The sequence below is a fragment of the Pseudoalteromonas arabiensis genome (assembly GCF_001550155.1).
Classification (GTDB): Bacteria; Pseudomonadota; Gammaproteobacteria; order Enterobacterales; family Alteromonadaceae; genus Pseudoalteromonas; species Pseudoalteromonas arabiensis.
On sequence record NZ_LRUF01000026.1, the window covers coordinates 487,330 to 534,373 of the forward strand.

The 47,044-nt window shown below is 41.5% G+C and carries 40 protein-coding genes (1 of these 40 cut by a window edge); 18 read left to right on the forward strand and 22 right to left on the reverse strand.

The features are described 5' to 3' along the window. From PAARA_RS19385 to PAARA_RS19400, 4 genes are all read left to right on the forward strand, one after another. Positions 1-267, forward strand: partial view of a hypothetical protein gene (locus PAARA_RS19385; RefSeq protein WP_245220004.1) — the 3' portion only. The gene continues 75 nt to the left of window position 1, outside the view; the window shows 267 of its 342 coding nt (coding positions 76-342); its start codon lies off the left edge, out of view; it ends in the stop codon at positions 265-267. Continuing rightward, positions 251-2,776: a host specificity factor TipJ family phage tail protein gene (locus PAARA_RS19390; protein WP_062570626.1), complete on the forward strand. Its 2,526-nt coding sequence runs from the start codon at positions 251-253 to the stop codon at positions 2,774-2,776. Before PAARA_RS19385 ends, PAARA_RS19390 begins: the two co-directional genes overlap by 17 nt. 70 nt (positions 2,777-2,846) lie before the next feature. After that, on the forward strand, positions 2,847-3,692 hold the full coding sequence (locus tag PAARA_RS19395) for a hypothetical protein (protein WP_157066242.1): 846 nt from the start codon (positions 2,847-2,849) through the stop codon (positions 3,690-3,692). Positions 3,693-3,811: 119 nt separating this feature from the next. After that, positions 3,812-4,066 (forward strand): hypothetical protein, encoded by a 255-nt coding sequence (locus PAARA_RS19400; RefSeq protein WP_062570628.1) that lies wholly within the window; start codon positions 3,812-3,814, stop codon positions 4,064-4,066. A 228-nt stretch (positions 4,067-4,294) separates the two neighbouring features. On the opposite strand, the gene PAARA_RS19405 is transcribed toward PAARA_RS19400, so the two are convergent. Continuing rightward, positions 4,295-5,002, reverse strand: coding sequence for an enoyl-CoA hydratase/isomerase family protein (locus PAARA_RS19405; RefSeq protein WP_245220006.1), 708 nt, complete (start codon positions 5,000-5,002; stop codon positions 4,295-4,297). 208 nt (positions 5,003-5,210) lie between these two features. Between PAARA_RS19405 and PAARA_RS19410 the strand changes: the two genes are divergently transcribed. Beyond that, positions 5,211-5,975: a sulfite exporter TauE/SafE family protein gene (locus PAARA_RS19410; RefSeq protein WP_062570805.1), complete on the forward strand. Its 765-nt coding sequence runs from the start codon at positions 5,211-5,213 to the stop codon at positions 5,973-5,975. Here PAARA_RS19410 and PAARA_RS19415 read toward each other — a convergent pair. After that, positions 5,968-6,606 (reverse strand): SDR family oxidoreductase, encoded by a 639-nt coding sequence (locus PAARA_RS19415; protein WP_062570630.1) that lies wholly within the window; start codon positions 6,604-6,606, stop codon positions 5,968-5,970. The two genes, PAARA_RS19410 and PAARA_RS19415, sit on opposite strands and share 8 nt — an antisense overlap. 156 nt (positions 6,607-6,762) lie before the next feature. Between PAARA_RS19415 and PAARA_RS19420 the strand changes: the two genes are divergently transcribed. Then, positions 6,763-8,220 carry an OmpA family protein gene (locus PAARA_RS19420; RefSeq protein ID WP_062570631.1) on the forward strand — a complete coding sequence of 486 codons (1,458 nt, stop codon included), beginning with the start codon at positions 6,763-6,765 and terminating at the stop codon, positions 8,218-8,220. A gap of 27 nt (positions 8,221-8,247) precedes the next feature. Here PAARA_RS19420 and mnmC read toward each other — a convergent pair whose 3' ends face one another. Beyond that, positions 8,248-10,281: a bifunctional tRNA (5-methylaminomethyl-2-thiouridine)(34)-methyltransferase MnmC2/FAD-dependent 5-carboxymethylaminomethyl-2-thiouridine(34) oxidoreductase MnmC1 gene (gene mnmC, locus PAARA_RS19425; protein WP_062570632.1), complete on the reverse strand. Its 2,034-nt coding sequence runs from the start codon at positions 10,279-10,281 to the stop codon at positions 8,248-8,250. Positions 10,282-10,460: 179 nt separating this feature from the next. Between mnmC and fabB the strand changes: the two genes are divergently transcribed. From fabB to PAARA_RS19455, 6 genes are all read left to right on the forward strand, one after another. Beyond that, positions 10,461-11,675, forward strand: coding sequence for a beta-ketoacyl-ACP synthase I (fabB, locus tag PAARA_RS19430; RefSeq protein WP_062570633.1), 1,215 nt, complete (start codon positions 10,461-10,463; stop codon positions 11,673-11,675). A gap of 161 nt (positions 11,676-11,836) precedes the next feature. After that, positions 11,837-12,958 (forward strand): 4-phosphoerythronate dehydrogenase, encoded by a 1,122-nt coding sequence (locus PAARA_RS19435; protein WP_062570634.1) that lies wholly within the window; start codon positions 11,837-11,839, stop codon positions 12,956-12,958. Positions 12,959-12,989: 31 nt separating this feature from the next. Further along, positions 12,990-14,006 (forward strand): aspartate-semialdehyde dehydrogenase, encoded by a 1,017-nt coding sequence (locus PAARA_RS19440; RefSeq protein ID WP_062570635.1) that lies wholly within the window; start codon positions 12,990-12,992, stop codon positions 14,004-14,006. Positions 14,007-14,328: 322 nt separating this feature from the next. Beyond that, on the forward strand, positions 14,329-18,588 hold the full coding sequence (locus PAARA_RS19445) for a FimV/HubP family polar landmark protein (protein ID WP_062570636.1): 4,260 nt from the start codon (positions 14,329-14,331) through the stop codon (positions 18,586-18,588). Between the two features lie 344 nt (positions 18,589-18,932). Then, the gene (locus tag PAARA_RS19450) at positions 18,933-19,898 is read left to right on the forward strand and encodes an alpha/beta fold hydrolase (protein ID WP_062570637.1); all 966 of its coding nucleotides are present in this window, start codon (positions 18,933-18,935) and stop codon (positions 19,896-19,898) included. A gap of 129 nt (positions 19,899-20,027) precedes the next feature. Next, positions 20,028-20,459 (forward strand): hypothetical protein, encoded by a 432-nt coding sequence (locus PAARA_RS19455; protein WP_062570638.1) that lies wholly within the window; start codon positions 20,028-20,030, stop codon positions 20,457-20,459. Between the two features lie 81 nt (positions 20,460-20,540). Here the strand turns inward: PAARA_RS19455 and PAARA_RS19460 are convergent, their stop codons facing one another. Beyond that, positions 20,541-22,163 (reverse strand): M28 family metallopeptidase, encoded by a 1,623-nt coding sequence (locus PAARA_RS19460; protein WP_083515372.1) that lies wholly within the window; start codon positions 22,161-22,163, stop codon positions 20,541-20,543. 399 nt (positions 22,164-22,562) lie between these two features. Between PAARA_RS19460 and PAARA_RS19465 the strand changes: the two genes are divergently transcribed. Together PAARA_RS19465 and PAARA_RS19470 are read left to right on the forward strand one after the other, a co-directional pair. Beyond that, positions 22,563-23,156 (forward strand): TetR/AcrR family transcriptional regulator, encoded by a 594-nt coding sequence (locus tag PAARA_RS19465; protein WP_062570639.1) that lies wholly within the window; start codon positions 22,563-22,565, stop codon positions 23,154-23,156. Between the two features lie 9 nt (positions 23,157-23,165). Further along, positions 23,166-23,672: a YdcF family protein gene (locus tag PAARA_RS19470; protein ID WP_062570640.1), complete on the forward strand. Its 507-nt coding sequence runs from the start codon at positions 23,166-23,168 to the stop codon at positions 23,670-23,672. Between the two features lie 36 nt (positions 23,673-23,708). Here the strand turns inward: PAARA_RS19470 and lipA are convergent, their stop codons facing one another. The 13 genes from lipA to leuS form a co-directional block, all read right to left on the reverse strand. Next, positions 23,709-24,674, reverse strand: coding sequence for a lipoyl synthase (lipA, locus tag PAARA_RS19475; RefSeq protein ID WP_062570641.1), 966 nt, complete (start codon positions 24,672-24,674; stop codon positions 23,709-23,711). Then, positions 24,671-25,324 (reverse strand): lipoyl(octanoyl) transferase LipB, encoded by a 654-nt coding sequence (gene lipB / locus PAARA_RS19480; protein WP_083515365.1) that lies wholly within the window; start codon positions 25,322-25,324, stop codon positions 24,671-24,673. Before lipB ends, lipA begins: the two co-directional genes overlap by 4 nt. A 19-nt stretch (positions 25,325-25,343) precedes the next feature. Continuing rightward, on the reverse strand, positions 25,344-25,622 hold the full coding sequence (ybeD, locus tag PAARA_RS19485; RefSeq protein WP_062570642.1) for a DUF493 family protein YbeD: 279 nt from the start codon (positions 25,620-25,622) through the stop codon (positions 25,344-25,346). 182 nt (positions 25,623-25,804) lie between these two features. Continuing rightward, positions 25,805-26,965 carry a serine hydrolase gene (locus PAARA_RS19490; RefSeq protein ID WP_062570808.1) on the reverse strand — a complete coding sequence of 387 codons (1,161 nt, stop codon included), beginning with the start codon at positions 26,963-26,965 and terminating at the stop codon, positions 25,805-25,807. A 54-nt stretch (positions 26,966-27,019) separates the two neighbouring features. Continuing rightward, a complete protein-coding gene (locus tag PAARA_RS19495; RefSeq protein WP_062570643.1) occupies positions 27,020-27,787 on the reverse strand; it encodes a septal ring lytic transglycosylase RlpA family protein in 768 nt (255 codons plus the stop codon). Beyond that, positions 27,787-28,893, reverse strand: coding sequence for a rod shape-determining protein RodA (gene rodA / locus PAARA_RS19500; protein WP_062570644.1), 1,107 nt, complete (start codon positions 28,891-28,893; stop codon positions 27,787-27,789). The genes PAARA_RS19495 and rodA overlap by 1 nt, the downstream gene beginning before the upstream one ends. After that, complete coding sequence (gene mrdA / locus PAARA_RS19505; RefSeq protein WP_062570645.1) at positions 28,890-30,770, reverse strand: penicillin-binding protein 2; 1,881 nt, start codon at positions 30,768-30,770, stop codon at positions 28,890-28,892. Before mrdA ends, rodA begins: the two co-directional genes overlap by 4 nt. A gap of 8 nt (positions 30,771-30,778) precedes the next feature. Then, the gene (gene rlmH, locus PAARA_RS19510; protein ID WP_062570646.1) at positions 30,779-31,249 is read right to left on the reverse strand and encodes a 23S rRNA (pseudouridine(1915)-N(3))-methyltransferase RlmH; all 471 of its coding nucleotides are present in this window, start codon (positions 31,247-31,249) and stop codon (positions 30,779-30,781) included. 27 nt (positions 31,250-31,276) lie between these two features. Further along, positions 31,277-31,594 (reverse strand): ribosome silencing factor, encoded by a 318-nt coding sequence (gene rsfS / locus PAARA_RS19515; protein WP_062570647.1) that lies wholly within the window; start codon positions 31,592-31,594, stop codon positions 31,277-31,279. Between the two features lie 56 nt (positions 31,595-31,650). Then, positions 31,651-32,286: a nicotinate-nucleotide adenylyltransferase gene (gene nadD, locus PAARA_RS19520; RefSeq protein ID WP_062570648.1), complete on the reverse strand. Its 636-nt coding sequence runs from the start codon at positions 32,284-32,286 to the stop codon at positions 31,651-31,653. A gap of 12 nt (positions 32,287-32,298) precedes the next feature. Continuing rightward, entirely contained in the window at positions 32,299-33,339 is a 1,041-nt protein-coding gene (gene holA / locus PAARA_RS19525) for a DNA polymerase III subunit delta (protein ID WP_062570649.1), read from the reverse strand. Beyond that, positions 33,339-33,830: an LPS-assembly lipoprotein LptE gene (locus PAARA_RS19530; RefSeq protein WP_062570650.1), complete on the reverse strand. Its 492-nt coding sequence runs from the start codon at positions 33,828-33,830 to the stop codon at positions 33,339-33,341. The genes holA and PAARA_RS19530 overlap by 1 nt, the downstream gene beginning before the upstream one ends. A 1-nt stretch (position 33,831) precedes the next feature. Next, positions 33,832-36,420 (reverse strand): leucine--tRNA ligase, encoded by a 2,589-nt coding sequence (gene leuS, locus PAARA_RS19535; protein WP_062570651.1) that lies wholly within the window; start codon positions 36,418-36,420, stop codon positions 33,832-33,834. 176 nt (positions 36,421-36,596) lie between these two features. Here leuS and PAARA_RS19540 point away from each other — a divergent pair, with 176 nt between their 5' ends. The 3 genes from PAARA_RS19540 to PAARA_RS19550 all read left to right on the forward strand — a co-directional run bounded on the left by PAARA_RS19540 (position 36,597) and on the right by PAARA_RS19550 (position 40,000). Next, positions 36,597-37,055 carry a zinc ribbon-containing protein gene (locus tag PAARA_RS19540; RefSeq protein ID WP_062570652.1) on the forward strand — a complete coding sequence of 153 codons (459 nt, stop codon included), beginning with the start codon at positions 36,597-36,599 and terminating at the stop codon, positions 37,053-37,055. A gap of 69 nt (positions 37,056-37,124) precedes the next feature. Beyond that, positions 37,125-39,527, forward strand: coding sequence for a Lon protease family protein (locus tag PAARA_RS19545; RefSeq protein WP_062570653.1), 2,403 nt, complete (start codon positions 37,125-37,127; stop codon positions 39,525-39,527). Further along, positions 39,524-40,000 (forward strand): BamJ family beta-barrel-assembly machinery protein, encoded by a 477-nt coding sequence (locus tag PAARA_RS19550; RefSeq protein ID WP_062570654.1) that lies wholly within the window; start codon positions 39,524-39,526, stop codon positions 39,998-40,000. Before PAARA_RS19545 ends, PAARA_RS19550 begins: the two co-directional genes overlap by 4 nt. A 39-nt stretch (positions 40,001-40,039) precedes the next feature. On the opposite strand, the gene lnt is transcribed toward PAARA_RS19550, so the two are convergent. From lnt to miaB, 5 genes are read right to left on the reverse strand one after another with little or no spacing between them, the layout of a single operon-like run. Beyond that, positions 40,040-41,587, reverse strand: coding sequence for an apolipoprotein N-acyltransferase (gene lnt, locus PAARA_RS19555; RefSeq protein WP_209438193.1), 1,548 nt, complete (start codon positions 41,585-41,587; stop codon positions 40,040-40,042). Continuing rightward, the gene (gene corC / locus PAARA_RS19560) at positions 41,568-42,452 is read right to left on the reverse strand and encodes a CNNM family magnesium/cobalt transport protein CorC (RefSeq protein WP_062570656.1); all 885 of its coding nucleotides are present in this window, start codon (positions 42,450-42,452) and stop codon (positions 41,568-41,570) included. Before corC ends, lnt begins: the two co-directional genes overlap by 20 nt. Before the next feature lie 22 nt (positions 42,453-42,474). Then, positions 42,475-42,930, reverse strand: coding sequence for an rRNA maturation RNase YbeY (gene ybeY / locus PAARA_RS19565; RefSeq protein WP_062570657.1), 456 nt, complete (start codon positions 42,928-42,930; stop codon positions 42,475-42,477). Then, the gene (locus tag PAARA_RS19570) at positions 42,927-43,979 is read right to left on the reverse strand and encodes a PhoH family protein (protein WP_062570658.1); all 1,053 of its coding nucleotides are present in this window, start codon (positions 43,977-43,979) and stop codon (positions 42,927-42,929) included. Before PAARA_RS19570 ends, ybeY begins: the two co-directional genes overlap by 4 nt. 49 nt (positions 43,980-44,028) lie before the next feature. Continuing rightward, on the reverse strand, positions 44,029-45,474 hold the full coding sequence (gene miaB, locus PAARA_RS19575; RefSeq protein ID WP_062570659.1) for a tRNA (N6-isopentenyl adenosine(37)-C2)-methylthiotransferase MiaB: 1,446 nt from the start codon (positions 45,472-45,474) through the stop codon (positions 44,029-44,031). 258 nt (positions 45,475-45,732) lie between these two features. Here miaB and PAARA_RS19580 point away from each other — a divergent pair, with 258 nt between their 5' ends. Next, complete coding sequence (locus PAARA_RS19580; protein ID WP_062570660.1) at positions 45,733-46,902, forward strand: FAD-dependent oxidoreductase; 1,170 nt, start codon at positions 45,733-45,735, stop codon at positions 46,900-46,902. Positions 46,903-47,044: the final 142 nt, after the last annotated feature.

Below are 47,044 nucleotides of genomic sequence, written 5' to 3' on the forward strand. Positions count from 1 at the left end.
TTTGGCCATATTCATCCCGACGATAAAAGTTTGCTTACTGATGCGTATCAACAAATTGTTTCTAGCTTTAGGCCTTGCGAGCCATCACCAGGTGCCGTGGTGTGTGGTTTTAAGTTTGGTAGCTTAATTCATATCGGCACAGTTGAACTGATCGACGGTAAGCTTGAAATACTGCACACATCCCGCCGTAAAGGGCCATCCATTGACAGCATCGATGACTTCAAACGGTTATTTAAAGAGGTTAAATTTTATGAATACGTGGGTTGATATCAAGGTTTACCCAAACAAATTAGATCCGTCTCTAATGGAGCCCTGCATATGCAAGGTTGGTTCGACACTTCATGAATGGTTGACTGAAAATGTCCCTGCTTATTATGAGAGCGATGAACCACTTTTTACTATACTTATCAATAAGCAGATCTTATTGCCTACAAATTGGAAAACTTATCAATTTAAAGCGTCGGATGATGTAAGTATTATTGTTGAGCCAAAAGGCGGAGCAGCAATTGCGTATGCAATCGTGGCTGTTATAGCTGTCGGTTATGCCGTATATACCGCCAATCAAATCCCCGATAACTATAACTCTACGACTCCCGATGGCAGCAGCATTTATGATGTAAATACTCAGGGCAATAAGCCTAGACTTATGGGCATTATCCCTGAAGGAGCAGGGCGTCATAAGATTTACCCTGACTATTTAACAATGCCACGACGAGAATATATTGATAATGAGCAATGGCTTTATTTAATGTTAAGCGTAGGTGTTGGGCGCTATGAAATATTATCCAATGAAATGTTCATAGGTAATACTCCAACAACAAGTTATGCCGGCGATATTGATATACAGGTGTTTGAACCTAGCGAAAACGTAACAGGCCATGAAGCATTCAGAAATGTTTATACCTCAAGTGAAGTAGGTTCAACTTCAGGAAGTACCGGTATTGAATTGAAAGGGCGTGTTACATCAACAGGGGGAGACTATGGGCGTTACACATATACATTTGATGGTGACACAATAATTGCTTATTTAAATGAGTATGAACCTGAAATTGGTCAAATCAAATATAAATCACCTCTACCTTATCAAGTCGGTGAAATCATTTCTGTATCAAGTACCCTTGAAGGGCAAAATGATGGTTATTATGAGATTTTAAGTCTTAATGTTAATGGGAATCAGGTAAATAAGGTTGATGGTCAATCCCAAGATGATCCTATTTGGTCAAGTTTCATCTCAGAAATTAATTCGAATGCAACTATAGAAGTTGAAGATGGGGGCGGTGACGGCCAATTTAATGGGCCTTTTTTTGCTTGCCCTGCAGGAGAAGTTACAGACAAACTTTGGTTTGATTTTCGTTTACCTCAAGGTTTAGGTGAACTTGATGATGATGGTAATTTTTTAAGTCGTACTGTGACAGTACAAATAGAGTACCGTGCTGAAGGTGCTCAAGACTGGACAGCAGTTGATGATGAAGTATTTACCAATGCAACAAATGATGAATTAGGGCGAACGGTACCTGTTACACTACCATTTAAAATAAGACCTGAAGTAAGAGTAAAAAGAGCCACAGCAGCAACTGACGATACGCGTATTTATGACGATATATTTTGGACCGCCCTTAAGGCCGAATTAAATAGTGCAACTAGTTATGATGGTTTAACCACAATAGCAATTAAGATCCGTGGCACAAATGCCTTAGCCGGCACAGCTGAAAATAAATTTAATGTTATTGGTACCCGCATTTTGCCTGTGTATGAAAATGGCGCTTGGAGCGAACCAAGGCCAACAACTGATATAGCTCCATATTTTGCGCATGTATTGAAAAGTGCAGGGCATAGCGACGACAAAATTAATTTAGAAGCCCTAGATACATTACATCCTATTTGGCATGCTCGAGCAGATGAATTTAATGCTGTGTTTGATAGTGAGAGTACTGTTTTTGAAGTTATTAAGCGTGTTCTTGCTGTAGGTTTTGCTGAACCTACAATTGATTATGGAAAAATAACCCCAGTACGTGATCAAAAGCGAACTATCTTCCGTCACATGTATCAACCTGATAACTATATTGGCATGCTTAAGCGCTCTATTAAGTTAATGGATGATGATGAACCTGATGGTATCGAAGTCGAGTACTTCGACCCAGTTACATGGAAGTCAGAAACGATTCTTTGTTTGTTACCGGGGGATGAAGGTGCTAACCCAGAAAAAATCAGAGCCTTTGGAATAACAAACCGCGATAAAGCGTATCAGTTTGGTATGCGAAAACGTCGTATTCGTCGATATCGCCGTACTCGGTTTGAATTAAAAACTGAAATGGATGCGTTGAATTCAAAGTACCTAGACTATTGTGCAGTTGCTGATGATATACCAGGCTATGAACAAACGGGTACTGTGATAGGGCATGTTGGTCGCTCAATCTATCTTGATAACCCTGAATTGCAATGGCAAACAGGCCAAACTCATATTATTGCTTTAAGAAAACCAGACGGCACTCTATCAGGCCCTTACAATGCTACGCTCGGCAATGACTCCAATGAAGTCGTCATCGATGCTGATTTAGACTTTACACCGGTATTTGATGGTTCAATCGAGCCACCTCTTTATATGTTTGGTATCACCACACGGTGGTGTAATGGTGTGCTTATAAAAGATATTAAGCCATCATCAACAGATCAGGTTTCAGTAACCGCAGAGCTTGATGATGAACGAGTTTATCTAGATGATGATAGCCCAGCGCCAACAACTACAAGCATCACAATTCCAAATATTTATTTTTAAAAATAAGTACATTGATTTTATTACGGAACTTTTATAGTTTGAGTAAAAATTAACTAGAAAAATGAAAAATATGGATAAAACAGATATCGTGAATGCAATTTTGCAACTCAAGCAAGAAAATAATTTATTTAAAGATTACTTTTTTCCTATTTGTAGTGCCTTTTTCACTTCGTTGTTAGGGGCGTTTATTGCTTACAAAACAGTTACACATCAGGAAAAAAAACTTGAAGAAAAAAATAAGTTGCACATTTCTAATAGGTGGATCATTGATATACAGGGTATCTTGACTAGCTTGATAGCTTTAAAAGTTAATTACCATGGAAGTTTGAGTAGTGATCCATATAAAAGGGCAATGCAAGTACCTAGCTTTTTAATGACAGCCCAGCATATGGAAAAAGATATTTCAGAAATAACTTTCATTTTACCAACTAGTAAGTCTGAAAGTGGTAATGGCTGGGTGCAAATTACTAGAGTTGAAGCTTTAGTAAAAAATTACAATTTATTACTAACTATGTTAGATAAACGGAATGAATTAGACTTTTCAGTGAAACAAGAGCTAGTTAAAGCTAGTTCTGATAACTCATATGCTCAATTAAATTCAGAAGATATTAAAAAGCTCTCTTCGAAAATTGATTTAGTTAATCTAATAGATCTAACAGAGCGTAGTATTTTAATGATTGATAGTTTGATTTTAGAATGTGTGGACTTTCTAGAGGAGTTTCCTAAAGTTATCGAAAAAACAGTAAAGCTAAATAAAGTTAAGAATAGTGTTAAGTTAATAAAATTTGATTTCTCTGACCAAAAAAGCGCTGAGTTTTTAAAATTATCACCAATAGGTGACTATGAAAAAATTGCAAAACTTTTTGGCGAATCGGCAGAAGGGATAAAAAAAAGATATGGTATGCAGTTAGGTTAAAAGAATAATTATAAAAAAGAAAACAAAAACCCCTAATTAAGCGGGTTTTTATATATTGATATAGTTTTAATTTTTTAATTAGTATGATTTTTGTACATAAAACTTAAGGAGAGAGAAATATGAACGACCAACTATTTGAAGCGCTTAGATGTTGGGCTCGAAAACCAACTTGGTTTACTGGTCATCCAAGTGATGAAACTAATTTTAAGTTAGCGGTATCCAATGTAAAAAACTTACCATTTACACCCACAAAAGATGAGATTTATGAAGCAATTTTAGAACATCAAAAAGACGCTCCTGCTGTTCTAGGTACACCAAAAGACATAAGACCTCAAGCTGAAAAGTTCGCTATAAAAATAGCTAAGAAGCTTTAGCTTAAAGTGCTATTTTGGATCTATTTTGGATCATACTGATAGCAAAACAGGACTACAGTAGACCATTAAGCTACAGCAAACAATACCCCTATGTAGTCTGCTCTTATCCTATCAGGGGTTCAAATCCCCCCAGCTCCACCAAATATGAAAAAGGCTGCTCTCAGAGCGGCCTTTTTTATTACATAAAATCCTCTAAAATTAATGGTTTAGAGGCTCTACTTATAAACATCACACAACTAACTGCACAGCATCGATGATGGGTTTATTTTCAATATCAATGGTGTCGATTATTTGTTTGTGTAGGCGCTTTTTGTGCTCGGCAAAAATAGCGCGTTTTTTATCGAACTGGCTGGCAAATTCAAGGGCGGTATTAAATAAGCTGTCGCTGTCTGCGCAGGCTTGTTCGATTATATGATCTTTTGCAAGTTCGCCTGCGGTTACTCGGCGGCCTGTGAGCATCATTTCGTTAAAACGATAGTGTGGAATGGCTTTTTTAATAAAGGCTAGCATGCCTGGTAAAAACGGAATTGATAAATCTACTTCTGGAAAGCAGAAAAAACCACGGTTGCTTTGCATAAATCTAAAATCACACGCGCAGGCTAAAATAGCGCCGTTGCCAAACGCATGCCCATTGATGGCGGCAATTACTGGCATCGGAAATAGTAATAAACGCTTAAATACTGCGTCCATTGCATGCATAAAATCACTCACTTCGTCTAGCTTTTGCGCTTTTAAAGCGGGCATTAGCCAGTCTGTGTCTATGCCTAGGCTCCATGATTTTTCATCATTTGAAGTAATAACCAGTGCTTTGTGTGCAGGGTTGGCTTCAATGTCATTTAAGCAGTTTAAAAATGCCTTTGCAAAAGCAGGGTTGTGACGATTTTCACCTGCGGCCATGGTGAGTATGGCTACAGAGCCTTGTGTTTTGACGTTCATTAATTCCATGCAGGATGCTTTCTATTTTATCTTTGAGTGTGCTTAGTTATATACCATCAGCAGATGAAAATAAACCTCTAGTCCGACCAGTTGCATGCTTTTAAACTGATTACCTTTTAGTCTAAAGAGGTGTTTAAACAGTCGTTTAACTTTGCCGAGCATGTTAGTTTTGAATCAAATAACATGATAAAGCGACGTAATGGAATTAATGAGTTGGGAATTATTAGGTGGTGAGTTATTAAGTCCGATCAGCACAATTGTATTGATTGTAGTAGCCGGCTTTACATCGATGATCTCCGCTGCGTTTGGTGCGGGTGGTGGGTTAATGTTGCTAGTGATTATGGCGTCAATGCTACCTATGGGGGTGGTGATCCCTGTACATGGGTTAGTGCAGCTTGGTTCTAACGCCAATCGCTTTTTGTTTACCTTTAAGCATATTGATGCGGCGATGTTTATATACTTTTCATTAGGCGGTGTACTGGGCGCATTAGTGGCATCGTCTATTGTGACATCGATCCCGCTAGAGCTAATGAAGATTGTTGTGGCTGTGTTTGTGTTGTATTTACTTTGGGGCGTAACCCCAGAACTGAGAGAAACATCAAAACTATGGCGAGTGTTTGCAGGGCTTTGGACAAGCTTTACTTCGATGTTTGTGGGGGCAAGTGGCCCATTGGTTGGTAGCTGCTTATACGTGAATAATTACGACAAGCTTAAGTTTACAGCCACTTTTTCAAGCTGTATGACGGTTCAGCACACGCTAAAAGCGATTTTATACGGTGCAGTGGGCTTTGCATTTTGGCAATGGCTACCTTTGGTGATATTAATGATTTTAAGCGGTGCAATAGGCACATGGCTTGGCCTAAAATTATTGCACCGCATTTCATCCGACAAATTTAAAAAGATTTTTCGTTTAGTGTTAACTGTGCTTTCCCTGCAACTTGCTTGGCAAGGAATAAGCTACGCACTTAATTAAAAGCAGGTAATTCGCTTAATGGTTTATCGCCATTAAATAGCTCAAAAACCTGTGAGTTTTTAGACTCTTTCGTCGCGATATAGACTAACGCGTCGGCAACGTCTTCGCGATTAATAACAGCATCTTGACGTGTCGCTGGTCGGGTTGTTGTGAACACTCCTGTGGCCTTATCATCCAGTAACGTACCTGGTCTTATAATGGTGTGATTTAGCCCACTTTGTATGAGGTGTTGATCAGCCATATGCTTAGCTACTAAATAGGGCTTAATGCTGCTTTCGATGTTGTCTGGTGCATCTGCGCCAATTGAGCTCACCATAATAAAATGGTTCACTTTGGCATCTACTGCATAATTTATAGCTTTAACTGCGGCCCATAAATCAATGAGTAGTGTTTTGTCTGCACCCGTTGCGCCACCTGAGCCGGCGCTGAAAATCACTTGCTCTATTCCCTCAAAAGCACGACTAAAGTCGTTTTCAAGGTCTTGTTCAACAATGGTTAAATTATTGTGCTCAATACCGGCTAGCTTGTTTTTATCACGAACCAGTGCCACCACATCATTGCCTTCGCTCAGCATTTTTTGAGTGGTCATTTTACCGATTTGCCCACTTGCACCTATGATTAAGGTTTTCATTTCAAACTCCTTCTATCTATTGGGTAATTTTCGTCGTTAACTAAAGACCTTGGGGTATCTATTTATTTTTAAAGGGGGTAAATCAAACTTTGAATTAAAAAGTGAATTTTGGCATAGTCTAAACTAGGTACATGGATATTTTAAAAAGGACTCTAAGTGAAAACATTTTCAAAAGCCTTAGTATTACTAACGGCCATTTTTAGCTATTCAATCTCGGCAAAGCCCCTTATTTCACCTTACCCAAATAGTGAACTTGAAAGCTCAATTAATTTAGCAGGCGAGCAAACTAAATTGGTGAGCCAATTTGATATGACCCAAAAAGCAGCAAATCGCTTTAGTTATACTGAGCATATTGGTGATGTTAGTCATAATTTATATGAAATTAAGAATGTGGCTACCCTTAAAGTGATTGAAAACTATAAAGCAGCACTCGTAGCAGATGGCTTTAAAATAGCTTACTCATGTGAACTTGAATCATGTGGTACAAGCAGCGATTTTGCTGACACAGTGAGCTATTTCAACCCGTATAATTACCACCGTAAACCTTATTATATTTATGCAACGAAAGGTGAAGCCCCTGACTTTGCAGTGACGGTTTTTGCTGGTCGATATCAGAATAAAACCCGTGTTATGGTTTCTTCCGTGGCAGTAAAAGAGATTGAAACAGGGTTAATTAAAGCGGATGCAGCTGGCTTTGCAAAACAGCAAAATAACAACGTAGCTAAAGCAGCAAAAGATGATGAAAGAGGCTCTAAAGACCACCCATTATTAAGCCGTTACCCTGGTAGTTATATCGAATCATATGAACAGATTGACTATGAAGAGTTTTCGTTGCCAGTTGGTGCATTCGATACAAACACTAAACAATTACCTGTTGAAAAAGTGACAGGGGATATTACCCGCATTACCTATGTAATTAGGCAAGTATCAACACTTAAAATTTACCACAATTATGTATCTGCATTGATAAAAGAAGGGTTTGAAACGGTGTTTAGTTGTGAGCACCAAACCTGTGGCAAGGACAGAAAAGCAATACAAGCGCTCGGCGATCATATAGCAATAAAACAGGTGTACAACTATCACCGTCAGCCCCGTTATCAGCTAATGAAAAGTACAGTCGAGAATCAAACAACGTATGTCGGTTTTTTTGTTGGTAACTACCAAGGTAACACGCGTGTTCAACTTGTTGTTATTCGAACAGAGCCATTACAAGAGGGTCTAGTTAAAACCAACCCCGATCAGGTATTAAAACAACTAGAGCAAAAAGGGAAAGCGGCTATTTATGGTATTTTCTTTGATTACGACAAAGCAGATATCAAGCCTGAGTCAGCGGAATCATTAAAAGTGATTGCTGATGTTTTAAATAAAAATAAACGTTTAAACCTGTACGTGGTTGGCCACACCGATGATAAAGGTAGCCCTGAGTATAACTTAACGCTGTCATCCAAACGTGCCAAAGCGGTTGTTAAAGCACTTGTGGCTCAATACGGTATTAAAGAATCGCGTTTAACAGGCTACGGTGTAGGGCCCTATGCACCTGCCGCAACGAACAAAAACGACTTAGGTCGTCAGCTTAATAGGCGAGTAGAGCTTGTTGAACGATTAACGAATTAAACATGGTGGGGGCTTGTAAGCCCCTTGTTAAATTTTATTGCGAATAAGGTCACGCACTATAAAGCGGGCAGGGTGGATCGCTTGGCTCACTCGCTCGCTAAATGGTCTTGGCTCATCACTCAAGCAGGCAATTAAATGCTCGGCACATAAAGGAGCGCTACAGAGTCCTCTCGCCCCAAACCCTGTGAGTATATGCAGCCCTTGCTGAGGTTTTTCTAAGGTTAGGTATTGATAGCGTTTACCTAGCCTTAAATTAGCAAATGCGCTGGTATAGTCACTTTGCTCTGCCCATTCACCAGCCATGGGCAGATGATCGATAAAGGTACATCTTACCGCGGCTTTTGCTGCGGTTATCTCACCTAAGGAGTTGGCAAACTCGCTGTTTGGGTAAAAGCTAAGTAATTGCTCGCGGTTTGTTTGGTTGTCTTGCTGTTTTATTTCGCGGCTTTTCGAGTTTTTTTCAAATGTCGCTCCCATGCAGTGATGGCCTTGATACTCAGGTGTAAAATAACCTTTGTGACAGAGCACGGTCTTTAAGCGCTTTGAGAATGCGCTTGCTTGAACATGTGAAACTTGTCCTCGAACGCCTACAACGGGTAATGCTTGAGTTTGGCTAAATTGGTCGCTGTGCTCACCTGCACAATTAATCACATCGCTAAATGGGCCAAATGTTTGCTCTTGTGTATGTAAAAGCCAACCTGCGGCGGTTTTTTCGAGCTGTTTAATATGGCAATTAAAATGACTGCTAATCGTGCTTAGTGAGTTGGCCGCATTAAATAGTGCTGTTACCAGTGCTGGTGGGTTGACCCAGCCGCCTTTTTCAAAAAATACACCTGAATAGCCTGTGTCAACACCAGCAATTTCATCACCTTCGCAGGCGCTAACATTACGCATTAGTTCAGTTGGCCAGAGCTCTTTATTGGCAAGGTTTTGATGCTTATCGGCAAGGCCTTGTTTTACTGCATGTTGTAACACACCACACCATTGGTGAGGGTAGTCAAAGCCAGCATCAAGTAATTGCTGATAAAGGCGCATAGCATATAAAAAACTATGGGCAAACATTTCGCTATGCGGTGAGTTTTTGGCTTGTAGGTGCGGGTAAACAGCGCCCTGAACATTATGTGAAGCGCCCATGGCAAGTGCTTCATCTTGGCAAAATAATGAGGTACTAATCCCTCTTTTAGCCAGTGAATATAGTACGCTGCTACTGGCTATACCGCCGCCAATCACAGCCACATTGTTTAACTTGCTCGTCTGGTGAGAAAAATAAGCAGGAGCAGATTGTTGCTCATTTGGTTTTGCTAATTCGCCAATGAGCATTTCACGTTTTTTACCATAGCCCTTCGCTTTGCCTATAGTAAAGCCAGCCTCTATTAAACCTCGTCTTACAAATCCTGCTGCGGTGAAGGTGGCAAGGGTGGCTTTACTGCGCGAAATAGTGCGCATTTTATTAAATAGGCTCTGTTGCCACATATCGGGGTTTTTACTGGGGGCAAAGCCATCGAGGTACCAAGCATCAATGATGCCTTCACTTGTATAGCTCATAGCATCAATGCTGTCTTGTACATCGCCAAAGTAGAGATCAAGTACAACACGGCCATTAGCAAACTCGAGCCTGTGACATCCCGCTAAATTGATAGGGTAGTTTGCAATAAGTTGTTCACTATAAAGGGCTAGTGTAGGCCATGCCTTGAGTGCATCAGCAAGATCATCACGTTTAATTGGATATTTTTCAAACGAGATAAAATGTAAGCGTTTAACGGAGTTATTTAGATTAAGGTCGTGTTGATTTTGAACTTCTTGCTCTGCATGCTGCCTATCAAGGTGAGCAGCAAAATGCTGCCATGTGTTTAAAAAGTTAAGCCCTGTACCAAAGCCCGTTTCGGCAATCACAAAGTGGTTGCGGTCATGATTTTGTAATCGTTGCGAGATATTGTTTTGTTGATAAAACACATAATGCGATTCAGCTAAGCCATCGTCATTGGAGAAATAAACATCGCCAAATTCATCGGCGACGGGTGTACCAAGGTGATTAAAATGAATATTTGCGTTTTTGATCATGACTTAACTAAATAACAACGAATTTTTTTCATTATTTTACGTGTTTTCTTTGAAATAGTCTGGCGTTATTTATAAGCTACACATTCAGAGTACATGTGTACGCTAGAAAGCTGACCACTTCGAGAGTAATTTCAGCGTAAAATAGAACATAATTTAGTATATAGCTAAGGTAATTACCCATGAGAAGAGCCGTTATTACGGGCATCGGTGTTGTATCAAGCATCGGTAACAACAAAGAAGAAGTATTAGAATCATTAAAACAGGGTCGCAGTGGTATTGCGTTCAACCAAGAATTTGCTGATTACAACCTACGTAGTAACGTATCTGGCAAAATCGATATTGATGTTAAAGAATTTGTTGATCGTAAAGCAATGCGTTTTATGGGCGATGCGGCTGCATATGCCTATATCTCAATGGCACAAGCAATTGCAGATGCTGGCCTTAACGAAGAGCAAGTTTCGAACGAGCGCACAGGTTTATTAGTGGGTTCAGGTGGTGGTTCATCTAAATGGCAAGTAGAAGCCGCAGACATCCTACGTGAAAAAGGTGTAAAACGTGTAGGCCCGTACATGGTTCCACGTACAATGGCGAGCACCACCTCGGCGTGTCTGGCAACACCATTTAAAATTAAAGGTGTTAACTATTCAATTAGCTCTGCATGTGCGACATCTGCACACTGTATTGGTCATGCGGTTGAACAAATTCAACTAGGTAAGCAAGACGTTATTTTTGCAGGTGGCGGTGAAGAACTGCACTGGACACTGGCAATGGAATTCGATGCAATGGGTGCATTGTCAACGAAATACAACGAAACACCAGAAAAAGCATCGCGTACGTACGATGCAAACCGTGATGGCTTTGTTATCTCTGGCGGTGGCGGTATCGTTGTTGTTGAAGAACTTGAACATGCGCTTGCTCGTGGTGCGCACATCTATGCAGAGATCACAGGTTATGGTGCAACGTCTGATGGTTACGACATGGTAGCACCATCAGGTGAAGGTGCTGTACGTTGTATGAAGCAAGCGATGCAAGGTATCGAAGGCGGTATTGATTATTTAAATACACACGGTACTTCAACACCTGTAGGTGATGTAAAAGAGTTAGGCGCAATCCAAGAAGTATTTGGTGGTAACTCTCCAATGATCAGTGCAACCAAAGCAATGACTGGTCACGCATTAGGTGCGGCCGGTGTTCATGAAGCGATTTTCTCACTACTTATGCTTGAAAATAACTTTGTAGCACCTTCAATTAATATTGATGAGTTAGATGAACAAGCACAAGGCTTAAACATCGTGACAGAGCGTCAAGATGTAGAATTAAATACTGTTATGTCTAACAGTTTTGGTTTTGGTGGAACGAACGCCACGCTTGTTATGAGCAAATACAAAGGTTAATTTTATCTTGTTTGTATGAAAGCCGAGCTTTTGCTCGGCTTTTTTGTTTTTAAGCACGTCAGTTTTTTATAGATAACGGCAAAATCCTCAGAGCTGTTAACTATCCGAAAGCTGATTATTTAGTTACAATAGCGCCACTTTTCTGCTTCTCGGACACACAGATGAAAATTCTTGCAGATCAAAATATGCCATTGGTTGAGCAGTACTTTGCTGATTTTGGTGATGTTGAGCGATTTGATGGCCGTAACCTAAAGCCTGAGCAACTTAAAGGGGTTGATATACTTTTAACGCGTTCTGTTACAAGCGTAGATAAAGCCTTATTAACTCAAGCAGATAAATTAAAATTTGTGGGTACAGCAACCATAGGTGTTGATCATATTGATACTGAATTACTTGCTGAGCGAAATATTGCCTTTAGCAGTGCACCTGGTTGTAATGCCGTGGCGGTTGCAGAGTACGTAGTTAGTAGCCTATATGCTTTAAGCCAAGAAAATGCCAGCTCTTTGCAAGGTAAAACTCTTGGAATTGTAGGTGTTGGCAGCATTGGTAGTTGTTTACGCGATAAGCTAAGTCAGTTAGGAATGACACTTCTATTATGTGATCCGCCAAAGCACGAAGCAGGTGAACTCCCCAACCATACTGATTTAGACACTCTATTAGCTAATGCCGATATTGTTAGTTTTCATGTTCCTTTAGTGAAACACGGCCCACATAAAACGTTGCATATGCTAGATAAAGCACGCCTGAGCGCACTTAAGCCAGGTATGACCATTATTAATGCAAGCCGTGGCGATGTGATTGATAATCAAGCGTTACTTGACGTGTTTGAGCAAGGTGCAAAATTAGACTGTGTACTTGATGTATGGGAAAACGAACCCACTATATTGACCCCTCTGCTTGATCACGTGCGCTTTGCCAGCGTACACATTGCAGGGCATACACAGGAAGGAAAAGCGCGCGGTACGCAAATGCTTTACCAAAAAGTCTGTGAACTAGAAGGGGTTGCTGCACTTAAATCGTTAGAAGATTTTCTACCAGAACCTATTTGTCATGCCGTCACACTAGGCGAAACATTTTGCTTGGATGATATCGGCCGACTGGTGCATTTAATTTATGATGTGCGTCGTGATGATGGTATCTTGCGCAGCAAGCTTAGTAGTGAGGGCTTTGATAGCTTACGTAAAAATTATCCGCCACGACGTGAGTTTAATACTTTGTCGGTGGCCGCAAACAGTGCGTGTGAAGCTACATTAGCTGCACTGGGATTTAGAATTAATGAATAGAGCATTAGCTTTATTCTCATGAGGAAAACACATGTCGCAAAAATTTAATGTTGCAGTTTTAGGTGCCACAGGTTTAGTAGGTCGCCAAATTATCGATACGTTAGAAGATCGTAAGTTCCCAGTTGACCAATTATTTTTACTTGCAAGCAGCCGTAGCGCAGGTGAAGAAATTCAATTTCGCGGTGAAGCGATTGAAGTACTTGATGTAGAGGGGTTTGACTTTAGCCAAGCACACATTGGTTTATTCTCAGCTGGTGGCAGTGTCTCTGAAAAGTATGCACCAATAGCTGCAGAAGCAGGGTGTGTTGTTATCGATAACACATCGCACTTTAGAAACGATTTTGATGTACCCCTTGTTATTCCTGAAGTGAACGCATCAAGCTTAGCTGATTTTAGAAACCGTAATATTATTGCCAACCCAAATTGCTCGACCATTCAAATGCTAGTGGCATTGAAACCAATTTATGATGCCTACGGTATTGATCGTATCAATGTGTCTACCTACCAAGCCGTGTCAGGTGCAGGTAAAGAAGCGGTTGATGAGCTGGCAAAACAAACAGCAAACTTAATGAATGCACGCCCTATGGATAATGCTGTTTTTCCTAAACAGATTGCGTTTAACGTTATTCCTCAAATCGATAGTTTTGAAGACAATGGCTACACGCGTGAAGAAATGAAAATGGTAAACGAAACACAGAAAATCCTTGGTGATAGCAGTGTTGTTGTTAACCCTACGTGTGTGCGTGTGCCAGTATTTTTTGGCCACAGTGAAGCAATTAACATTGAAACGCGTATGCCGGTTGATTTAGAACATGTAAAACAGTTACTACATGATGCCGAGGGGGTTGAGCTTATTGATGATTTAGCCGATTACCCAACAGCGGTCTCTGATGCAAGCGGCAACGATACTGTTTACGTAGGTCGTCTGCGTGCAGATATTTCTCATCCGCACGGACTAAATATGTGGGTTGTGAGTGATAACACTCGTAAAGGCGCAGCCACAAATAGTGTGCAAATTGCAGAAGAGCTAATTGCAAACTATCTTTAAATCTGATGATTTAGGCTGAATTAAAAACGGAGAAAGCGGCGAGTTGCCGCTTTTTTTGTGAATTCACTGCCAAATTATTGCCGCATACGCCGTAAAAGCGTATAAACTTAACCATAACAATAAAAATATATCTCAGCCGCGATTATTTAAGCTATTTACTATCAATGTGTTGCAATAGATATTGTAGCCCAACTGGTTTATAGTTTGCAGCTGGAATAGAGTTTGCAAGAAAACATAATTAAGAATTCAATTCTGCAAGAATTACTCAATGTTTAAGCAACGACAGTTGCTGCGTTAACATTTAAAACACGAAAGGATCAGCATGCGCGGTTTAGCTACACTCTTTTTATTAGCGTCTGCATTGGTGATAACACCAACTTACTCTAATGAAGGCACCACTCTTAAAGGCCCCAAAGGTGTCGATTATGGTGCGCAGGGGCGCTCAATTGGTCCAATTAAGCCGACCGATACTTTATGGCGTATTGCGGCTAAAGTTCGCCCTGATAACTCAGTGAGTATCTATCAAGTCATGCAGGCTCTGTATGAGAAAAATCCATCATCGTTTCTTGATCAAAACCTTAATCACATGCGTGATGGCGCCTATCTTAAAATCCCTACAATTGCGGAAATGCGAGCTGTTAACGCAACGCTTGCAAAAGCACGTTCTGAGCAAGACGATGAATTATGGGAAAGAAAGAAAAATGGCACGTTAACGACAGCACAAATTAATGAATCTCAAAAGAAAGTAACGCAAGCCCGTAAAGTTGATGTTGATGAAGCTAAACAAGAGTTAAAGCAAGAAATTAACACCATTAAAGCTGAGCAGGGTACGCAACTGGTTGAGTTGCAAAAGCAATTTAAGTCCTCTGTAGAAAATGTTGAAGAGATTTTAGAAGAGAACAATAAGTTAAAAAACCAACTTACGGGTATTTCTAAAGAGCTTGAAACTGTTCGTAATCAGCTGGGCCAAGATAGCGAAATTCAAAAGCAACTTAAAGAGCTGATTGATAAGCAAAACGAAATAATTGAGCAGCAAAGAGCAAAAAAGATTGAACAGGACAGTGGGATTAACTTTTCGTCTCTTTTGAGCAACCCATTTGTTCTGGGCGCATTAATGTTTATTCCTGCATTACTGGTTATTGGCGGCGTGATTATGTTTTTGAAAAAACGCAACCGCAGTGAACCAGAGTCGACAGATGACGATGAGTTTTTGCCGCAGAGCCCAAGCTTCTCTTCCGAAGAAGAGCTAGATCCTATAATTGACTCTGATCCGCTTGTACCTGAGCCTGAGCAAGATAGCGATGATCTCAGTGTTCGTCTAGATGATGACGATTTAGAGCAAGATATGCTGCCTGATGATGACATTATTTTTGATGACAGCATAGATGATGCCTTTGATGAAGACGATGATAATGTTTTAAATCAAGACGAGCTTGAAGGACTCTTGAGTGACGATATTGTCTTTAATGATGATACGCCAGAACAAGCGATTGAAGATGATGAACTTGATTCATTCTTACAGCAAGACTTTGACCAATCTGATGATGACGGCTTAGGCGATGAAATTGATCTCGATAGCGAAGCATCAGGTGCAGACACATCTGGTGATATTTTAAGCGCCGATGATATTGATAATTTATTTGAAAACGATGACAGCCTTGATGATTCGCTTGAATCAAGCTCTTCAAATGATGAAATGGCCGCCTTAAGTGAAGAACTTGCCGAAGAAGACTTTGATATCGATAGCTTGATTGATGAGCAACAAGACGCAGCAGATGATACACAAGCAAGTATTGATAACGATGATATTGATGATCTACTCGACGAACCTTCAACTGAGCCTGATGCGGAACTGATCGATGAAGACGATTTCGATATAGATAGTTTAATCGATGAAGCACAAACAGACGACTCTGAACCAGCACCTGTTGAAGAAGGTGATCTTGTTGATGTAGATGAAGCAGAGGATGCCTTTGACCTAGATGATATTGACTCACTTATCGACGAAGCCGCAGAAGAGCAAAACGATGAACAAGCTCCAGTTGAACCAGACGCTGATGCACTCGTTGATGAAGATGAAATAGAGGACGACTTTGACCTAGATGACATTGACTCACTTATCGACGAAGCCGCACAAGATCAAAACGATGAACAAGCTCCAGTTGAGCCAGACGCTGCTGCACTCGTTGATGAAGATGAGATTGATGATGCACTCGATGTCGATGATATCGACTCTCTTATCGACGAAGCCGCAGAAGAGCAAAACGATAAACAAGCTCCAGTTGAACCAGACGCGGATGCACTCGTTGATGAAGATGATATTGAGGAAGGCTTTGATTTAGATGATATTGACTCACTTATCGACGAAGCCGCAGAAGAGCAAAACGATGAACAAGCTCCAGTTGAACCAGACGCTGATTCACTCGTTGATGAAGATGACATTGATTTAGATGATATTGACTCACTCACCGCTGAAGCTACAGAAGAGCAAGCGGATGAGCCAGCACACGTGGAGCCAGATGCGGATGCACTTGTTGATGAAGACGAGATTGATGATGCACTCGATGTCGATGATATTGACTCACTCATCGATGAAACCGCACAAGAGCAAGCGGATGAGCCAGCACACGTTGAGCTAGATGCGGATGCACTTGTTGATGAAGACGAGATTGATGATGCACTCGATGTCGATGATATTGACTCACTTATCGATGAAGCCGCAGAAGAGCAAGCAGATGAGCCTGCATACGTTGAGCCAGACGCGGATGCACTTGTTGATGAAGACGAGATTGATGACGCACTTGATGTCGATGATATTGACTCACTCACCGATGAAGCCGCAGAAGAGCAAGCGGATGAGCCAGATGCGGATGCACTTGTTGATGAAGACGAGCTTGATGTCGATGACATTGACTCACTTATCGATGAAGCCGCAGAAGAGCAAGCGGATGAGCCAGATGCGGATACATTTGTTGATGAAGACGACATTGATGATGCACTCGATGTTGAAGATATTGACTCACTTATCGACGAAGCCGCAGAAGAGCAAGCGGATGAGCCAGCACACGTTGAGCCGGATGCGGATGCACTTGTTGATGAAGACGACATTGATGATGTACTCGATGTCGATGATATTGACTCGCTTACCGATGAGGATGAATTAGATGATTCACTCAATGGTGATGACGAATTAGCACTTGATGATATTGATGAGCTAATACAAGAGGCAAATGAATTAAAGCAAGATACGCAAGCACAAATTTCAGAACTCTCTGATTCAGAGCCCTTATCTGAGCATGATGAAAATCTCACTGACTCACTCGAAGATCTTGCTGATGCAGAACAAGCAATTGATGATGCCCGCGTAGAGGAGCTTGCATCGGAGTTAAACGATGATGCAGACATTGACGAAGTTGATATTGATGAAGCTATCAATACTGACTTTAGTGAAAACAGTGATGACTTGCTAGATGATGACGATAGCTTAGATGAATATGATGATCCATCATTAAAGAGTGTTGATGAGCTTCTTAGCGAAATTGGTGAAGAGGAAGAGTATGTCGCAGCACCTGACTGGTCAATAGATGAACCAAATGAAGATTTTGAAGAAGTAGAAATCGATCTTGGCGATGATCCGCTCGCTGAAGAAGAGCCTGTCGATGACGTTGATTTAGACGCTGACGATGAGCCATTATCACAAGATATGGTTACCCCAAGCCAAGAGTTGGAAGAGTATCCAGAGCTTGAATTTGATGAATTAGAAGCAGACGAGATTGCCGACGAAACAACCAATGAAACAGAGTTAACCCCGAGTCAAGCAGAGCAAGACTTAGCAGACTCTCTTGCCACGGCGAGTGTCGATCAGCTAGACGATGACTTTGACGATGAGATTCTCATCGACAATGAGTTTACAGAAGATGACTTACTTGACTCTGATGACGAGAACACACAAGAAGATGATAACCTACTTGACTTAGGTACTGAGCACGAACAGGAGCAGACATTAGCTGATAAAGAGCCAGCTTCAACGGATGACTTCAGTGATATTTCAGATGATGATATCGACGATGATTTCATGGCTGATCTTACGCAAACAGACTTTGATGCGTTATTGAATGAACTTGCCGAACCTGATGATAGCCATGTTGCCGATGCCAGTGAATTTGATGTTGATTTTAATGCGCTTCTAAATGAAGACCTACAAATTGACGACTTAAATAATGATGAGCTAGAAGCTACAGAACCTGACAGCACTTCAACAGAGACTACGGCCAGTGATGAGTTTGTGGATATTGATTCACTGCTAGAGCAAAGTGATGATGAAGCGCTTGATTACGAGCCTTATGACGATGTGGATATGGATGTCGGCTTAAGTGACTTTAATGATTTACTAGCAGGTGATAACCCAACAGACGTTGATGCAGAGAGCGGTGGTTATTCTGCCAAGCTTGATTTAGCAAGAGCATATATTGAAATTGACGATTTTGATTCAGCTTTACAGGCTATTGAAGATGTCATCAACAACGGCCCAGATGAAGTGCAAGCAGAGGCACAGTCGCTAAAGGCGAAGCTTAACGGGTAAAGTCATTTTTGACTAGAAAACCGAGCTATTTGAAGTGACCCCCACTCGTTGGATAATCCAATTACTGGGGGTCTTTTTATATCCAAACTCATCGTGCTTCATATGCTGAAAAAATTGACTTTTGCCTAGTTCATCACTTGCTTATTACAGTATAGAATCTAATTGTCATTCATAAATAATGCTGCTAACTTGTTAAAATTAAAAAGTTAGTGCTATTTTTCGGCCTTAAGTAATTGGAAATTTGGCTTAGTGTTATGGCATAAGCTTGGTATTTATTTAATGACACCTACTGGCAGGTAAGCATTAATAATTACTGTGATTTAATGTGTGTTCAGGGAAGCAGAATGAAAAAACAAGTAGGAAAAATCAGTAACAGCCGAAGAGACTTACTAAAAAAAGCGACCGCAATGGCAACCATTGCAGTCGCTGGTACTGTTGTTGGAAATGCTCAGGCGCAAACAAATGGCACACCTGTTAATGCAAGTAAAATAGAGCCTAAATATTTACCTATACCAAAACAGGTTCCTGCAACCGAAGGTGTCTTACCTCTTTCAGGAGGAGCTGGACTTTATTATTGGGACACAGGTGGCGAGGGGCCTGTCATTATTCTTTCACACCCAGGTAGGGGGAGTGCATTAACTTGGCCTTATCAACAACCTGTTTTTGCAAAAGCTGGCTTTAGAACAGTTGCCTACTCTAGGAGAGGTTATTTTGGCTCACCCGCTGGCTCAAAAGATGATACAGGCAATTATGCTGATGATCTTAATGCATTAGTTGAGTTTTTAAGCATAGAGAAATTTCATATTCTGGGTTTGGCCGCAGGAGGCTTCGCCGTTTCGGATTATGTTGTTTCTTACCCTGAAAAACTACTCAGTATGACAATCGTTTGCAGCTTATTCGGCTTATGGGATAAAAATATAGATGAACGGTTAGACTTTATTCTGCCTAAAGCTTTTTCTGACTTGCCGCCCGAATTTAAAGAGTTAGGAGCTTCTTACCGCTGGGCCCACCCTGATGGCGTTAGAGAATGGGTTGAAATGGCCAAAAAATCGAGAGGGGATGGAGTTTGGCATGGGCAAGAAGCTAAGAGTAAAATCACATGGGAAAAAATTAGAAACGCTAATATACCTACCTTTTTTATTACAGGGGGAGCTGATTTATATCAACCGCCTTCTATGATGCGAGCAGCTGCTCGAGAAGTTCCTCATAGTGAAACGCTTATCGTCCCAGAGGCTGGGCATGCTGTTCAGTGGGAACAACCTGAATTATTTAATAATGCCGTGCTCGACTTTATAAAAAAGCATAGTTAAGCATTTTTAGCATATCGTTTGCTGAGTGATATTTAACAAACCAATTCCGGCAGGTGTTAGGCGCCGCTTCAGAGTTTAGCTAGAGGCGGAGACGCCCTGAATAAAGGAAGTTGTATTAAGGAAGATGTAATGAAATATCTAATAACTCTCGTATTATTTTTGTCGATGAACCTAAGCGCTAAAGGAGACGAGCTCTACTATAAAGCCTACGATCAAAAGGGGTTTAAGATGACGATTGAAGAAATAGAAAGAGGCTCAAATTTTTCTATTTTAGAGGTTGATATTATTGACACGGATGCTCAAGGTGCGTTCTCTATAATTGCTGCGGCAACTTCAATTGGAACAGAGCTGGAAAAAAGCCATTTCACTGTGATAAAGGAATATAAAAAGGGCAAGCTTTATTATTACAAAATGTTTTTTACTTCGGATATTAGTAAGGATCCATCGTTGGTATTTCCCAATGAGATGAGCGAAGAGCGGCTAAATACCCATAAGGAAATCGGTTATTTATCGATAGAAGATTTTAAAGCGCCCCCTGCAGGTGAAAAATTAAATGAATAAGGCAAAAAATTCGAACAATCAAATTCAATTTCATTCATCGAGTCTGATTGTTCGAGTTAGCGTCATTCAGCGAATGCTTAATTATTTCCTATCTTCTAAACGGCGAGCTTTGAAGTCAGAATCAGCTTTCCACTTTGGCCAATCACCGTTATTGGCAAGCTTGGCAGCAATATCAACAATCAGTTCAATATCTTGCTCAACGCCACCCATTGACCATTGTGGCGAATAGTCATCTGCTTCTTTATGGTATTTATGAGCAATGTAGTCTGGATCAGTATCACCTAGGCTCATAAACAACAAGCTAGGCACACCTTGTTTAGCTAAAGAGAAGTGGTCTGAGCGGAAAAACAGACCGTTTTGTGGTCTTGGGTCCATTTTGACGTGGCGGCCTTGTGCTTTGGCTGCATCAGCTAGGTAGTCTTCCATTTCAGACATGCCTTTGCCGTATTGTAAAATGTAATCAACGCCATCAAGCACATTCATGCCATCAATGTTTAGTAGTGCCACCATGTGTTTTGTAGGCACAATCTCACCGGTAGCAAACTGCTCAGAGCCAATTAAGCCTGTTTCTTCTGCGGTGAAGTTGGCGAAGATAATAGAGCGTTTAAATGGCTTTTTCTTGTGCATTTCACTAAGAATGCGAGCAATTTCAATTGTCGCTGCGCTCCCAGATGCATTATCAACAGCACCATTGTAAATCTTCAGACCATCATCAGTTTGCTTGGTACCAAAATGATCCCAATGTGCACCAATAACAATGTACTCTTCAGGGGTTTGACTACCAGTGAGTGTAGCAACCACATTATGAGATTTTGCTTGTGAAATATCACTTTTAAGCGTCAGTTCGGCCTTAGCTTTTAAATCAACGGGTCGAAAGTCTGCTTTTAATGCGTTAGCTTTTTCAGTTTGATAATCAAAACCTGCTTGCGCGAATATTTCATTGGCAGCTTGTTCATCAATCCAACCCATAACAGGAACGTCTGAGGCATTTTTATCTTGGTCGATTAAGGTATATTTACTGCCGGTATTAGAGCTTTCTACAACGCCCCAAGGGTAAGCAGCAGGGGCTGTTTCGTGGACGATGAAAACAGCTTTTGCACCTTGACGTGCGCCTTCTTCGTATTTGTAAGTCCAACGACCATAATAGGTCATCGCATTACCAGTGAATAGTGTCTCATCTTGAGTAGCAAAACCTGGATCATTAACAAGTACTATGATTGTTTTGCCTTTGACATCAATATCAGCAAAGTCATTCCAGTTGTATTCTGGCGCTTTAATACCGTAGCCAACAAACACAACATCAGAACCATCGATGTTTATCTCAGGGTTAATTTGCTGCGTACGGGCGGTAAAATCACTACCCGCATTAAAGCTTAAATCACCCACTTTCAATGTCATGTTTTGATCAGGCGTGAGTTTGGCCATAGTAACAGGTTGCAAAAACTCGCCTTTGTAGCTACCTGTAAGGCCAAGCTTTTTGTATTCATTTGCTAGGTAGTTAATTGTTAGTGTTTCGCCTTCAGTGAGTGGTCCACGACCTAAAAATTCATCAGAAGCAAGTGTTTTAATATGTGAACGTACATTATCAATGCTCACAGTTTCATTGTTTATTACGCTTTCACTGGTATTTGATGCAGGCTCTGAGCAGCCCGCTAAACCAATTGCAAAGGCTAGGCTTGCGTATTTTAAGTGGGTTATCATCATTTTGTCTGGTTTATTGAACATATCCTCACTATATTAGCAGGGAGTGAGGCTGTCCACAAAGACGCTTTCAATAACTAATTATTCAGGATAAAGGGATAGTCATGCACTTTCATCCTTTCAATTTTACTACTATTGGGCTCTGCATCAATCTTCTTTCCAGAAATGAATCGTTTTAAGATACCTCGTGTTTTCTTAAAGCGAGGTCTTTCAACTTGAGCGCTATTGTGAAACTTGCCGCCTGTTAATTGTGCTGAGTGGCGATTGCTAGCTATGTTAGAAATTTTATATTGCCACTAAAGTTACACTGTTTAGTGTCGTTTTCATGGTTTACATCAAAAGTAAACCATATAGTGCAATTTTTGTTTTTGCGTTACACTGGCTAGGTAATCGGAGGGGTCGATGAAATTATCACAAAGAAAGCGATTAGATATTTTAAATGCTGCAGAAACTCTTTTTTTTCAACAAGGGTTTGAGCATACCAGTATGGATCAGGTAGCGAGTGTAGCTGGGGTTTCGAAGCGAACGGTTTACAACCACTTTGAGAATAAGGATGTGTTGTTTCAGGCTATTTTAGTCTTTATGTTTGAAAAAGTACGTAAAGACAATGCTGTGCTCTTTAATAGCGATAAACCCGTCAATGAGCAGCTTACACAAATAGCCGAACAAGAAGTTGCTTTATTAACTTCTAAGGCGTTTTTAAAAGTAGCAAAAGTTGCCTTTATGCAGATGTTACAGCAACCTGACTTGGCCAAATCACTTGCTAACAATAGTATGGGGTGTATGCAAGATTTAGTGACGTTTTTAGAACAAGCCACGCTTGCTCAAAAACTACAAGTTGAAGATGCAGAGTTTGCAGCTAAACAGTTTGTCTACCAATTAAAGTCATTAATTTTTTATCCGTTACTTTATGGGGTTGAGCAACAAGACAGTAAAGCTAACACAGAGATCATTAGGCAAACGGTTAAAATGTTTTTAGCCCGATACCAAGTTTAAGGACTGCAAATGAAAACAGGGATTGTCGTACTCGGTGCACCTAATGACGCGGATGGCAGCTTATCGGTAATTGCAAAAAGTCGTTGTGATAAAGCATTCGAGGTGTATTTAAATAACCCAGATAGCTATATTTTATGTACTGGGGGGTACGGTAGTTTTAATCTCAGTGCTCACCCACATGGTTATTTAACGCAGCGATATTTAATGAGCTTAGGGGTTGCTGAAAAAGTTTTTTTAGATAATGCACCCAGCCGGTTTACGTTAGAAGATGCGACACTTGCAAAACCTATTTTAGAAGCAGCGGGCATTCAAAAGTTAATTTTAGTCAGTTCAGAGTTTCACATTGAGCGTGTTGGGTATGTTTTTAAGCACGTGTTTCCTTCTATGATTTTGCAGACTGTGTCGGCTATAACGCCCATCTCTGAAGCTGAACTTGTTAAACTATACGCTCATGAGCAGTCTGCAATGCTCAGAGAAGAAGAGAATATTAAGCAACTAAAAAACCGCGAATTATAAAATATCGCGGCTTTTTTAGTTTTATATATTGGCGTATTATTTTACTTCTTTACCAGCTGCTTGTTGGTCAGCATGATAGCTTGAGCGAACAAACGGGCCGCAGGCAGCATGCGTAAAGCCAATCTCATCTGCATAGTCTTTTAAGGCATCAAACTCTACTGGCGGCACGTAACGCTTTACTGCTAGGTGGTGTTTAGATGGTTGTAGGTATTGACCTACAGTTAGCATATCAACGTTATTTTCGCGAAGGTCGCGTAGCACTTCTTCAATTTCGCTAATTTCTTCACCTAAACCTACCATCAAGCCAGATTTCGTTTTCACATTAGGGTGTGCTTCTTTAAAACGGCGTAATAGCTCTAGTGACCATTTATAGTCAGCCCCTGGACGAGCAAGCTTGTATAAACGCGGTGCAGTCTCTAGGTTATGATTAAATACATCAGGGGGTGTTTCAATTAAGATATCAAGCGCACGGTCCATACGGCCACGGAAATCAGGCACAAGGATTTCAATTGTGATCGCAGGGTTATGCTTGCGAATCTCGCGGATACAATCAGCAAAGTGTTGTGCACCACCATCGCGTAAATCATCACGATCAACTGATGTGATTACAACGTAGCTTAGCTTCATATCTTTGATAGTCAGTGCCAGTTTCTCTGGCTCTGCAGCATCTGGCTTTAATGGACGGCCGTGGGCAACATCACAGAATGGACAGCGACGTGTACAAATTGCACCTAGAATCATAAAGGTCGCAGTACCGTGGTTGAAACATTCAGATAGGTTAGGGCACGATGCTTCTTCACATACTGAGTGTAAACCATGCTTACGCATAGCTTGTTTAATGCCATCAATACGTTCGGTTGATTTTGGTAAGCGAATTTTTAGCCATTCTGGCTTACGCAACATCTCGTTTTTTTCAGTTGGTAAAACTTTAACTGGGATCAGTGCCATTTTCTCTGCATCACGCAGTTTTACGCCTGGTTCCATTTTGACTGGTTTATTCATTCGTTTTCAAACCCTTCAGTGTGCTTAACCACAGTAGCATTAAGCTTTTTAATCATGTGTTTTACAAGCCCTGCACCTGCTTGCTCGAGGTTTTGTGGGCCATTTAGGTCAGTTGTTTGCACCATGTTCATACCTGCATAGCCGCATGGATTGATCCGTAAAAAAGGCGCTAAATCCATGTTTACATTCAGTGCTAAACCGTGAAAAGAGCAGCCGCGACGGACACGAAGACCAAGTGAGGCTACTTTACTATCGTTTACGTAGACACCCGGTGCATCGGCTTTGGCGTAAGCATCAATATCATAATCTTTAAGCGTATCTATAATACACTCTTCTAACCAAGTGACGAGTTCACGCACACCAATATTTAAACGACGTAAATTAAACAGCACGTACATCATTTGTTGGCCTGGTCCGTGATAGGTAACTTGGCCACCACGATCCACTTGAATAACTTCAATATCACCCGTGTTTAGCAAGTGTTCTGCTTTACCAGCTTGGCCTTGTGTAAATACTGGTTCGTGTTCTACTAACCAGATTTCATCCGCGGTATGTTCATCACGAGTATCAGTAAAAGATTGCATTTTTTGCCAAATAGGCATGTAACGCTGACGACCTAACTGACGAACGATTAATTCTCTTTCGCTCACGACTTACTCCGTAATCAGCCTATAGCATATGACGTACGTCATCGATGTTGCTGATCACGTTATAGATTTCTTCAATGTGCTCTTTGCTTGTGACCGTTGCAACAAGCGTTACTGATTCGTAATTACCTTTGCTGCTTGGCTTTACTTTAGGTGCGTAATCACCCGGTGCAATAGGTTGCAGCTTTTCTAAGACTTGATCTGTCAAGTTTACATTTGCTAAGCCCATGATTTTAAATGTAAATGGGCAAGGGAAGTCTAAATACTCATCAAACTTAGTATTTTTAACAGGTTGAACCACGACGGTGACTCCTCAAACAGTGAGTGTGCTTAATAGAGATTTTCTCGGCCATTTCTTGGCGTTAAGCAAACTAGGTTATGACGCACTCGACCCAGCGCGACTGATATGGGGCGCATTCTATCATTTTTCAGGCAAAAAAAAACGCCTTGCGATGCAAGGCGTTTATAATCTTTTATTCGTTATTACATTATTTGTAAACGTAGGTAATCATAAATTTTGCTAAAGAAGCTACCTTCTGCTACTTCCTCTAGTGTAACTAGTGGATACTGCGCGATTTCTTCACCTTCAAGCTGTAAAAATAAAGTACCTACTTTTGTCCCTTTTTCAAGCGGTGCTTCTAAGGTTTTATCAAGCTCAAAGTTTGCTTTTAAATTTTTACGTTGACCACGAGGGATCGTAATCGGTGTATCTTCTAAAATGCCCAAAGATACATTTTCTTTGTTACCCATCCAAATACGTTGCTCAGCGAAGCTATCGCCAGCTTTGTACGGTGTAATTGTTTCGAAAAAGCGAAAGCCGTAGTTAAGTAGTTTTTTACTTTCAACTTTACGTGCGCGCTCACTTTCTGCGCCCATAATTACTGCAATTAAGCGCATATCGTCTTTAGTCGCAGAGCTCACTAAACTATAACCCGCTTCTGATGTGTGGCCTGTTTTGATGCCATCAACATTCATGCTCTCATCCCATAACAATGAGTTACGGTTATATTGTTTAATGCCATTATAAGTGAATGATTTTTTAGCATACACTTCGTATTCATCAGGCACGTCACGAATAAGTGCAGCGCCCAGTGTCGCCATATCGCGTGGAGTTGTGAAATGCTCAGTTGTATCTAAACCGTGGCTGTTGATAAAGTGGCTATTAGTCATACCTAATTTTTCAGCATGAGCATTCATTAAATCAGCAAATGCACTTTCACTGCCAGCAATATGCTCGGCCATTGCCACACAGGCATCGTTACCAGATTGAATGATGATGCCATGGTTAAGGTCATCAACACTGATCTGTTTACCTACTTCGATAAACATTTTTGATGATTCAGGGAAGTTCTTTGCCCACGCTTTTTCACTCACTGTAACCATATCGGTAGGTGATATGTTACCTGCTTTAATTTCAGTACCAATTACATAACTGGTCATCATTTTGGTTAAACTTGCAGGCGCCAATTTGGTATCGGCTTCGCCTTCTGCGATCACTTTACCGGTGGTGAAATCAACCAAGAAGTAACCTTTCGCATTAACTTGAGGTGGGGCAGGGATGATTTGGGCTGTTGCAGAGAAAACGCTAGCAGTGCAAACAAGGCCACAAACGCCACTTAAGATTTTATATTTTATAGATTTCATCATACTCATTAATGGTTAAAGTTAAACATGTCGCGTTAACCTATTCTAAAGGTCTTACTCACTGTAAAGCAAGAACGCGTTCTGAAATTGGTTTTGTTTTAATTTGTTCAAGACAGTGTGTGCTTCAGCAGCATCTTTGATTGGACCGAGTCGCAAACGATAAATTCCGTCTTTTTCAACAATATTTGTTGGTACATGGTATTGCTGACGCAATTGAAACGCGAGAGCTTCGACGTTAGCAAGTGTACTGCCTGCAGCAACCTGTATGTAACTTAAACGTGGGGCAGAATCGGCAAGTGTAATTGCTTCAACCTTAACACGCGCTGTACCTTTTGTGTAATAGCCTAGCTTGTAAGCGGCTGCATAAGACAGGTCAATTAGCCTGTCATCATGAAAAGGGCCGCGGTCATTTACTCGAACGATGACAGATTTACCATTATCTAGATTAGTCACACGGGCAAAACTGGGTAAAGGCAGTGTTTTATGAGCGGCAGACATAGCAAACATATCGTATATTTCGCCGTTAGAGGTGTGATAATTATGAAATTTTCGACCGTACCAAGAGGCAATGCCTTCCTCAGAATAACCGGTTTCGTCAAGCATCGGTGTGTAGCGTTTACCAAGCACTTCATAAGGACGACCCGCACTTGCACTTTTTACAACTGGTGTGACGACGGCATCTTGCATTTCAAGCTCTGTCGGTTTACGCAGCGGAGCAGCATCATGTTCCATTGCATACCTGCCTCGTTGTGAAGAGGAGCTACATGCTGTAAGTAACACACACATTAAAACAATAAATAGAAGATTTACTCGGTTTATCATTATTTTAAAAGCATCCTTTTATCGGTAGCGATGGACATAATAATGCCAAATCCGGCCATCAGGGTTACCATCGATGTGCCACCGTAACTAATTAATGGTAAGGGAACACCCACAACAGGAAGTAAGCCCGATACCATGCCAATATTTACAAATACATAAACAAAAAAGGTTAACGTGAGTGCTCCAGCTAGAAGTTTACCAAATGCATCTTGAGCATTAACAGCAATATAGAGTCCGCGACCTATAATAAATAGGTACATGCAAAGCAGTAAGCACACGCCAAAAAGGCCAAACTCTTCACTGAGTACTGAAAAAATAAAGTCAGTGTGCCTTTCTGGTAAAAATTCGAGTTGTGATTGTGTACCTTGCAACCAACCTTTTCCTTCTATACCACCAGAACCAATGGCTATTTTTGACTGAATTATGTGGTATCCAGAACCAAGAGGGTCGCTCTCAGGATCTAAAAACGTGAGTACCCGCTGGCGTTGGTAGTCGTGCATTCCATAATGCCAAAATGGCCATGCTGCGAGCGCGATGGTTGCACTAAAAAAACCAATCAAGCGCCAACTTAAACCAGACAAAAACAACACAAAGATGCCAGAACTGGCGATTAAAATCGAGGTACCTAAGTCAGGTTGCTCTTTTATTAAGACGGTTGGTACCATCACGATTGCAAAGCCAATAATCAGGTGGATGACTCTCGGTGGCAAGTGGTTACGCCCGATATACCATGCAACCATCATAGGAACGGCTATTTTCATTAATTCAGACGGTTGAAATCGAGTTACGCCCAAATCAAGCCAACGTTGAGCTCCTTTTGAGCTAACGCCGAATAGCAAAACACCAACCAGCATCAAAAGCCCCACACAGTAAAGGGGTATAACCATGCTTTTTAATGTGTTAGGTGAAAATTGAGCAAGAATAAACATACCTAGCACAGCGCCAAACATGCGAGTTGCATGGCGAACCATCATTGCTGAATCTTGGCCACTGGCGCTGTACACAATAGCAAGACTCGCTACCATCATAGCCATTAGGGCAATGAGCAGTGGTAAATCGAGGTGAAGGCGCTGCCAAATAGAGCGCTTTTTATTTAATGGGATCATGGCGCATCACTTTGAGCTGTTTGAATAGGGTTAGCTGAGAAGTAGTAATCCATTAATTGACGGGCGATTGGTGCACCAACTGTACTACCACCACCAGTATTTTCTACGACCACAGAAACAACAATCTGCGGGTCATTATAAGGTGCAAAGCCAATATAAATCGCGTTGTCGCGTTGTCGCTCTTTTAATGATTTAGCATCATAACGTTCACCTTGTGCAATACTAACAACTTGTGCAGTTCCCGTTTTACCAGCAGGGTCATAGGTCGCCCCTTTAAATGCTTTATGGGCTGTCCCTGTGACTTTATGCACCGTGTTGTGCATCGCATCAAGTGCAATTTGCCAGTGATGTGGATTTTTAAGTACTACGGGAGGCTTTTCTTCATTATTGATTTGCGTTACTTCGTTTTCTTTTTTGGCTACTTGCACAAGGTGGGGAGGGTGGTCCAAACCACGGTTCACCAAAATGTTAGTTGCATTGGCTATTTGCATCGGAGTGGCGGTCCAATATCCTTGTCCGATACCCACTGAGATTGTATCGCCTCGCCACCACGATTCTCTGAAACGGGCTTCTTTCCATTCTTTGGATGGCATAATTGCCGTTGTTTCTTCATGAATATCAATACCAGAGAGCTCGCCAAAGCCAAACTGAGTCATAAAGTCACTGATTTTAGTGATGCCTAGTCGATAAGCTACATCGTAAAAGTAGGTATCACATGACTCTTCAATGGCTTTGTAAACATCGACATGACCATGGCCCCAACGCCTCCAGTCACGCCATTTGTGCTCAACATTAGGTATTTGAAAAAAGCCGGGATCCCAAATTTGTGTTTGCTCGGTAACCAGCCCTTCTTCCAATGCTAAAATAGCCATGTGCGGCTTCACTGTTGATGCAGGGGCATATCGGCCTTGTGTTGTACGATTTATAAGTGGTCGATCAGGGTTTAGTAATTCTTTGTAATCTTTGCTACTGATACCATGAACAAACAAGTTAGGGTCGTAGCTTGGATTTGAGTATAGCGCTAATACTCCGCCATCTTTGGCATCAAGCACAACAACCGCACCACGCATATCTTTTAAGGCATGCTGGGCAATTTGTTGTAAACCTATATCGAGGGTAAGCACTAAATCATGGCCAGGCTCTGGAGGGGTAAGGCTTAAAGTACGAATTACTCGACCACGGTTATTTACTTCAACACGTTGTGAGCCAACCATGCCATGCAGAAGTTCTTCATAATACTTTTCGATACCCAGCTTACCGATATCATGGGTGGCACGGTAGTTAGTCGCCTGATCCTCCGCTTCGAGTTTTGTAAGCTCTTTTTTATTAAGCTTAGCAACATAACCTAGGGCATGAGTTAATGTGTCACCATATGGGTAGTAGCGAGCGAGGCGAGCTTCAATACTAAACCCTGGGAATTTATGCTGATTTACCGAAAACTTTGCTACTTCGGTTTCATTTAATCGTGATTTGAGTACTTGGCTTTTAAAGCGACGGTTATGCTTTATATCATCTAAAAAGTCAGCTTTTTGTTGTTCACTGATATCGATAATCTGTTGAACAGCTGTGAGCGCTTTATCGAGGTCGTCGACATCTTCAGGGATCACCTCAAGATTGTAAACTGGTTTGTTTTCTGCCAGTAATACTCCATTTCGGTCATAGATAAGGCCACGGTTGGGCGCAATCGGAATGACTTTAATACGATTATCGTTCGAACGAGTTTGGTAATCTTGGTGATCAATGACCTGTATGTTATATAAATTTGATAATAAGACACCAATTAGCAGGGTAACAAACACAAAACCCACAAATGCTCGGCGAGCAAATAAGTTTGCTTCAGCCGAGTGGTCTCGAATCGTGGGTCTGTGTTTTCGCATTGGTTTTACTACTCGCGATGATAAGGGTGGTTGTTATTCAAGCTCCAGCCACGGTAAAGGCTTTCGGCAACAATAATACGCACTAAAGGGTGCGGTAGTGTTAGGTTTGATAGTGACCACTTTTGTTCAGAGGCTGCGATACATTCAGGTGCTAAGCCTTCAGGGCCGCCAATTAACAAGCTAACATCACGTCCATCAAGTTGCCACTTCTCCATACTCTTAGCGAGTTGATGCGTATCCATTGGTTTACCGGTTACTTCCAAAGTAACAATACGGTTACCCTTTGGAATAGCCGCCAAGGTTTTTTCACCTTCGAGTTGTAAAATACGTTTGATATCCGCATTTTTACCACGCTTTCCTGCTGGTATCTCAACAAGTTCAAGTGGCATATCACGCGGAAAACGGCGTTGATACTCTGTAAATCCGGTTTCAACCCATGCTGGCATTTTTGTGCCAACAGCAATCAATTGTATCTTCAAAATGCGTACCTATGTTCTTGCTAAGGGTTAACCCCAAAGTTTCTCTAGATCATAGAAGTCACGTGTTTGATCTTGCATTACGTGTACAACAACATCACCTAGGTCAACAAGTACCCATTCGCCTTCGTTTTGGCCTTCATAACCAAGCGGCTCTTCACCCGCATGACGCGCCTCTTTGGCAACGTGATCGGCAATTGATTGTACGTGACGCTTAGAGTTACCAGAGCACACTAACATATAGTCAGTAATATCAGATTTACCACGAACATCGAGTTGTACCACATCACGAGCTTTCATATCGTCGATTTTATCAAGGGCAAAGGCGAGTAGTTGTTTAGAATCCAAAGTGTTTTCTCAAAATTAAATTATCGTAATTTGTTATTTTATCACGCAACCGCTATTTATTCATCTGTTTGGTAAAGATGATGCTGCGCGATATATTGACCGACGCTGTGTGGTAAAAGTTCCGTGATGTCATCATCTAAAAGTAGTTTTTTTCTGATTTTACTGGATGCGGCATCAACTTGTAAGCCATTTAAAAAGAACAGCTTACCAGCAGGATTATGCGCTAGTTGGTGAAGGTCACCCGTTTCAGCATGTGTTTTATAATCAGCCAGTTCACCCATTACTTGGCAGGATTGCCCTGGGCGTTGATACACCACAATATGACATAGCTTGACAATTTCTTGCCATTTAAACCATTTATCTAAGTTATTGAATGAATCCATGCCAATTAAAAACATAATCGGTGTAGAGGGGTTTTCTGCACGCAGCTCTTGCAAGCTCAACAGTGAATAGGACGCACCTTCTCGATTAAGTTCTCGGTAATCAATGGCAAAATGTGGATTGTTTTCAATCGCGAGTTTGAGCATATTAATGCGGTGCTCATCGCTTATACCTGGCTTAGCTTTGTGGGCAGGTATTGCGCAGGGCATAAAATAAAGCGTATTTAAGCCGCATTGCTGAACACATTGCTCAGCCATATTAATATGACCTAGATGGATTGGGTCAAATGTGCCACCAAAAATAGCAATCATCAATCACCACGCTTAGTCGAATGCTGGATGGCAAGGTAGTGCCATTTCGACAGGCTGACAAAACACTAAACATATATGTGTTAATGCTTGATAAGGTGCAACTAGATTCCCTTGCTTATAAGCGGCATCAAACTGCGCTAGGTGTTTAGTGATTTGTTCAAGGGCTTTAATATTAAGGCGGTTTAGGGCTTGTTGAGTCGTTGCTTGTTGGTTTTTCCAAATATTAAACTGTTTGTATAAATCAGCCATATTGGCACCATTTAAGCGCCCGTGTTGCATTGCCAACAAACTTGCTGCTTCTTTATTAATAGCCCAAAAGATACTCATGGCTTCCGTGTTGTCATCAGCAAGTTTACTCATAATTTTAACGACTTGTTCAGACTGACCTTGTAAAAGAGCATTGCTTAAATCGAAAATATCAAACTTAGATTGATTAAGTAGTCCTTGCATCACCGCTTGTTGATCAACTAAATCACTACCATACAGTAGCGATAGTTTTTCAAGTTCTTGATGACAAGCAAGCAGGTTACCTTCAGTGGCATCAATTAAGCTTTGTTTTGCATTGTTGTGCAGATTTAGGTTTAAACTGTCGCATTGGTCATCAAGCCAGCGACTCAAGTGATTCCCTGTTAGTGGGTAGCAAGGTACAAATACACCTTGTTTATCAAGTGCTTTAAACCACGCGCTACGTTGAATGTCTTGACTGGCTTTAGCACCTTTTAACACTAAAATAGTGTCTGGATTGACAAGCTCTACGAGCTGTTTAAATATTTGGCTACCTTGCGTACCAGGTTTTTGCTCGTTTAAGTCAAACTCGATTAAAGTACGCGCACTAAATAACGACATACTTTGATATTGGGCAATGATTTCTTGCCAATCAAAGCCTGGCATTAGTGTAAATTTAATAACTTCATCAAAGCCTTGCTGTTTAGCTGCTTGACGAATTTGCATGACGCACTGTGTAATTTGATAGGGCTCTTCACCAAACACCATGTAAAAAGGCGCAAGGCCTTTTTTTAACTGGCTAGGTAGCTGGTTTGCATAGCAACGCATTACAGTTGTGACAACTCTCGTACAATTCGACGACTTGCTTGCTTACGAATTTCGCTTAATAACAAGTCAAGCTCTTTGGCCTTTGCAAGCGCATTATCAGGGTCGTCTTGGTAATTACGATACAGCTCGAAGTTTTGGTTAATAGCTGGCTGACCAGGTCGTTTAAGTGTGTAACTAACACTGTAGGCTAATTCATATTCTGCAACTTGACCATTGTCGAATAACGATAAGATCTGACGCTCTAAGCGATCTCTATGAATTGTTAGCTCCGGCAATAGTCGATCGCTATGCTGAAGTTCAACCTTACTGGCAATCAACTCTTTTTCGACTAGCTCGAATAAGGCCGATTTCTCATCATCACCCACCAGTGAAATGACGTTTAAATCGTCAGGTAAGTTTGAGGCTTTCTTTAAATGAAAACCGCAACTTGTTAGTAATACACAGACTAGCACAAGGGCTAGTCTGTTTTTAAGTGCGTGAAGCGTTGCCATCTTAGTTGGCAACCACGTTAAGCAGCTTACCAGGTACGTAAATAACCTTACGAACTGTTACGCCATCTGTGAACTTAGTTACGTTCTCTTCAGCAAATGCTAGGGCTTCAACTTGCTCTTTGGTTGCATCGGCAGGCACTGTTAACTTAGCACGTAGTTTGCCGTTCACTTGTACAATGATGAGTTTCTCATCTTCAACAAGTGCAGATTCATCAACGGTAGGCCATGCCGCGTCTAAAATGTCGCCTTCTTTGCCAAGGTCTTGCCATAATTGGTGACACATATGCGGCGTGATAGGCGCAAGCATGATAAGCAATGCCTCAAGCGCTTCGTTAGCAATTGCCACATCTTGCTTATCAGCAAGTGGTGCTTTAAGCAACTTGTTCGAGATTTCCATGATTGCGGCGATAGCTGTGTTGAATGTTTGACGACGTTCAACGTCATCAGTGACTTTCGCAATGGCTTTATGTAGTTCACGACGAAGTACTTTTTGGTCGCTATTTAATGCAGATTTATCAAGTGCTTGATAGCCCACCGTTTCTACATCAACGGCGTATTTCCAAATACGTTTTAAGAAACGCATTGCACCTTCAACACCTGAGTCAGACCATTCTAGGGTTTGCTCTGGTGGCGCAGTGAACATCATGAATAAACGCACTGTATCTGCACCGTACTGGGCAATAACTTGTTGCGGGTCGATACCGTTATTTTTCGATTTCGACATTTTGCTCATGCCTGCAGAGAATACCGGCTCGCCATCTTCTTTGTGCCACGCTTTAACAACACGACCTTTGTCGTCTGTTTCAGTTTGTACGTCTGTTGGTGAAATCCAGATATCACCGCCTTTCTCATCTTTACGATAGAACGTATCAGCTAATACCATGCCTTGACATAGTAAGCGCTCAAATGGCTCATCTGAGTTTACTAAGCCAAAGTCACGTAATAACTTGTGGAAGAAACGTGAGTAAAGTAAGTGCAAGATCGCATGCTCAATACCTCCGATGTATTGGTTTACTGGTAACCAGTAATTTGCAGCACCAGGCTCAATCATGCCTTCGTCAAAACGTGGGCTACAGTAACGCGCGTAGTACCATGATGATTCCATAAAGGTATCGAAGGTATCTGTTTCGTGGAATGCAGGCGCGCCATTTACAGTTGTTTTTGCCCACTCAGGGTCAGCTTTGATTGGTGAAGTCACACCATTCATTACCACGTCTTCAGGTAAGCGAACTGGTAGCATGTCTTCAGTTGCAGCAAGCTCATCACCATTTTCGTCGCTAAGCATTGGGATTGGAGAACCCCAGTAACGTTGACGGCTAACACCCCAGTCACGTAGACGGAAGTTAACTTTACGCTCACCTACACCTAGCGCTTCTAGTTTATCTGCAACGGCATTAAACGCCGCTTCAAACTCAAGACCATCAAACTCACCAGAGTTAACTAACACGCCTTTTTCAGTAAATGCTTGGTTGTCTAAATCAACTGTTTCTTCAGAGCCAGCTGCTGGTGCGATAACTTGGTTGATCTCAAGGCCATAAGCTGATGCGAATTCAAAGTCACGTTGGTCGTGTGCAGGAACAGCCATTACAGCGCCTGAGCCGTAATCCATTAATACAAAGTTAGCAACCCAAATAGGTACTTGCTTACCCGTTAATGGGTGAATCGCATAAAAGCCCGTTGCAATGCCTTTTTTGTCCATGGTAGCCATGTCTGCTTCAGCGATTTTCGTGTTTTTACACTCATCAACAAACATTGCTACAGCGTCACTGTTTTTAGCTGCTTCTTGTGCAATTGGGTGACCGGCTGCAACAGCAACATATGTCACACCCATAAAGGTATCAGGGCGCGTTGTATAAACACTGAATGTATCGTCGTTATCAGCACGCTTGAATTCGATTTCTAAACCTTCAGAACGACCAATCCAGTTACGCTGCATGGTTTTAACTTGCTCAGGCCAGTGCTCAAGTTTGTCTAAATCGTCTAATAGCTCTTGTGCATAATCAGTGATTTTGATGAACCATTGTGGAATTTCTTTTTGCTCAACAATGGCACCAGAACGCCAACCTCGACCATCAATTACTTGTTCGTTCGCAAGTACTGTTTGGTCAACTGGATCCCAGTTTACTGTTGACATCTTTTTGTATACTAAGCCTTTTTCGTAAAGCTTGGTGAAGAACCATTGTTCCCACTTGTAGTATTCTGGGTGGCATGTAGCGATTTCACGATCCCAATCATAACCAAAGCCCAATTGCTTTAATTGGTCACGCATGTAATCGATGTTTTCATACGTCCACTTTGCAGGTGCGGTGTTGTTTTTGATTGCTGCATTTTCAGCGGGTAGGCCAAACGCATCCCAACCCATAGGTTGCATTACGTTTTTACCTTGCAAGCGTTGGAAGCGAGATACTACGTCACCAATGGTGTAGTTACGAACGTGACCCATGTGGAGTCGGCCGCTTGGGTATGGGAACATAGATAGGCAGTAATACTTTTCTTTGCTCTCATCTTCAGTGACTTTGAATACTTGGTTTTCTTCCCAGTAGGCTTGTACTTTTGACTCTATGTCTTGCGGGTTATATTGCTCTTGCATCTACGATTCCAGACTTCTTGCAGATTAATAAAAAATTGTCGATAAGGATAACTCAAAATACACGCTAATCACAGCGGCAAATAAGGGCTTTTATGAAATTCTCACTTTCAGGGCAGGTTAACCTATACTTGACTATAGTAAGTACTGATTTTTCATCATTTTTGAAGGAGTAAACGATGGCAGATTATAAATCATGGCTTAAAGACTTAAGCGAATGGCTGAAGGATGTTAAAGACAACGAGCTAAAAGATGCGATGGATAAGTTTGTTGAATCAGAGCAAGCACTCAAAGACTTAGGACAAGAAAAGCTTCATCAATATCGTGACTATTTAAAGCGCGATATCGATCACATCAAAGAAAATGATCAACACTATGATTCTTTAGCTTGGATGGAATTAAAAGAGTCCCTTTGGTACGAGTTATCGCATATCGAAGACAAAACACAACTTGAATGGCATGCACTAAATCAAGATTTTAAACACAATGGCGTCTATCAGCAGGGAGAATGGATAGCCATGGGCACATTAGTATGTAAAAATTGCCAGCATAGTTACGATGTTTACCACGCTACGCAAATTACCCCGTGTATTGAGTGTGGTGGTATTTACTTTAGCCGTAAGGCATTACAACCTTAATCAGTGACGCAGGCTTGGGCTGGGCGTTACCTATAATGCCCAGCTAACGCTGGGAAATAAGAAGTTAGAATGACAAAAAAACTGATCCCTCTACCTGTTAGCGCATTGGCACCTGAAATTGCCGACAATCATGTAGCCACTTGCATGAAAAACCCTTATCCAGAAACACTCACGTTTATTGGTCAACAACGAGCTCAAAGTGCGCTTGATTTTTCATTAGGTATGGAGTTACCTGGTTACAATGTGTATGTGATGGGGGAAGCCGCACTTGGCCGCTTTACTCTCGTTAAAGACAAATTAACAACTCATTCTAAAGAGCGCCCAACGCCTAACGAGTGGCTGTATGTTAATAATTATGATGATCATCGCGAACCAATAGCAATGTTTATGCAAGCAGGGCAGAGCAAGCAATTAGCTGATGATATAGATTCATTTATTGATGAAGTACTTGATACTTTTCCTGCTGCATTTGACAATCCAGGTTATCAGCGCAAGAAGAAATCAATCGACCGTGAATTTACCGATACTTACGATGCCGCAATCACTGCCGTGGAAATTGCAGCCCTTGAGCAAAGTGTGGCGTTGATTGAAGAAAACGGCGTTGTTGGTTTTGCGCCTTTAGTTAATGGCAAACAGCTCAGTGATACAGAATTTTCATCCCTTGATGAACCACTTCGAGACGAGTTTTATGAGGTCATTGAAAAGCTTGAAGATGCGTTAATAGAAGCGCTAATTGAGCTACCACGCTGGAAACGTGAATCCTCAGAAAAATTACGTAACTTAAAAAAATCAACCGCAGAGCTTGCTACTAAACCCTTGATTAAAGCACTTGAGCATAAATATGCTACACATATTGGTGTTCTGCGTTACTTAAAAGACATTCGCGAAGAAATCATCGATGCTGTACTTGAGTGGCTTGACGATGATGACAACGATGAAAACAAAGAAGACTTTGACCGTAAAGGCATGCTAACTGACTTCTTTGCGCCAAACATTCTGGTGGAGTACAAAGAAGGTGATGCTGCCCCTGTGGTGTATGAACCGAATCCAACCTTTGGCAATATTTTCGGCAAAATTGAATATGCAACCTCACAAGGTTCGCTTATCACCAGTTACCGTTCAATCCAACCAGGAGCACTGCACCGTGCGAATGGTGGCTATTTGATTATGGATGCCGAGAAAGTCATGGCTAACCCACAAGTATGGGATGGGCTTAAACTGTCTTTAAAAACGCATCAAATCAAAAACGACTTGCCATATCAAGACAGCTCAGTAGGAAGTAGCTTTACGTTACGCCCGCAGCTTATTCCTCTTGATGTAAAAATAGTGCTTTTAGGCTCACGAGACCTTTATTACACCATTGGTGAGTACGACGAAGAGTTTGCTGAGCTGTTTCGTGTACTGGCTGACTTTGATTATTACTTGCCAAGTAGCGATAAACTGCAATATCAGTTCATTACCAAGGTGACTGAATACTGTCAGCAAACATTACATTGCACGACAAACGAAGCCGCTATGGCGCGTTTGCTTAAGTTTAGCTACCGCCAAGCAGAGCATCATAACAAGCTCTCTGCGCGTTTTGCTGATGTACTAGAATTAGTGGCAGAAGCAAGCTTCTATGCAAAGCAGGATGGCCAAACTGTAATAGATGCTCATCATATTGATGAGGCGATTGTTGGCAAGCAATACCGCACAGGGCAAATCTCTGAGACCATGCTAAGTGACATCAAAGAGGGGCAAATTTTAATTGCCACTGAAGGTCATGCTGTGGGTAAAGTGAATGGTTTAACTGTGCTGCACATTGGTGATACTTCATTTGGTACACCAGCACGCATTACAGCCACTGTTTATGCAGGTGCTGATGGCGTGATTGACGTTGAACGCGAAGCAGAACTGGGTAAAGCAATTCACTCCAAAGGGGTGATGCTATTAACCGGTTACTTAGGTAATAAATACGCTCAGCAATTTAGTTTGACGCTCAGTGCTAATATCGCAATCGAACAAAGTTATGGCTATATCGACGGTGATAGCGCGTCACTGGCGGAGTTGTGTGCGCTTATATCAGCAATAACGAATCTACCTATTAGCCAATCAATTGCATTAACTGGCTCTATCAACCAACACGGGGACGTGCAATCAATTGGTGGTGTAAACGAGAAAATAGAGGGCTTCTTTAAGTTATGTAAAATGCGAGGCTTAACTGGCGAGCAAGGGGTGATCATCCCTAAATCAAACCAAGTGAATTTAGTGCTTGATAATGAAGTGCTCGACGCTGTCGAAAAAGGTCGTTTTAATATTTATGCCGTTGAAACAGTAGATCAAGCGTTGAGTCTATTAATGGAAAAAGAAGCTGGCGAAATGACCGAGCAAGGCTATCCTGATGGCTCTATCAATGCATTAGCACTTGCAAGACTGGCAAATATTGCAGATATCGTTAATGGCGATAATGATGATGAGAAGGACGCAGAATGATTAATTTAATACTTTTACTGATTATTGGTATTTTTTGTTTCTTAATTTTTAAAAATAGCAAAAAGGCTAAGCTGCAAGCCCTTGAAAATGAAAAACTCGCTGCTGATTTTTTAGCAACCAATAGTCAAGCTGATGATGTACACGAAACAGCTTCAGGTTTGCAATACAAAATAGAGCAAAGTGCAGGGAATGACGAAAAACCCAATGCGATTAGCAAAGTTAAAGTGCATTACCATGGCACGCTTATGGATGGCAGCGTATTTGATAGTTCAGTAGTACGTAACTCGCCAATTAGCTTTGGTTTGAACCAAGTGATTGCCGGTTGGACTGAGGGGTTACAGTTAATGAGCGAAGGGGATAAATTCACCTTTTATATTCCGCCGCAGCTTGCTTACGGGCGTAAGCGCGTTGGTAGTATTCCAGCTGGCTCATTACTGATATTTGATGTCGAGTTGATAAAGATAGAATCTTAAAACACAAAAAAAGGCTTCATCATGAAGCCTTTTTAATGGTTACTTTTTGAATCTTACAATCACACCAGCAGCACTGAGTAATATCACCACAACCCATACTGGCAAATTGCCGTATTGGCTATAAATACTATCGCCTTTGATGAGCGTAATTGTTGCCTCGAGTACATCGGCTTTAAATTGCGGCATAGCTAATTGTGATTTAGCGATGGGGTCGTAAACAGCGCTAATACCATTATTCGTCACTCGAATCAGCGGGCGCTGTAATTCAAGGGAACGCATACGCGCTATTTGCATATGCTGATGCGGGCCATGTGAGTCACCAAACCACGCATCGTTACTAACCGTGAATAAAATATCAGATTCACTGCGGTAATTGCCACGAACTAAACTAGCAAAAGCAATCTCATAACAGATTGCAGGTAAAATATTTAAGCCATTTGCCCGTAAATTGTTTTGCACTTCATCGCCGCGGGTAAAAGATGACATAGGCAAATCAAACAATGGCGCGATTGGGCGCAGTAATTCTTGAAATGGCACAAATTCACCAATCGGCAATAACTGATGCTTTTGATAGCGGTTTTTAGCTAAATACTGATAGTGGCCTTCGCTATCTTCCAGCTCTTTTTTACCAAGCACAATTAGCGTATTAAAAATGTTACGGGTGTCGTATTGGTAATCAACGATACCTGTAATAAGTGCCGTATTGTTAAATGTGGCAGCGCTATCAAGACCTGTTAAATACTCACTGGCCAATGCTTCGAGCTCTGGGACTGCGGCTTCAGGCCAAACAATTAAATCAGCATTCCAATGCAGGCGGGTCATGTCTTGGTATTTACTCATGGTATTCCAAAATTCTGACGGCTCAAAGCGTAAGTGCTGTTTAATATTACCTTGTACGAGAACTGTTTTGATTGTTTTATCTTGATACTTTGTAGGGCTGCTATTTGCGATAAAATATAAGCCTGTAAGTATTACGACAGAAATAATTAACGGTTTAATATCTTTGTTTATCAAGCGATAAAGCGAAAAGGCAATGAATACGCAAATAAGCGTGATACCAAACTCACCAATCACGGGTGCTAAAAAATTCAGCGGGCTGTCTGTTTGGGTGTAACCAAAGCTCAGCCAAGGAAAACCGGTAAGCAAAGTACCGCGTAAATATTCTGTAATAGCAACGGTAGCAAGTAACCAACAAATAAAGCTATAGGGGCCGTTAGCAAGACGTGTAGCGAGCCAAGCGGCTAATGCAGGATACAGGGCTAAATATGCGCACAGTAAAACCATAAGCGAAATAGAGGCAATCAGTGGCATGCCGCCAAAAGTCGCTATAGAAACATGCACCCAGCTAATACCTGCACCAAACCAGCCCAAACCAAAGATAAAGCCATATTTGGCACTTTGCTTTGCTGCGGTCTTACCACTTGCAAGGGGGTTAATGCAGTAGAGAAGGGCACCGAGTGATATAAAAGCAATATACCAAAGATTAAAGGGGGCGTAGCTAAGGGTCAAAAAGAGGCCCGCAATAAGTGCGAGCCAGGCTTTTTTATCTTTTGCAAGAAGGCTTAGGTTAGTTAGCAGTTTCTTCACTGTCGTTATCATCAGCCTTAGGAATAGTTACTTGCAATTGCAAGATGCGACGATTGTCCGCATTGGTGACTTTAAACTGTAAACCATCAATATCAATGGTTTCACCACGGCTCGGCATATGGCCAAACGCATGCAATACAGTACCACCAATAGTATCTGCATCTGAGGTACTGTAACCTGTTTTAAAGTATTCGTTAAAGTCGTCGACCGGTGTCAGTGCTTGCACGGCATAAACATGCTTTGCAACTTGACGAATATCTTGTTGGTCTTCGCTTTCATCGTGCTCATCTTCAATTTCACCAACGATGATTTCGAGAATATCTTCAATAGTTACAAGACCAGATACACCGCCATATTCATCGATTACAATGGCCATGTGGTAACGCTGTTGACGAAACTCGTTAAGGAGCGTGTCAACACGTTTACTCTCTGGCACCACAACGGCTGGTCGTAAATAATCACGTAAAGAAGGTAGTTGCTCATCTTTGTTGATGATCAATGGTAATAGGTCTTTAGCTAATAAAATACCTTCAACATGGTCTTTATCTTCGCATACGACAGGAAAGCGTGAGTGCGTAGAATCGACCATCATAGGTAATAGCTGTTCTAGAGGTGTATCGACTTCTAGGGTGACCATTTGTGAGCGCGGTATCATTATATCGCGCACTTTTAGCTCTGATACACCCAGTACCCCTTCAATCATATCCTTTGTTTCAGGGTCGATAAGGTCGCGTTCTTGCGCATCGGCAATTACTTCTACCAGCTCTTCTCTATTCTGGGGTTCCCCTTGCAACATTTGGGCTATACGGCCCAACCAAGTTTTGCCAGAAGAACCCTGGCTAGTTTGCGAGTTGTCGTCGCTCATTGCGTCTAATTGCTCCGTTAATTTAAATATCGTCTCGATATGGGTCAGCGATGTTCAGATCGGCAAGTAACTGCTTTTCTATGCTTTCCATTTCAAGTGCATCTTCGTCCTTTATATGGTCAAATCCAAGTAAATGCAAGCATCCATGAATCACCATATGGGCAAAATGGTCGTGAAAGGCCTTTTCTTGTTCAATTGACTCGGCTAAAACAATCGCCGGACAAATGATTAAGTCACCGACTAAAGGTAACTCAATGCCAGGTGGTGCTTCAAACGGAAACGATAAGACATTAGTCGGCTTGTCTTTACCACGGTAGTCATTATTAAGCTGTTGACTTTGTGCCTCATCACTTATCACAATAGTCAGTTCAGCGTCTTCACGATAATTGCTAAGGGCTTTATCAGCCCAAAGCTGGAATTGTTCAAAGCTGGGTAAGTTGTCAAACTCACAGGCTATTTGTAGGTCTAATTCGGTCACGAGTTTGCTTCTTGTTGGTTTGCTTGTGATTCTTTAATGCGTTGCTTTTCAGCTCGCTTTAAACGCTCAGCTTCATCATTACGCTCGTAGGCTTCTACAATACGAGCTACGACAGGGTGACGCACAACATCATGAGATTGGAAGAAGTTAAAACTAATTGCTTCAACACCATTGAGTACCTCAATTGCATGGCGTAAGCCTGAGCGCGCACCGCGCGGTAAATCGACCTGGGTGATATCACCAGTAATTACCGCTTTCGAATTAAAACCAATACGGGTTAAGAACATTTTCATTTGTTCTGCTGTGGTGTTTTGGCTTTCATCTAGAATGATAAAGGCATCATTCAATGTACGACCACGCATATATGCAAGTGGGGCAACTTCTATGATGTTCTTTTCAATGAGCTTTTCAACGCGCTCAAAACCAAGCATTTCAAATAATGCATCGTAAAGAGGGCGCAAATAAGGGTCGATTTTTTGACTCAAATCACCTGGTAAGAAACCGAGTTTTTCACCTGCTTCAACGGCAGGGCGCGTAAGTAGAATACGACGAATTTCTTGGCGCTCAAGGGCATCAACAGCGGCTGCAACGGCGAGGTAAGTTTTACCTGTACCAGCAGGGCCAATACCAAAGGTAATGTCGTGATGCAAAATATTTGCAATGTACACGCCTTGGTTGTCGTTTCGCGGTTTAATTACGCCACGGCGAGTTTTAATAACCATGTCTTTGCCATAAACGCCTGGATTTTCATCTTGCTCGAGGGCATTTGATTCGCTAATTGCTAAATGAACCGCTTCAGGTTCTATCTCACCAATTTGACCACGTACAGGTTGAGTATCAACATAAAGGTTTTTTAAGATTTCTACACTCGCTGCAGCACAGTGAAGCTTACCAGTGACTCTGAAAAAATTATCGCGATGAGCAATTTCTACACCTAATCGGCGCTCAATTTGTTTGATATTTTCGTCAAACGGACCACATAAAGATGAAAGGCGTTTATTGTCGGCGGGTTCTAAATAAATCTCTAAAGTTTTTAATTGATTACTCAAAATAGCTTCCTATTGATGGGTGCAGGCCATGCCTGCACCAAATTTTCCCCTACGGGACGAAAGTAGCAACGCCAATTTCGTTAGGGGCTTGTGCAGCTTCAGCCTCGGCTGCCTTACTTAAAATAGATGATGGCGCCACGTCACGGCGTAAGTTCATCTCTGATTCTGTACGAATTAATTCACCACGTAAAGAATTTGGCAATGCTTCAGTAATACGTACATCAACGAATTGACCGATCACAGAGTGTGGGCCTTCAAAATTTACAACTCGGTTGTTTTCTGTACGGCCACGTAATTCCATTGGGTTCTTCTTAGAAGGACCTTCAACTAAAATACGTTGTTCGGTATCAAACATTTGGCGGCTGATTTGCTGCGCCATTTGCGTAATACGATTTTGTAACAGGTATAAACGTTCTTTTTTCTCTTGCTCTGATACATCATCTGGTAAATCAGCAGCAGGCGTACCAGGGCGAGCACTGTAGATAAAGCTAAAGCTCATATCAAAACCGATATCATTGATAAGGTTCATGGTTGCTTCAAAGTCAGCTTTACTTTCGCCTGGGAAACCAATGATGAAATCTGATGACATACTTAGATTAGGGCGAATTTTACGTAACTTACGAATCGTTGATTTGTACTCGAGTGCAGTATGGCCACGTTTCATAAGGTTTAAAATACGGTCTGAACCACTTTGCACTGGTAAGTGCAGGTGATCAACAAGTTCAGGTACATCAGCATAGGCGTCAATGATATCTGGCGTAAATTCTACAGGGTGTGAAGTGGTGTAACGAATACGGTCAATACCGTCAATCGCTGCCACATAACGTAATAGATCAGAGAAGTAACAAATTTCACCGTCGTGAGTTTCACCGCGATAGGCATTTACGTTTTGACCAAGTAGGTTCACTTCGCGAACACCTTGCTCTGCAAGTTGTGCAACTTCAAGTAATACGTCATCAAGTGGACGGCTTACTTCTTCACCTCGCGTATAAGGTACTACGCAGAATGTACAGTATTTAGAACAACCTTCCATAATAGATACAAACGCAGTAGGGCCTTCCGCTTTTGGTTCAGGTAGGCGGTCAAACTTCTCAATCTCAGGGAATGAAACATCAACTACCGAGCTGCTGTCGCCACTTTGTACTTGCTTAATCATTTCTGGTAAGCGGTGTAATGTTTGCGGGCCAAATATTACATCAACAAACGGCGCACGTTGACGAATTGAATCACCCTCTTGCGATGCAACACAGCCACCAACACCAATGATTAATTCAGGCTTATCATCTTTTAATAGTTTCCAACGGCCAAGCTGATGGAATACTTTTTCTTGTGCTTTTTCACGGATTGAACAGGTATTGAGTAAGATCACGTCAGCATCTTCAGCTTCTTCAGTTAACTGATAGCCGTTAGTCGCATCTAGTAGATCAGCCATCTTCTGAGAGTCGTACTCGTTCATCTGACAACCCCAGGTTTTAATATGCAGCTTTTTACTCATTGAAATATAGCCTCGTTTTCAATTCGGTAGTGACACAAAAATGTGTTAGAAACAGGATTAAGTGGCAAGTATGCCGACTTAAAGGACGCGTATTTTAGCTGGATACCCGCACAGATCCAAGTATAGTTTTTATCTTTGTGGTGTGAAATCAAACAAGTCACTGTTTTGAAATTCTTAAGCAGTAAATGCACTGACACTGATTATTGAATTACGTTACAATTTGCTGCGTATTTAAATAGCCAAATGAGCGAATATTAAATGAATAAAAATAAGGTAATTGTTGTCGGTGGTGGCATGGTCGGTGCTGCTATAGCGATAAAACTGGCTAAACAGGGGAGGGATGTCACCGTTATTGAAAAGCACCTTATCGATGCTGATCATATTCTTAGCTCAGATAAGGTCGATATTCGCATTTCGGCTATTAATCGTTTTTCAGAAAATTTACTCGATGACCTTGGTGCCATGCCGTTACTAAGACAAAATCGCATTGCGCCTTATCAACAACTAGAGGCCTACCAGCAACAAGGCGAAAATTTATTGTTTGATTGCCATGAGATTGGCGAAACGCATTTAGGTCATTTAATCGAAAATAATTTAATTCAAGCCAGTCTTTGGCAGCAATTCGCCAAGTACGACATCGAAGTGATAGAGCAATTATCAGCCATTACGAATATTACTCACACGGCTGATTCAATCACCTTACAGTATGGCGATACTCAATATACTGCCGATTTAGTTGTTGCAGCAGATGGTGGACAGTCACAATTGCGAACTAAAGCTGGCTTGGGTGTAACGGGTTGGCAATATGCTCAGCACTGCATGGGTGTGTTAATTAAATTAGATGCCCCGCAGCAAGTAAAAACGTGGCAACAATTTACGCCAACCGGACCCGTGGCGTTTTTACCCATGCAGGCGCCTTATGCTAATTTAATTTGTTATCACGATGCTGCGGTTTTAAAGCAGTGGCAAAAATTGTCGAATGAGCAACTTAAAGCAACGCTCATTGCGCATTTCCCTGAACTACCGGGCGACTTTGAGTTGCTTGAGCAGGCTGTTTTTCCACTTGCACGCCAACATGCCAATGATTATTCGCACGGCCGTTTAGTTTTAGTCGGTGACTCGGCGCACACAATTAACCCGCTCGCTGGACAAGGTGTGAACTTAGGCTTTCAAGATGTTGTAGCACTGGCAGATATTTTGGCAGATCAACCTGATGTTGGTCAGCAAGCGTTACTCAAACGCTACGAGAAAAAACGCCGTCATGCTAATTTGCTAATGATGAGTATGATGGATGCCTGTTACTTTGGTTTTTCAAACGAGATAAAACCACTGAGTTGGGTGCGCAGTAAGTTCTTAAAGCTTGCTAATAACACAGGACCTGCAAAGAACTGGGTTTTAAAGTATGCGATCAGCGGGACATTAAGTTAACCACATAGTGATAGAGACTAAACACGGGTTAATGAAAATTAGCCCGTTTTTTTTGTGCTAAATAAAAATGAATTAAATTTTGGAAAAATTAGAAATTAGAAATTAGAAATTAGAAATTAGAAATTAGAAATTAGAAATTAGA

Coding starts and splice junctions, on each gene's coding strand:
- PAARA_RS19580 (WP_062570660.1), top strand. CDS start 45,733: ATGAATAAAAATAAGGTAATTGTTGTCGGTGGTGGCATGGTCGGTGCT.
- fabB (WP_062570633.1), top strand. CDS start 10,461: ATGAGAAGAGCCGTTATTACGGGCATCGGTGTTGTATCAAGCATCGGT.
- PAARA_RS19455 (WP_062570638.1), top strand. CDS start 20,028: ATGAAATATCTAATAACTCTCGTATTATTTTTGTCGATGAACCTAAGC.
- PAARA_RS19440 (WP_062570635.1), top strand. CDS start 12,990: ATGTCGCAAAAATTTAATGTTGCAGTTTTAGGTGCCACAGGTTTAGTA.
- mnmC (WP_062570632.1), bottom strand. CDS start 10,281: ATGATCAAAAACGCAAATATTCATTTTAATCACCTTGGTACACCCGTC.
- lipA (WP_062570641.1), bottom strand. CDS start 24,674: ATGAATAAACCAGTCAAAATGGAACCAGGCGTAAAACTGCGTGATGCA.
- PAARA_RS19390 (WP_062570626.1), top strand. CDS start 251: ATGAATACGTGGGTTGATATCAAGGTTTACCCAAACAAATTAGATCCG.
- PAARA_RS19460 (WP_083515372.1), bottom strand. CDS start 22,163: ATGATGATAACCCACTTAAAATACGCAAGCCTAGCCTTTGCAATTGGT.
- PAARA_RS19495 (WP_062570643.1), bottom strand. CDS start 27,787: ATGATAAACCGAGTAAATCTTCTATTTATTGTTTTAATGTGTGTGTTA.
- mrdA (WP_062570645.1), bottom strand. CDS start 30,770: ATGCGAAAACACAGACCCACGATTCGAGACCACTCGGCTGAAGCAAAC.
- corC (WP_062570656.1), bottom strand. CDS start 42,452: ATGAGCGACGACAACTCGCAAACTAGCCAGGGTTCTTCTGGCAAAACT.
- PAARA_RS19450 (WP_062570637.1), top strand. CDS start 18,933: ATGAAAAAACAAGTAGGAAAAATCAGTAACAGCCGAAGAGACTTACTA.
- PAARA_RS19550 (WP_062570654.1), top strand. CDS start 39,524: ATGATTAATTTAATACTTTTACTGATTATTGGTATTTTTTGTTTCTTA.
- PAARA_RS19400 (WP_062570628.1), top strand. CDS start 3,812: ATGAACGACCAACTATTTGAAGCGCTTAGATGTTGGGCTCGAAAACCA.
- PAARA_RS19415 (WP_062570630.1), bottom strand. CDS start 6,606: ATGAAAACCTTAATCATAGGTGCAAGTGGGCAAATCGGTAAAATGACC.
- PAARA_RS19465 (WP_062570639.1), top strand. CDS start 22,563: ATGAAATTATCACAAAGAAAGCGATTAGATATTTTAAATGCTGCAGAA.
- PAARA_RS19435 (WP_062570634.1), top strand. CDS start 11,837: ATGAAAATTCTTGCAGATCAAAATATGCCATTGGTTGAGCAGTACTTT.
- PAARA_RS19530 (WP_062570650.1), bottom strand. CDS start 33,830: ATGGCAACGCTTCACGCACTTAAAAACAGACTAGCCCTTGTGCTAGTC.
- holA (WP_062570649.1), bottom strand. CDS start 33,339: ATGCGTTGCTATGCAAACCAGCTACCTAGCCAGTTAAAAAAAGGCCTT.
- PAARA_RS19490 (WP_062570808.1), bottom strand. CDS start 26,965: ATGAAATCTATAAAATATAAAATCTTAAGTGGCGTTTGTGGCCTTGTT.
- PAARA_RS19540 (WP_062570652.1), top strand. CDS start 36,597: ATGGCAGATTATAAATCATGGCTTAAAGACTTAAGCGAATGGCTGAAG.
- PAARA_RS19545 (WP_062570653.1), top strand. CDS start 37,125: ATGACAAAAAAACTGATCCCTCTACCTGTTAGCGCATTGGCACCTGAA.
- leuS (WP_062570651.1), bottom strand. CDS start 36,420: ATGCAAGAGCAATATAACCCGCAAGACATAGAGTCAAAAGTACAAGCC.
- PAARA_RS19395 (WP_157066242.1), top strand. CDS start 2,847: ATGGATAAAACAGATATCGTGAATGCAATTTTGCAACTCAAGCAAGAA.
- PAARA_RS19470 (WP_062570640.1), top strand. CDS start 23,166: ATGAAAACAGGGATTGTCGTACTCGGTGCACCTAATGACGCGGATGGC.
- PAARA_RS19410 (WP_062570805.1), top strand. CDS start 5,211: ATGAGTTGGGAATTATTAGGTGGTGAGTTATTAAGTCCGATCAGCACA.
- miaB (WP_062570659.1), bottom strand. CDS start 45,474: ATGAGTAAAAAGCTGCATATTAAAACCTGGGGTTGTCAGATGAACGAG.
- rodA (WP_062570644.1), bottom strand. CDS start 28,893: ATGATCCCATTAAATAAAAAGCGCTCTATTTGGCAGCGCCTTCACCTC.
- PAARA_RS19445 (WP_062570636.1), top strand. CDS start 14,329: ATGCGCGGTTTAGCTACACTCTTTTTATTAGCGTCTGCATTGGTGATA.
- PAARA_RS19405 (WP_245220006.1), bottom strand. CDS start 5,002: ATGAACGTCAAAACACAAGGCTCTGTAGCCATACTCACCATGGCCGCA.
- nadD (WP_062570648.1), bottom strand. CDS start 32,286: ATGATTGCTATTTTTGGTGGCACATTTGACCCAATCCATCTAGGTCAT.